Annotated in this window: 40 protein-coding genes (1 of these 40 running past the window's edge); 26 read left to right on the top strand and 14 right to left on the bottom strand. The window is 47.9% G+C overall.

The window, feature by feature from the left end; genetic code table 11:
• The 3 genes from rsd to aceE form a co-directional block, all read right to left on the bottom strand.
• Positions 1-179, bottom strand: the beginning of a protein-coding gene (gene rsd / locus QMA35_RS07035; RefSeq protein WP_281646435.1) for a sigma D regulator. It extends 301 nt beyond the left edge of the window; 179 of the gene's 480 nt are visible here — the first part of the coding sequence; the start codon lies at positions 177-179; its stop codon lies beyond the left edge, outside the window.
• 363 nt (positions 180-542) lie between these two features.
• Positions 543-2162, bottom strand: coding sequence for a dihydrolipoyllysine-residue acetyltransferase (aceF, locus tag QMA35_RS07030; RefSeq protein ID WP_281646432.1), 1620 nt, complete (start codon positions 2160-2162; stop codon positions 543-545).
• A 69-nt stretch (positions 2163-2231) separates the two neighbouring features.
• Positions 2232-4892: a pyruvate dehydrogenase (acetyl-transferring), homodimeric type gene (gene aceE, locus QMA35_RS07025; protein WP_281646431.1), complete on the bottom strand. Its 2661-nt coding sequence runs from the start codon at positions 4890-4892 to the stop codon at positions 2232-2234.
• Positions 4893-5181: 289 nt separating this feature from the next.
• On the opposite strand from aceE, the gene glnE reads away from it, so the two are divergent.
• The 9 genes from glnE to QMA35_RS06980 all read left to right on the top strand — a co-directional run bounded on the left by glnE (position 5182) and on the right by QMA35_RS06980 (position 17613).
• Positions 5182-8112, top strand: coding sequence for a bifunctional [glutamate--ammonia ligase]-adenylyl-L-tyrosine phosphorylase/[glutamate--ammonia-ligase] adenylyltransferase (gene glnE, locus QMA35_RS07020; protein WP_281646430.1), 2931 nt, complete (start codon positions 5182-5184; stop codon positions 8110-8112).
• A 264-nt stretch (positions 8113-8376) separates the two neighbouring features.
• Complete coding sequence (locus tag QMA35_RS07015; protein WP_281646429.1) at positions 8377-9303, top strand: branched-chain amino acid transaminase; 927 nt, start codon at positions 8377-8379, stop codon at positions 9301-9303.
• A gap of 285 nt (positions 9304-9588) precedes the next feature.
• On the top strand, positions 9589-10638 hold the full coding sequence (gene waaF, locus QMA35_RS07010; RefSeq protein WP_281646428.1) for a lipopolysaccharide heptosyltransferase II: 1050 nt from the start codon (positions 9589-9591) through the stop codon (positions 10636-10638).
• Positions 10635-11675 (top strand): lipopolysaccharide heptosyltransferase I, encoded by a 1041-nt coding sequence (waaC, locus tag QMA35_RS07005; protein WP_281646427.1) that lies wholly within the window; start codon positions 10635-10637, stop codon positions 11673-11675. Before waaF ends, waaC begins: the two co-directional genes overlap by 4 nt.
• Positions 11676-12818: a glycosyltransferase family 4 protein gene (locus QMA35_RS07000; protein ID WP_281646426.1), complete on the top strand. Its 1143-nt coding sequence runs from the start codon at positions 11676-11678 to the stop codon at positions 12816-12818.
• A gap of 2 nt (positions 12819-12820) precedes the next feature.
• Complete coding sequence (gene rfaP, locus QMA35_RS06995) at positions 12821-13636, top strand: lipopolysaccharide core heptose(I) kinase RfaP (protein ID WP_281646425.1); 816 nt, start codon at positions 12821-12823, stop codon at positions 13634-13636.
• On the top strand, positions 13633-14400 hold the full coding sequence (locus QMA35_RS06990; protein ID WP_281646424.1) for a lipopolysaccharide kinase InaA family protein: 768 nt from the start codon (positions 13633-13635) through the stop codon (positions 14398-14400). The genes rfaP and QMA35_RS06990 overlap by 4 nt, the downstream gene beginning before the upstream one ends.
• The gene (locus QMA35_RS06985; protein ID WP_281646423.1) at positions 14397-15857 is read left to right on the top strand and encodes a lipopolysaccharide kinase InaA family protein; all 1461 of its coding nucleotides are present in this window, start codon (positions 14397-14399) and stop codon (positions 15855-15857) included. The genes QMA35_RS06990 and QMA35_RS06985 overlap by 4 nt, the downstream gene beginning before the upstream one ends.
• Positions 15858-15870: 13 nt before the next feature.
• On the top strand, positions 15871-17613 hold the full coding sequence (locus tag QMA35_RS06980; RefSeq protein WP_281646422.1) for a carbamoyltransferase: 1743 nt from the start codon (positions 15871-15873) through the stop codon (positions 17611-17613).
• 76 nt (positions 17614-17689) lie between these two features.
• On the opposite strand, the gene argH is transcribed toward QMA35_RS06980, so the two are convergent.
• Positions 17690-19042 (bottom strand): argininosuccinate lyase, encoded by a 1353-nt coding sequence (gene argH, locus QMA35_RS06975; RefSeq protein WP_281646421.1) that lies wholly within the window; start codon positions 19040-19042, stop codon positions 17690-17692.
• Positions 19043-19174: 132 nt separating this feature from the next.
• Here argH and QMA35_RS06970 point away from each other — a divergent pair, with 132 nt between their 5' ends.
• Complete coding sequence (locus QMA35_RS06970) at positions 19175-20275, top strand: histidine kinase (protein WP_281646420.1); 1101 nt, start codon at positions 19175-19177, stop codon at positions 20273-20275.
• A 27-nt stretch (positions 20276-20302) separates the two neighbouring features.
• On the top strand, positions 20303-21064 hold the full coding sequence (locus QMA35_RS06965; protein WP_348650935.1) for a LytTR family DNA-binding domain-containing protein: 762 nt from the start codon (positions 20303-20305) through the stop codon (positions 21062-21064).
• Positions 21065-21136: 72 nt separating this feature from the next.
• Here QMA35_RS06965 and QMA35_RS06960 read toward each other — a convergent pair whose 3' ends face one another.
• The 3 genes from QMA35_RS06960 to QMA35_RS06950 form a co-directional block, all read right to left on the bottom strand.
• Positions 21137-22663 carry a SpoVR family protein gene (locus QMA35_RS06960; RefSeq protein WP_281646418.1) on the bottom strand — a complete coding sequence of 509 codons (1527 nt, stop codon included), beginning with the start codon at positions 22661-22663 and terminating at the stop codon, positions 21137-21139.
• Positions 22660-23946, bottom strand: coding sequence for a YeaH/YhbH family protein (locus tag QMA35_RS06955; RefSeq protein ID WP_281646417.1), 1287 nt, complete (start codon positions 23944-23946; stop codon positions 22660-22662). Before QMA35_RS06955 ends, QMA35_RS06960 begins: the two co-directional genes overlap by 4 nt.
• A gap of 91 nt (positions 23947-24037) precedes the next feature.
• Positions 24038-25960, bottom strand: coding sequence for a PrkA family serine protein kinase (locus tag QMA35_RS06950; protein ID WP_281646416.1), 1923 nt, complete (start codon positions 25958-25960; stop codon positions 24038-24040).
• Between the two features lie 448 nt (positions 25961-26408).
• Between QMA35_RS06950 and QMA35_RS06945 the strand changes: the two genes are divergently transcribed.
• From QMA35_RS06945 to QMA35_RS06880, 14 genes are all read left to right on the top strand, one after another.
• The gene (locus tag QMA35_RS06945; RefSeq protein ID WP_281646415.1) at positions 26409-27224 is read left to right on the top strand and encodes an HAD-IIB family hydrolase; all 816 of its coding nucleotides are present in this window, start codon (positions 26409-26411) and stop codon (positions 27222-27224) included.
• 194 nt (positions 27225-27418) lie between these two features.
• Positions 27419-28630 (top strand): glycosyl transferase, encoded by a 1212-nt coding sequence (locus tag QMA35_RS06940; RefSeq protein ID WP_281646414.1) that lies wholly within the window; start codon positions 27419-27421, stop codon positions 28628-28630.
• Positions 28631-28806: 176 nt separating this feature from the next.
• On the top strand, positions 28807-30099 hold the full coding sequence (locus QMA35_RS06935; RefSeq protein WP_281646413.1) for a hypothetical protein: 1293 nt from the start codon (positions 28807-28809) through the stop codon (positions 30097-30099).
• Between the two features lie 80 nt (positions 30100-30179).
• The gene (hemC, locus tag QMA35_RS06930; protein WP_281646412.1) at positions 30180-31166 is read left to right on the top strand and encodes a hydroxymethylbilane synthase; all 987 of its coding nucleotides are present in this window, start codon (positions 30180-30182) and stop codon (positions 31164-31166) included.
• Positions 31163-31894: a uroporphyrinogen-III synthase gene (locus QMA35_RS06925; protein ID WP_281646411.1), complete on the top strand. Its 732-nt coding sequence runs from the start codon at positions 31163-31165 to the stop codon at positions 31892-31894. Before hemC ends, QMA35_RS06925 begins: the two co-directional genes overlap by 4 nt.
• A 62-nt stretch (positions 31895-31956) precedes the next feature.
• Positions 31957-33168 (top strand): uroporphyrinogen-III C-methyltransferase, encoded by a 1212-nt coding sequence (locus QMA35_RS06920; protein WP_281646410.1) that lies wholly within the window; start codon positions 31957-31959, stop codon positions 33166-33168.
• Positions 33165-34385 (top strand): heme biosynthesis HemY N-terminal domain-containing protein, encoded by a 1221-nt coding sequence (locus QMA35_RS06915; RefSeq protein ID WP_281646409.1) that lies wholly within the window; start codon positions 33165-33167, stop codon positions 34383-34385. Before QMA35_RS06920 ends, QMA35_RS06915 begins: the two co-directional genes overlap by 4 nt.
• Entirely contained in the window at positions 34385-34765 is a 381-nt protein-coding gene (locus QMA35_RS06910) for a DUF423 domain-containing protein (protein WP_281646408.1), read from the top strand. The genes QMA35_RS06915 and QMA35_RS06910 overlap by 1 nt, the downstream gene beginning before the upstream one ends.
• Before the next feature lie 85 nt (positions 34766-34850).
• Complete coding sequence (trmB, locus tag QMA35_RS06905) at positions 34851-35573, top strand: tRNA (guanosine(46)-N7)-methyltransferase TrmB (protein ID WP_281646407.1); 723 nt, start codon at positions 34851-34853, stop codon at positions 35571-35573.
• A 105-nt stretch (positions 35574-35678) separates the two neighbouring features.
• Positions 35679-36911, top strand: a complete 1233-nt coding sequence (locus QMA35_RS06900; protein WP_281646406.1) for a DUF1329 domain-containing protein — start codon at positions 35679-35681, stop codon at positions 36909-36911.
• A gap of 299 nt (positions 36912-37210) precedes the next feature.
• Positions 37211-37774, top strand: a complete 564-nt coding sequence (locus QMA35_RS06895) for an adenylyltransferase/cytidyltransferase family protein (RefSeq protein ID WP_281646405.1) — start codon at positions 37211-37213, stop codon at positions 37772-37774.
• A complete protein-coding gene (locus QMA35_RS06890) occupies positions 37774-38391 on the top strand; it encodes an NUDIX domain-containing protein (protein WP_281646404.1) in 618 nt (205 codons plus the stop codon). The genes QMA35_RS06895 and QMA35_RS06890 overlap by 1 nt, the downstream gene beginning before the upstream one ends.
• Positions 38392-38405: 14 nt before the next feature.
• Positions 38406-38969, top strand: coding sequence for a hypothetical protein (locus QMA35_RS06885; protein ID WP_281646403.1), 564 nt, complete (start codon positions 38406-38408; stop codon positions 38967-38969).
• Positions 38970-39027: 58 nt separating this feature from the next.
• Entirely contained in the window at positions 39028-39372 is a 345-nt protein-coding gene (locus QMA35_RS06880) for a hypothetical protein (protein ID WP_281646402.1), read from the top strand.
• Here the strand turns inward: QMA35_RS06880 and QMA35_RS06875 are convergent.
• The 7 genes from QMA35_RS06875 to QMA35_RS06845 form a co-directional block, all read right to left on the bottom strand.
• Positions 39344-40714 (bottom strand): TolC family outer membrane protein, encoded by a 1371-nt coding sequence (locus tag QMA35_RS06875; protein ID WP_281646401.1) that lies wholly within the window; start codon positions 40712-40714, stop codon positions 39344-39346. The two genes, QMA35_RS06880 and QMA35_RS06875, sit on opposite strands and share 29 nt — an antisense overlap.
• A gap of 116 nt (positions 40715-40830) precedes the next feature.
• Entirely contained in the window at positions 40831-41439 is a 609-nt protein-coding gene (locus QMA35_RS06870; protein ID WP_281646400.1) for a peptide deformylase, read from the bottom strand.
• A 46-nt stretch (positions 41440-41485) separates the two neighbouring features.
• Complete coding sequence (locus tag QMA35_RS06865) at positions 41486-45880, bottom strand: VCBS domain-containing protein (RefSeq protein WP_281646399.1); 4395 nt, start codon at positions 45878-45880, stop codon at positions 41486-41488.
• 14 nt (positions 45881-45894) lie between these two features.
• Positions 45895-50175: a LamG-like jellyroll fold domain-containing protein gene (locus QMA35_RS06860; protein ID WP_281646398.1), complete on the bottom strand. Its 4281-nt coding sequence runs from the start codon at positions 50173-50175 to the stop codon at positions 45895-45897.
• Positions 50176-50185: 10 nt separating this feature from the next.
• The gene (locus QMA35_RS06855; protein WP_281646397.1) at positions 50186-53059 is read right to left on the bottom strand and encodes a type I secretion C-terminal target domain-containing protein; all 2874 of its coding nucleotides are present in this window, start codon (positions 53057-53059) and stop codon (positions 50186-50188) included.
• A gap of 176 nt (positions 53060-53235) precedes the next feature.
• On the bottom strand, positions 53236-54684 hold the full coding sequence (locus QMA35_RS06850; RefSeq protein ID WP_281646396.1) for an HlyD family type I secretion periplasmic adaptor subunit: 1449 nt from the start codon (positions 54682-54684) through the stop codon (positions 53236-53238).
• Positions 54684-56852, bottom strand: a complete 2169-nt coding sequence (locus QMA35_RS06845; RefSeq protein WP_281646395.1) for a type I secretion system permease/ATPase — start codon at positions 56850-56852, stop codon at positions 54684-54686. The genes QMA35_RS06850 and QMA35_RS06845 overlap by 1 nt, the downstream gene beginning before the upstream one ends.
• Positions 56853-57345: 493 nt before the next feature.
• Between QMA35_RS06845 and QMA35_RS06840 the strand changes: the two genes are divergently transcribed.
• Positions 57346-57671 (top strand): hypothetical protein (locus QMA35_RS06840; protein ID WP_281646394.1); only part of this gene is annotated, 326 nt, incomplete at its 3' end.

Below are 57671 nucleotides of genomic sequence, written 5' to 3'. Positions count from 1 at the left end.
ACAAGCAACTGGCAGAAGTTACGAAGCTTATCCTGTAGCGGACGTTCATCGGCACTACGCTTGACCCCAGTCATTGAGCAATACAAAACAATCATGTTCTGTCGCTCATTTAACCAGTTGTCAATAAGCTCGGAAACTCCCCCCCACCTTTCTTTGGCTGACTTACAACCCTCCAGCATCATCTTTCCCCTTTACTGTTAGCATCCAGATTTTTACAGCCAGATTAGGAAAGACCGATCGAAGATTTATTACTTTCGACCGGTTTTGCTCATCCTACGGCAGCCAATATGTAAACAGCAAGAGTTAATAAAGAAAAAACAACACTTCTTTAAAAAAAAATGATTGGCAATAGAAAATACGACTTATTGATAATAAATCGAGATAACAATCAAACAATTAATCAAAAATAGATATTTGATTATGTCAAAAAATAGTCTACCAATTCTTAAGGCGTACAAACAAAGCAACAAGTGACGTGTATTATTTATTAGATAATAAAATGAAGGGGGGCAACAATCCCCTTCATTAATTACAACGTTTATTTAGAGAAGAAGTTTTCTTATATCAGCCAGCAACGCAGAAACCAAAACTGCAAATTTTGCAGCTTCTGCTCCATTAATTGCTCGATGGTCGTAAGACAGAGACAAAGGAAGCATCAAGCGTGGAACAAATTCATTACCATTCCACACCGGTTTCATACTGGCTTTGGAAACACCCAGTATAGCGACCTCTGGAGAGTTGACGATAGGCGTAAAGGCCGTGCCACCGATAGAACCCAAGCTTGAGATGGTGAAGCAGCCACCTTTCATCTCATCAGGCTTTAGCTGCTTCTTACGAGCCTTATCAGCCATCTCCGCACACTCAACCGCCAGCTCCCACAAGCCTTTGTGATCTACATCTTTGATAACCGGAACCAGCAGGCCATCTGGAGTATCTACAGCAATACCGATATTCACATACTTCTTCAGAATGCGGCTCTTGCCGTCAGGAGACAGGGAAGCGCAGAACTGAGGCATCTCACGCATCGCATAAGCCGCAGCCTTCAACAAGAAGGGTAGAGGTGTGAGTTTGGTACCGCGTGCCTCGGCTACTTGCTTCTGAGCCTTGCGGAAAGCTTCCAGCTCGGTGATATCTGCATCATCATGCTGAGTAACGTGAGGAATATTCAACCAACTACGTTGGAAGTTCTTGGCAGCAACCTGGCGCAGGCGATTGATTGGCTCAATCTCAACTTCACCCCACTGACTGAAGTCCACTTCCGGCACTTCAGGAATACCAGACCCTCCAGCAGTTGTTTCAGCAACAGGAGGCTTGGCCAAACGCTCTTTCACAAACGCCTGTACATCTTCTTTGAGGATGCGGCTCTTAGGGCCAGTTCCTTTGACCAGAGACAGGTCCACGCCAAACTCACGAGCAATACGGCGTACCGCAGGCCCCGCATGAACCAGGCCAGGTAGTGCAGGCTTGATATCTTTTATATCTGCAACCTTAGTGGCATGGCCATTAGGGCTTACGGAGGCAGCAGGGATAGGAGTATCTTTCCTGGGTTCTTCAGCTTTAGATACCGGAGCGGCCGCAGCCGGCGCAGCACCTATCGCTTCCAGAGTGAGAACCAGGTCTCCCTGGCCAAGCTCATCACCCATATTCACGTGCAGGGCAGAGACTTTGCCCGCATGTGTCGCCGGGATCTCCATGGTAGCCTTATCGGATTCCAGCGTGACAAGTGCATCATCAACAGACACTTCATCGCCGACTGCCACAGAAATCTCAACCACTGGTGCCTTATCGCCACCAATGTCAGGAACAGTGATTTCTATTGTTTGTGCAGCAGCTGGAGCCGTTGCCGGTTCAGGTGCAACTACAGGATCTTCGATTACTGCTAGTACAGGCTCATCTACAGCCGGACTTGGCGCAGCTTCAACACCACCCTCCGTCGTGAGTTTTAGTACATCGTCACCCTCTTTCAGAGTGTCACCTACATTCACCAGAACCTCAATAACGGTTCCGGCTGCAGAGGCCGGGATTTCCATCGTTGCTTTGTCTGATTCCAGAGTAATAACTGTTTCTTCAGCATCAACGCTATCGCCTGTAGAGACATTAATCTCCACGACCTCAGCGCCATCTCCACCAATATCCGGAACTTTGATTAACTCTTCAGCCATTCTTCTAGCCTTCTGGTCTGACCGGACAGGCTGGCTGCCCGGTTTCAGAGGAATTTAGTGTCGCGTTTCTCAGCTATAGAGCGGAGAGGCTTTATCAGGATCAATGCCCAGCTTGTTGATAGCATCGGCCAGAACACCACGTTCCAGCACACCATCCTTAACCAGGCCATGCAGCGCCGCAAAGGCAACGTAGTTGCGATCCACTTCGAAGAACTCACGCAGGTTCTCGCGAGTATCCGAGCGACCGAATCCGTCAGTACCCAGCGTTACGAAAGTTGCAGGGACAAAGTCACGGATCTGATCGGCATACAGCTTCATGTAATCGGTAGCGACCACAACCGGCCCCTGATTACCTTCAAGCTGCTGCTCAACCCAGGACTTACGCTGCTCTTTCTCAGGGTTCAGCATATTCCAGCGACTGGCCTCCAGACCGTCACGACGCAGTTCATTGAAGCTGGTTGCACTCCAGACATCAGATTCCACACCAAACTGCTCACGCAGGATGTCAGAAGCAGCACGTACTTCTTCCAGTATGGTGCCACAACCCATCAGCTGCACACGTGGACCTTCTTTCTTCTCGCCTTCGGAGAAGCGGTATAGGCCTTTCAGGATACCTTCAGCTACGTCATCACCTTCTGGCATAGCAGGCTGAACGTAGTTTTCGTTCATAGTGGTGATGTAGTAGTAAACATTCTCCTGCTCGCCGTACATGCGACGCAGACCATCCTGAATAATCACTGCCAGTTCATAACCATAGGTCGGATCGTAGCTAATGCAGTTAGGCACGGTGCTAGCCAACAGATGGCTGTGACCATCCTGGTGCTGCAGGCCTTCACCGTTCAGGGTGGTTCGGCCAGAGGTTGCACCAATCATGAAGCCGCGGGCTTGAATATCACCTGCCGCCCAGGCCAGATCACCAGTACGCTGGAAGCCAAACATGGAGTAAAAGGCATAGAACGGAATCATCGGGATATTGTTGTTGCTGTAGGAGGTTGCCGCAGCAATCCAGGCAGCATGAGCACCCGCTTCGTTGATACCTTCTTCCAGAATCTGACCGGTTTCAGACTCTTTGTAGAACATCAGCTGATCAGAATCCTGAGGCTCATATTTCTGACCATGAGCAGAGTAAATGCCCAGCTGGCGGAACATGCCTTCCATACCAAAGGTACGGGCTTCGTCAGGAATAATCGGCACAATGTGCTTGCCAAGGGTCTTGTCTTTCACCAGCACACCCAGAACGCGATTAAACGCCATAGTGGTGGAGATTTCACGGCCGTTGCTGCCTTTCAGCACCGCGTCAAAGGCAGAGAGCTCAGGAATCGGCAGCTGTACATCGGTATTGCGGCGACGCTGAGGAATAAAACCACCCAGCTTTTCACGACGACGACGCATGTAAACCATCTCCGGGCTATCCGGATCAGGCTTAAAGTAAGGGATCTCTTCAATCTCATCGTCTTTGATAGGCAGATCAAAGCGATCGCGGAAGTTCTTCAGGTCTTCAACAGGCAGTTTCTTAACACTGTGGCTGACGTTAGCCGCCTCAGCAGTAGCACCCGTACCGTAACCTTTTACAGTCTTGGCCAGAATAACGGTTGGGGCGCCTTTGTGGTTCACTGCTGCATGGTAGGCTGCATAAACCTTGTAAGGATCGTGACCACCACGGTTCAGGCGCCAGATGTCCTCATCGGACATGTTTTCAACCATCTTCAGGGTTTCAGGATAACGCCCGAAGAAGTTCTCACGAGTCCAGGCACCGCCCTTGTTCTTGCAGTTCTGGTAATCACCATCAACCGCTTCATCCATCAGCTGCTGGAGGATGCCGTCTTTGTCCTGAGCGAACAGAGGATCCCAATGGCGACCCCAGGTCACTTTCAGTACGTTCCAACCGGCACCACGGAATACACCTTCCAGCTCCTGGATGATCTTGCCGTTACCACGAACCGGGCCGTCTAGCCGCTGCAGGTTGCAGTTCACCACGAATACCAGATTATCCAGATGTTCACGGCCAGCCAGAGAGATCGCACCAAGGGATTCCGGCTCATCCATCTCACCATCACCCAGGAAGGCCCACACCTTGCGGCCCTGTTCAGGCATCATCTTCCGATTAATCAGGTACTTCATAAAGTGAGCCTGATAGATCGCCTGCAATGGGCCAAGGCCCATGGATACGGTAGGGAACTGCCAGAAGTCAGGCATCAACCAAGGGTGTGGATAAGAAGAAAGGCCTTTGCCATCCACCTCAGAGCGGAAGCTATCCATTTGATCTTCATTGATCCGACCTTCCAGGAAAGCACGGGAGTAAATGCCCGGTGCTACGTGACCCTGATAGTAAACCAGGTCACCGTCGCGGTCGCTATCTGGACCGTGGAAGAAATAGTTGTAGCCAATGTCATACAGCGTGGCACTGGAGGCAAAAGATGAAATATGACCACCCAGATCACCACCACGCTTGCTGGCGCGCTGCACCATAGCAAGAGCGTTCCATCGAACTAAAGAACGAATGCGACGCTCCATAAACAGATCGCCCGGCATCCGCGCTTCTTTTGCGGAGGGAATCGTATTTCTGTAAGGAGTTGTTATGGCATATGGCAGCTGGGTGCCTTTGCGGCTGGCTCTACGGGCCAGACGGGTTAGCAGGTAATGAACCCGCTCTTCGCCTTCAGCCTCCAGTACGGCTTCCAGAGCGTCGAGCCATTCCTGAGTCTCAATCGGATCGGTATCGCGTTGCATATTGTGTCCCCGGTACTGAACGAAATCAGTATAGATAGAGGAAGTGTATGAAGGTGCCGAAGGGGTTCGTAATAACGATACAGACACCCACTCCATTATTTATGTAGTTTTACTACGCGAATAGCTAGTGGCGCAATACCAAACTCAACTATTTGTGTAGTTTTTCTACAAAATGAAACAATACATTAACAAACTCAAACAATTTCAATCCTTGCAAGATAAGTAAACAGCCTGCTGTGATTTCGGTAAACTGGCGATACAGCTGAAGTTCTGAGGGGATGAAGGAAAAATGACCACCGCCATACTGGATGACATTATCGAACAGCAGAATCAGCGCTGGCAGACTTTTTCAGAGCCCTTATTGAAGGAACAACTGTCCCACGTTTCCGAAGAGATCAAAACACAAATCATCAAATGCTGGATCGGCAGCGACTACTGCTGGGAAGTCTGCCGTACAACTCCTGAACTTTTACTAGACCTTCTGCAACAAGACCTGTTGCACCGAAGCCTGAGTCAGTCGGACATGGCAGATGAATTGTATGAGCAATTAAAGGATTGCGACTCAGAAGACACACTTATGAGTGTGCTACGTAAATTCAGAAAAAAACATCAGCTGCGAATCATCTTTCGAGACCTGAATCGCCTTGCCCTCATGACAGAAACAACAACCGACATTTCTGCTATGGCTGATGCCTGCATTGAGCTTTCCTGCGACTGGTTACACGACGACTGTTGCAAGCAGTTAGGTACTCCTATGGGAGCTGATGACGGTGAAGATGAACTCCACCCGCAACATATGACCATTCTCGGCATGGGAAAGCTTGGTGCCGGAGAACTTAACCTCTCGTCAGATATTGATCTTATCTTTTGTTACCCCTGTAAAGGTGAAACTCAGGGCACGGCAAGAACCATTACCAATCAGGAGTTTTTTACCCGTTTGGGGCAACGTCTTATTCGTGTGCTGGATACAAACAATGCGGACGGTTTTGTATTCCGCGTTGATATGCGACTGCGACCTTATGGCCAGAGTGGCGCATTAGCTCTCAGTTTTTCAGCTATGGAGCAGTATTACCAGGATCAGGGGCGAGACTGGGAACGTTACGCTTTGATCAAAGCCCGTTTTATTACCGGCGACCAAGAGGCCGGCACGCAACTTATGGATATGCTGCGCCCCTTTGTTTTTCGCCGCTACATTGATTTCAGCGCAATTACTGCACTGCGCGATATGAAACGCATGATTCGAAGGGAAGTCGCACGACGCAGTCTGCATAACAACATAAAGCTCGGTCACGGCGGTATTCGTGAAATCGAGTTTATCGTTCAGAGTTTCCAGCTCATACATGGCGGTCGTGATCGCAGCTTGCAGGCTCGTTCTCTGTTAACAGTTATAGATAGCCTTGAAAGTTCAGAATATCTGCCAAGTGAAGCCTGCAACGATCTTCGCGAAGCCAATGAATTTCTTCGCAATGTTGAGCATACCCTGCAGGCCTGGAAAGACAAACAGACCCAGACACTGCCCAAGAATTCTGAAGAACAATTCAGGCTGGCATGGATCATGGGCTTCTCAAGCTGGGAAACCTTTACGGAAAAGCTGGACTTTCACCGTGAGCGAGTTGCTACCCACTTTAGTGCCATCGTTGCAGAAAGCGAAGAGCAAGAACCTGTCAAAGACAGTTCAACATCAGACTGGGATGCTTTCTGGGATGGACAACTGGAAAAAGAAGAAGAAATTCTTGTTCTTAATAAAATGGGGTTTATCACCCCGGAAGAAATCCACCGACGCCTGGTAAACCTGCGGGACGGAAAAATACTTAAAACAGTACGCCGCCAGAGTGCTGAGCGTATTGCTCTGTTTATGCCTCGTTTACTTAACGCTGTTTTGCGAGAAGCAAATCCAGATCAAGCGTTACTTCGCGTACTGACCATTATTGAGGCGGTACTGCGCAGAACCGCCTATCTTGTTCTGCTAATGGAAAATCCCGGAGCTCTGAAACATTTAATTTCCCTTTGCTCTGCCAGTCCCTGGATAACTGAGCAGGTCGCCCGGCATCCGGCACTTCTTGATGAATTCCTGAATCTTGGCAACCTTTACGCCCCTCCCGATAAAGCCCAGCTTGAAGACGAACTTCGCCAGCAGTTAGCGCACATTCCTGAGGAGGATCTGGAAACCCAGATGGAATCCCTCCGTTACTTCCGTATGGCACATATGCTCAGAGTTGCTGCTGCTCAGGTTGCGGGAAAAATGCCCCTGATGAAAGAAAGTGACTACCTGACCTGGACGGCAGAGACTATTCTTTCTTCGGTTCAGGATATAGCCCGCAAGCAGTTAGTTTGTCGTCATGGAGAACCAGGTTACGATACAGATGAACAAGCACCCGGATTTTTGATTGTTGGTTACGGAAAGCTCGGTGGTATAGAGCTGGGGCCGGGGTCTGATCTTGATTTGGTATTTATCCACAACAGCGACTCTAACAAAGTCACAACTGGCGAACGTTCGCTGGATAACAGCATGTTCTTTGCCAGAATGGGACAGCGCATAGTTCACATGCTCTCCACCAGCACAATTTCCGGGCAGTTGTACGAAGTAGATATGCGTTTGCGGCCTTCCGGAAATTCCGGTTTGCTGGTTTCTGCGCTCAAGGCTTTTGAGAAATACCAGTACAAAGAAGCCTGGACCTGGGAACATCAGGCACTGGTTAGGGCACGGTGCATTGCTGGCGATGCGGTACTCGCAAAACAGTTTGAAGCTGTTCGGGCAGATATTTTGTCCCAAACCAGAGATATACCAAAGCTGAAGAAAGATGTTCGAGAGATGCGCCACAAGATGGCAAAGAACCTCGGAACAAAGTCAACGCAGGGGGGCGCACTCCCAACCAGCTGGACTGCAGACAGTGCATTCCATCTTAAGCACGACCACGGTGGTATTGTTGATATTGAGTTCATTGTGCAATATGCCGTACTGGCATGGTCACACGCTCACCATGCGTTGACTCGCTGGACAGATAACATTCGCATTCTGGAAGAACTTGAGCAGGCCGGGCTTATGCCATCTGAGAATGTCCAGCAGTTAAATCAGGCTTACCAGGCTTACCGTAAAACACTTCATCGCCATGCTCTGCAGAAAATGGGCAGCCAAGTGAGTGGTGATCAAATGCATCATCACAGAAAAGCCATTATTACCATATGGAATGAGCTTTTAGGGGACAACATAGTCTGTTAAGACAAGCCATTTTGTGGTGCAATAGACGCGCCATTCGGCCACAAACCGAGTGGCGCTGCCGGTTCACTTTCCTAAAAGGCAGTACCAGGCCTGTCCAACCCACGGCACAGGCAACCGGCAGATTATCTGCAGTTCTGTTACACCTGAAGCGGCTACGTCAGAACAGCTGTACAAAGACAATTAGAAAAACAACAAAGTCAGCGGGAAACCGTAAAAGACATTATCACAACAACGGCAAGCAAAAACGAACTGACAGGAGAATCTATGTCTTTCGCCGATCGAGATGGCGTTATCTGGTTTGATGGCGAACTGATACCCTGGCGTGAAGCCAAAACCCACGTTCTGACACATACGCTGCACTATGGGTTGGGTGTATTTGAAGGTGTGCGTGCTTACGAAACAGCAAAAGGTCCACAGATTTTCCGTCTCAAGGAACATACTGACCGCCTGTTTCGCAGTGCACATATCCTGGGAATGGATATGCCGTTTTCCAAGCAACAATTGTCTGATGCACAGAAAGCCGTCGTTCGGGAGAACAATCTTACTGAAGCCTATCTTCGCCCTATGTGCTTCTACGGTTCAGAAGGCATGGGACTGCGTGCAGACAACTTGAAAACACACTGCATTGTTGCTGCCTGGGAATGGCCATCATACATGAGCCCTGAAGCCAAAGAGCAGGGTATTAAAATCCGTACATCGTCTTACACCCGCCACCATGTGAACATCACCATGTGTAAGGCTAAGGCGAATGGCAATTACATGAATTCCATGCTGGCCCTAAGGGAAGCTCTGGACAGTGGTTGCGAAGAAGCCCTGCTGCTGGACAACGAAGGTTATGTAGCTGAAGGCAGTGGCGAGAATATTTTCATCCTCAAAGAAGATGGCATTCTTTACACACCTGAACTGACTTCCTGCCTGGAAGGTATTACCAGGGACACAATTATTCGCTTTGCTAATGAGCTGGGGCTGGAAGTCCGGGAAAAACGCATAACCCGCGATGAAGTTTATATCGCCGAAGAAGCGTTTTTCACAGGAACTGCAGCCGAAGTTTTGCCAATCAGTGAACACGACGGCAGAAAGATTGGTTCCGGCAAGCGTGGCCCTGTTACTGAGAAGTTACAATCCATGTACTTTGATCAGGTCACTGGTAAGCGCGAGCAATGGCCTGAATGGCTGTCTTCAGTACGTTGAGCCTTGAAACCTGTAGTTCAAACTAAGGGCTTTCATCAACCTGTTGCGGAAGATAACCAGTTCGGTTAACAAAACAGAGAGAAACTGTTTTAAAAAAGAGGCGTATAATTATCGCCTCTTTTTTTTATTCCCCTTACCAGGGGCTTGAGAGAAGCTTTAAAAGGATGAGCCGTGCACGGCGCTTGAGCGCCTGTGGCCGGAGCGTTGGTATAACGCAACTCTGGCGGGCGATAGCGTCTGCTGTTCCGCAATAAGACTAGCGGAAAGAAAAACTCAGGGAAAAATGTGAAGTATCTGATTATTGGTCCGTCCTGGGTTGGTGATATGGTCATGGCCCAGACCCTGTTCACCACCATAAAAAACCAGGATTCAGAAGCCATCATAGATGTGCTGGCCCCTGCCTGGAGCGCCCCTCTGCTGGAGCGTATGCCAGAGGTTCGGCGTGGCCTGGATATGCCTCTCGGACACGGAAAACTGGAAATTAATGTAAGAAAACAGCTGGGGAAATCCCTGATCAAAGAGAAATATGATCAGGCCATCGTTCTTCCTAACTCCCTGAAATCCGCACTGATTCCCTTTTTTGCCAAAATACCCAAGCGCACCGGCTGGCGTGGGGAGATGCGTTTTGGGTTGCTTAACGATATTCACAAGCTGGATAAAGAACGTTACCCGCTGATGATTGAGCGGTTTATCGCTCTGGCCTTTCCACCAGCCTCTCAACTGCCTGAACAATTACCCAGCCCTTCCCTGAAAGCTAATACAGAAAATCGTGATCAAGCTCGCCATCGCCTCAATCTGACCAACACTCAACCGGTTCTGGCTCTCTGCCCAGGTGCCGAGTTTGGCCTGGCTAAACGCTGGCCAGAACGCCATTATGCAGAAGTAGCAAAGCAGAAATTACTCGAAGGCTGGCAGGTATGGCTACTTGGCTCCGCCAAAGACAAACCCGGCAATGATGAAATTGTCTCTCAGCTTCCTGAACAGTGCAGATCTTCTGTTCATAACATTGCTGGTGAAACCAGTCTGGCAGAGGCCATAGACCTGCTTTCCTGTGCCGATGCCGTGGTCAGCAATGACTCTGGCCTTATGCATATTGCGGCGGCGCTTGGGAGAAACCTGGTTGTTGTTTACGGCTCAACATCCCCTGGTTTCACTCCACCTTTGAACAAGAATCACAGAATTCTTCGGTTGGGTTTGGATTGCAGCCCCTGCTTTAAACGTGAATGCCCTCTCGGTCATCTGGACTGCCTGAATAAACTTGAACCACAGCTTGCTCTCGATGCTCTAGCTGAACTCGCCGGAAAGGCAACACCATTACAGGAGAGCAGTGAATGAGAGTTCTGATCATCAAAACAAGCTCTCTTGGTGATGTGATTCATACCTTGCCGGCGATTACCGATGCCTGTGCTGCTATTCCCGGTATCCGGTTTGACTGGGTTGTAGAAGAAGGTTTTTCCGAAATTCCTTCATGGCATTCTGCTGTGGATAAAGTGATACCAATAGCCATTCGTCGCTGGCGCAAAAACATTTTCCAAACCTGGAAGAATGGTGAGTGGAAAAACTTCCGCGATCAGGTTAAGTCTCAAGAATACGATCTGGTAATCGATGCTCAAGGTCTGTTAAAAAGCGCGCTATTAACTCGTGGTTTAAAGGCTCCCATTTATGGTCTGGATAAAAACTCTGCCAGAGAACCTTTAGCAGCTCGCTTTTACACACATCCTCAAGCAGTTGCCAAAGGCCAGCATGCCGTTGAGCGCGTACGACAACTGTTTGCCATAGCACTTGGTTATGAACTTTCTGCCGGTAAAGGAAGCTTCCAGCTAAAGGCAGAGATGTTTGCAGATACTGGAAACTACCGCCCTGAAAGCCCTTATCTGGTGTTTGTCCATGGAACCACATGGGTAGATAAACACTGGCCGGATACCTACTGGTGCGAACTTGCCAAAACTGCCACAGAGAACGGTTATAACGTTTGCCTGCCCTGGGGTAGTGAACAGGAAAAAGAGAGAGCTGAACTTATTGCAAGAACCAGCGGCAAAGTTCACGTTCTTCCAAAGATGAGTCTGCGCAATGTTGCTTCCGTTATCGCTGGCGCGGAAAAAGTTGTAGCTGTTGATACTGGCCTTGGCCATCTTACTGCAGCTCTGGAAATTCCTGCGGTATCTCTTTACGGGCCAACAAGCCCGGTTCTTGTTGGGGCCTATGGCAAAGAACAGGTTCATCTCACTCTGAATGACTGCCCCGAAAATGAATCTTTAAATAATGTGGAACCGGCCATTTTCACGCCGATGACACCTGATATTGTCTGGCAGGCACTGGTAAAACAGTCTGCACCTGAAGACATAACACCACCACAGACAAGCAGTAACTGAATGAAGCTGGCATTTATTCTCTACAAATACTTCCCCTTTGGTGGGTTACAGCGAGACTTCCTGCGTATCGCCAAAGTCTGTCAGCAGTCTGGTCATGAGATCACTGTTTACACCATGAGCTGGGAAGGTGAGCGCCCAAACGGTTTTGAGATTCATACGCACCGCCCATTTTCTTTTACCGCCCAGACCCGTAACAACCGATTTCAGAGCTGGATAGAAAGTCAGCTTAGCGAAAAGCCTGCTGACGTTGTCGTAGGTTTTAACAAAATGCCGGGGCTGGATGTTTACTACGCCGCCGACACCTGCTTCGAACACAAGGCCACAACCCTGCGTAAAAGCTGGTACAAATATTCCAGCCGTTACAGGCACTTCTCTGCCAATGAGAGGGCTGTTTTCGGAGCCGAATCCAACACGGTATCGTTACTAATTTCCGCCAACGAAAAAGCCATTTTCCAGAAACATTACGGTACCCCGGATCATCGCCTGCACCTCTTACCCCCTGGAATATCAAGGGATCGTCAACGTCCAGAGAATGCTGATGCAATTCATGCAGAGTTCCGTAAAGAGTTCGGGATTACTGATGATGAGCATCTGGTTCTCATGGTTGGTTCTGGCTTCAAAACCAAAGGTGTCGATCGCTCTCTACTGGCAATCAAAGGTTTACCTGAAGATCTCCGCAATAACACTCGACTGTTTATTATTGGACAGGATGATCCCCGGCGGTTTAAAGCCCAAGCGAAAACCCTTGGCATCAGCAATCAGGTAACTTTCTTCCAGGGCAGAGATGATATTCCCCGTTTTCTGGTGGGTGCTGATTTACTGATTCACCCGGCGTACAACGAAAACACCGGAACTGTTCTGTTGGAAGCACTGGTGGCAGGTTTACCCGTACTTTGTACTGATATATGTGGTTATGCCCATTACATAACCGATGCCGATGCAGGTGATGTAGCTCCATCACCATTTAGTCAGAATGATCTGAATAGCAGGCTGGTTGCCATGCTGAGTTCTGACCAAAAGCAGGACTGGCAACAGAATGCTCTGTCCTTTGCTCAAACAGCTGACATTTACAGCCTTCCGGAACGCGCTGCTGAAATTATTGAAAGCACGGGTAACACACTGAAAAACAGGGAGCCACATTAAACGTGCTGTACCTTCGTGAGGATTTCCAGAAAGCCTGGAAGGATGTTGACCCGTTTGAAAAAGTCGAGCAGTTAGACGGAGAAATCTTCCGTCAGTTGGAGGCTCGTAAAACCCTGCGATTTGAACAGGATGACAAAAGCTTCTTTGTGAAAATACACAGAGGAGTAGGCTGGAAAGAAATTATTGAAAACTACATTCGTTTCCGCAAACCTGTCCTCGGGGCGGAAAACGAATATCTCGCCATCAAAAAACTGGAGTCCCTTGGTATTGATACCATGACAGCCGTCGCTTATGGCAAAAGGGGCTGCAACCCGGCAAAACAAAACTCCTTTATTGTGACTGAAGATCTGGTTAACACTATAAGTTTGGAAGACTTTTGTGCGGACTGGTTAAAACAGCCACCCGCATTCCGCTTAAAGAAGAAACTGATTGAGAAAGTAGCTGATGTTAGTCGCCTGCTTCATACAAATGGAGTGAATCACCGGGATTACTATATCTGCCACTTCCTGCTGGCTATTCCTGACGGGGTTGAAAATGTTGACCCTGATAACTTTACAGTTTCATTGATTGATCTGCACCGCTCACAGCTCAGGGAAGAAACACCAAGTCGCTGGATTCGTAAAGATATTGTCGGCATTTATCATTCGGCCCTGGACATTGGCCTGACCCGCCGAGACGTTTATCGCTTTATCCGGGTTTATACCGGGCTCCCTCTTCGGGAAGCTTTTAAGCAGTACTACTGGCTCTGGAAAGGGCTGGAAGATAAAGCTCAAAAGCTTTACGACCGAGCCCAGCGCAAGTGGGGAACTCCACAATGAGTCTCCTTAGCAAAACCCGCTGGACTGTTACGCCACAGTATCGAAACACTTCGGTTGGCAATGAATTCTCCTCTCTCGAGAAGGTTCTTTCGCTTCCCATTATTGGCAACCCTGTTACCAACGATTCAGAGAGCACTGTGTTCCGCCACACTGTGGATGGCGAAGTGTTCTACGTAAAGCGTTTCCATGCGACCAAAGGTCTACGCAGCTGGCTAGGAAAAAGTCGTTTGCGTGGAGAGTGGCACAACCTGAAATTGTTTGATCGGCTTGGCATTCCTGCAGCCAAGTTAGCAGCTTATGGAGAAGAGCGTTTTCTTACCCATGCCGGACGGGGTGCACTGATTACAGTTGCCTTACCGAATACCAAAGACCTTGGAACCATGGCCGGGATGAAAGACATCCAGCTTGAAGATCAGGTCTGGATGGATAAAGTCGTTGCCAAAGTTGCAGACTATGCCCGAAAACTTCATGCCTATAACTTTGCCCACAACGATTTCAAATGGCGTAATATTCTCGTAAACGACAATCTTGAAGACCCAGGCGTCTTTATGATCGACTGCCCAACCGGGCAACGCTGGTTTGGCCCTTTCCTGAAATATCGCATCATTAAAGACTTGGCCTGTCTCGACAAAGTCGGTAAATATCAACTTACCCGCACTCAGAGACTGCGCTTTTTCAAGCTCTATCGCCAAATCGACAGGTTAACAGCCAAAGATAAAAAGATGATTCGTCGTATTGTTGCTTTTTTTGAGGGGCGGGAATGACAGAAACCACAAATGCCCCGCTGCCAGCAATTACTGCAAACTCATTGCCTGCGCTGAAAGAAGCTCCTGAAACGCCTTTTCTTTTATCCACCTCCAGTGGGGAACTGACGTGTGAATCTGTTCTCCGCTTTTTGCCTGGAAAGCGTCTGGTTGTTAAAGCCGAGCTAAATGGAAGGAAAGTGGTCACAAAATGCTTTTATGGAGAAAAGGCTGAACGTGACCTCAAACGTGAGCTGGATGGCATTAACGGGTTTATAAACTCTGGAGTCAATACACCTGAACTTGTTGCGCACTGTTCAAATCCAGAACTCAGTATTGCTGCAACGGCATGCCTTGAACCCGTCGAGAGTTTTGAGCAGGTATGGCACAAAGAACTCTCTGACGAAGAGAGAAAACGATGGCTAACTGAAATTGCATGCATACTCGCATCTATGCACAAAGCAGGTGTATGTCAGCACGATATTCACTTGGACAACCTTCTCCTGCACAAAGACGAGCTTTTCCTGATAGATGGTGGAGGAGCAAGAGTTTCCAAGACTCTTCAACCTAAAGACGCTCTTGAAAATCTCGCTCTGTTTCAAGCCGTGCTTTACCCCAAATATGACAAGTTTATTCCTGATTTATGGAGCACCTATGATCAGAAAGTTCCCGTATTTACACAAAAATTTTCACTGAAAAACTTCTCTTTACTTGTTCAGCAAAAGCGAAAATGGCGGGAGCGGTTTGTACAAAAATCTTTGCGCAACTGTACACAGTTCAGAGTTTCCAAAAGCTGGCATGAGTTTCTTTCTGTAAACAAGAGTGAAGACTCACCAGAATTACAGGCTTTACTCGCTAATCCAGAGCCTTATATAGAAGCTGGGACAGTGCTCAAGCGAGGCAAAACCAACACTGTATCTATTGTGACGCTTGATAATGGCATTCAGGTTTTTGTTAAGCGCTATAAGAGCAAGAAAGGTTTTTTGCACAAATATCTACGCTGTCTGACAAGATCACGAGCTCGTATAAGTTGGTTGAATGGACATCTTCTGGACATGCTGGGCGTTAACACACCCACGCCGCTGGCTATGAAAGAAAACCGCTTTGGGCCAATTACCACCTGCAGCTATATTGTTACCCTATTTCAACCATCTCCACACCTTTTGGAATGGTTCATTCAAGAGACACTGCCGGAAAATTGTAAGGACGTCAGAGATGAAGTTGGCGATATGCTCGAAAGCCTGAAACGAGCACTGATTTTTCATGGAGACATGAAGGCAACAAATATTCTTTTGATTAATGGTAAACCGTCATTAATTGATTTGGATGCCATGAAGTCTTATAAAGACCCTAAAAAATTCCGTAAGGTTCATAAACAGGATGTAAAAAGATTTGCTCGCAACTGGGAAAACACACCTAAAGCTGCAGCACTCTTTGAATCTATAATTCGACGCTTATATAGCGATCTGGATACGTAATAAGGAATAATCAATGATCATACTTGGGTTGTCTGGGGCCATTGGTCACGACCCTTCAGCCGCTTTATACATAGACGGCAAACTCGTTGCAGCCGTTGAAGAAGAACGACTGATTCGAGACAAGCACGCAAAAGGCAAGATGCCTTTGGAAGCGACCAAGTTTGTACTGCAGCAGGCTGGAATAAAGCCATCTGATGTAGATATCGTTGCTGTCCCAATGGCACCTATCAGTCTTTCGACTGAAGCACGCTGGCACTACGCCAAGCGCTACTGGTACGCCCCAGATCGCGCCCTGGACGCCCTGTTTAACGGCAATCGCCGCTATCGCCGCTATGTTGGCAACATTCGCACTATGCTCGATAGTTTGGGCTTTGAATGGGGCAAGTTTGAGTTTGAACCCGTTGAACACCATCTGGCACACGCTTCCAGTACTTATCACTTGAGTGGTTTCAAAGAGAAAACCGCAATCATGGGCGTGGATGGCAAAGGTGAATACGCCACTACCTTCTTCGGTTACGGTGAAAACGGCAAGATCCACAAGATCAAGGAATTCTACGACCCAGACTCTCTGGGCGGCCTGTACGGCGCAATCACTGAATACCTCGGTTTCGATATGCTCGACGGTGAGTACAAGGTTATGGGCATGGCGCCTTACGGTGACCCTGACAAATACGACCTCAGTCGCCTGATCGACTTCAACGGTAAAGATTTCAAGATCAACACCAAGCTGGCCAACGTCATCGGCCTGCGACGTTACAAGGAAAACGGTAAAGGTTTCTACTTCACACCAGAACTGATCGAGTGGCTTGGTCCTCGTCGTAAGGGTGATGTCGCTGACGACCCTTACATCCATTACGCAGCCTCCATTCAAGCTCTGTATGAAAAAGTTGTTCTGGGTCTGATGGATTATTATCTCGGCGATATCATCAAGGAAACCGGCAAAATTGCCTTCTCCGGTGGTGGTGCCCTGAATGTTAAGCTGAACCAGAAGATCGTTGCCCGCCCGGAAGTGAAGGAGCTTTTTGTACAACCGGCCTCCGGTGACGCCGGTACTGCAATTGGTGCGGCTGCCTACGTGTCTACAGCCCGAGGAAAAGATGTCGAGAAGATGGAACATGTCTATCTCGGCCCCTCCTTTACCAACGAACAGGTGATTGAAGCCTGCGAAGCTCACGAGGACAAGCCTAAGTTCAAGCAGATCAGTGATGTTCCTCAGAACATTGCCAAAGTTCTGCACGAAGGGAATCCTGTTGCCTGGTTCCAGGGACGTATGGAGTTTGGTCCCCGCGCACTGGGTGGCCGCAGCATTGTTGGCTGTCCAAATCACCCTGGCATCGCCGACCGCATTAACGAACAGATCAAGTTTCGTGAACGCTGGCGCCCATTCTGCCCCAGCATGCTTGAGCGCACTGCTAAAGAGATGTTCAAGGTTGATCACCCCGCGCCATACATGACCTTCACCTTCGAGGTAAACGAAGAGTGGAAAACTCGTGTACCAGAGGTTGTTCACGAAGACGGCACTTCTCGCGCACAAGCACTGAAGCCCGGTATGAATGACCGTTACTACAATCTGATGGAAGAGATGGAAAAACTCACCGGCAATGGTGTGGTACTGAACACATCTCTAAACCGTCGTGGTGAACCGGTTGTCTGCACACCAACTGATGCACTGAATATGTTCTTTGGTTCTGACCTTCAATACCTGATTATGGAAGATATCCTGGTAGTGAAAGACGACTTCCCTGAATACGTGTAATACATATTAGAGATCATAAGTCACAAAAAAGCCCCGAAGTGTTATCACTTCAGGGCTTTTTATTTCTGTTTGCAGATCAAGCGTGTTCGCCAGTTCCGCCAATATGCCCACGGGCGGAAACACAACCTTCCAGAGAGAGTGCATCCTGCACACCGTCTTCAATAACTGCTGAGAACTGTTGCAGTTCATTCAGTGTCATTTCAGAAAGATCCTTCCCTTCATTTAAACCATAAGCCACAGCTTTACCCACAATCTCGTGAGCCTCCCGGAAAGGCACACCTTTTTTCACCAGGTAGTCGGCAAGATCAGTAGCTGTGGCGAAACCTTTCTTGGTAGCAGCTCGCATATTCTCAGGCTTGGACTTGATGTGGGGAATCATATCTGCAAAAGCACGCAAACAGTCTTTGACTGTATCCACGGCATCAAACAGTGGTTCTTTGTCTTCCTGATTGTCTTTGTTGTACGCCAGTGGCTGTCCTTTCATCAAAGTCAGCAAACTCATCAAATGGCCATTCACCCGACCTGTTTTTCCGCGCACTAATTCTGGAACATCAGGGTTCTTTTTCTGCGGCATAATTGAGGAGCCTGTACAGAAACGATCTGGCATTTCAATAAAATCAAATTGTTGGGATGTCCACAGCACCAGCTCTTCCGACATTCTTGAAAGATGGGTCAGGATCAAAGCACTGGCAGAGCAGAACTCAATAGCAAAATCCCGATCACTTACAGAATCGAGAGAGTTTGCTGTCGGCGCATCAAAGCCAAGCAGTTCAGCGGTATAGTTACGATCAATTGGGAAGGTGGTGCCTGCGAGCGCAGCAGATCCTAAAGGGCTCTGATTCATACGCTTACGGCAGTCCTGCATACGGCTGGAGTCTCTTACCAGCATTTCCCGCCAGGCTCTCAAATGATGACCAAAGGTTATTGGCTGCGCCACCTGCAGATGAGTAAAGCCAGGCATAATGGTCTGGTTTTCTTTATCTGCCAGTTCAGCCAAACCATTCTGCAAGCGGCCCAGTTCAACAAGAATGCTGTCTATCTCATCACGCAGCCACAGACGAATATCAGTAGCGACCTGATCATTTCTCGAGCGGCCTGTGTGCAATTTCTTACCGGCAATACCTATTTTCTCTGTCAGGCGAGCCTCGATATTCATATGAATATCTTCCAGGGCTACAGACCATTCAAACTCGCCCCGTTCAATCTCGCCTTCAATGTCAATTAGGCCATTAATAATACTTTCCAGTTCTTCTGCGGTAAGAATGTCCGCTTTATTCAACATACGGGCATGGGCTTTTGAACCCATAATATCGTGGTGATAAAGGCGCTTATCAAAATCAATAGAAGCAGTAAAGCGTGCAACGAATTCGTCAACAGGTTCACTGAACCGACCACCCCATTGCTGATTTGATTTTGCCTTATCGCTCATGACTTCATTGCCCTGTAGTTTGCGCTATTGAAATAATTATCGTGCCATTATACAGCCGCCAGCTTTCTTTCGCTTCCTGAATAGAGGTATAACAGAAGACAAATTCTAATAACCCATGAGAATCTCTTTTTCATGAGCTTGCCAGATAAGGACACCGATAACTTTTTCCTGCCAAACCTCTGCTCTCCACGTGCGGTGTTTCTGCTGGTTGTTATCGCAGAGCTTTTTGTATTGGTACTGGTTCTGGCCTGGACGGGCTCTGGCTCATTTGACTGGAATCGCCTATCGCTCACATCACTGTTTGTTCAGTGGATTGTTCTGGCATCTGCGGCCATTATTTGCGCTCTTAGCCCACTTCTTTACAAAGCCAATCCGGCAGTCATTACAATAGCCTGCTTAATGGTTTGCCTGACTATCACTTCAGCTTTCACATTGATTTCTATCTGGGTAATGGAGAATATTTCTCTTGCTCCACAACCTCTTGGTGTCCCCGTCAGTTTCTGGCAGGAACAAGGGGGGCAACTATTAAGAAACAATATTATTGCGTTAATTATTGGGACAATTGTGCTGCGTTACTTCTTTCTTCAAAAGGAAGTTCTGCGCCAGCAACAGGCTGAGCTGAATTCCCGCATCCAGTCTCTTCATTCTCGCATTCAGCCACATTTTTTGTTTAACAGCATGAATACAATTGCCAGCCTGATAGCAACGCGCCCTACCGTTGCTGAGCAGGTTGTTGAAGATTTAGCAGATTTGTTCCGAGCCAGCCTCGACAAGGCCACCATCATGAACTCTGTTATGGAGGAAGTGGTTTTGGCTGAACAATACCTCCATATCGAGTCATTACGCTTCGGTGACAGGCTTAGTATTCAATGGGATACTGATGTGTGCGATCAGGATATTTTAATCCCAAGGCTCTGCCTGCAACCCATATTAGAGAATGCTGTTTACCATGGCATTCAGCCCGATCCTCGAGGTGGTGAAGTTCACATCACCATCCGTATTGAGAAACAGATCATAACTTTAACCGTACACAATACACTTCCCGAATCAGCTATGGATAACTCTACGTCTGGCAATAAGATCGCCCTCAAAAACATCTCTGACAGGCTACAAGCACTCTACGGAGAGGAATCTGGTTTGCAAACAAGGGTCTTTCAAGGTGACAATCGGAACTGGTTTGAAACAAAACTCTACTGCCCAGTGAACAACAGCTCTACTGTACAAAAGAATTAACAGCAACATATGAGCACACACAACAATATGAAGGTGCTGATTTGTGATGATGAACCCCTCGCCCGTGAACGCATGCACGCCATGCTGGATCGGATAGAGGGTGTCACACCAATCGAAGAAGAGGCGGGAGATGGCAAACAAGCTCTTGAGCTTATCCACCAGTATTCACCTGATATCGTGCTTCTTGATATCAGAATGCCAGGGATGGACGGCCTCAACTGCGCTCAGCAAATTTCCACAATGGACACGCCACCATCGGTTATTTTCTGCACCGCCTACAATGACCATGCACTCGAAGCCTTTAAGGCACAAGCGGTGGACTACCTGCTCAAACCCGTTAGACAAACCCAGTTGGAAGATGCCCTTAATAGAGCGCAGCGCCTGACCCGATCTCAGTTATCTGCGCTCAGCGCAAAACAGAGTGAGGAGAGTGAAGAGCGTCCGTCAACTCAAGATTCCCATATTTCCGCACGAACACGTAAAGGTATTGAGCTGATTCCGATAAACGACATTTCTCTATTTCATGCCGATCATAAGTACGTCACTGTCCTTTACAGTAAGGGTGAAGTTCTCATCGATGAACCTCTCAAAAGTCTTCAGGATCGCCTAGGGGATAACTTTGTGCGCATTCACAGAAATGCACTTGTAGCCCATAACGCTATTGAAAGTTTTAATCGCAACGAACAAGGTTTTTACGAGCTCCAGATCAAGGGCAAGGAAAATCCAATGACGGTTAGCCGCCGCCATGTGTCGTCTGTTCGCAGATTGCTTCAGAACCTCAGTCGCTAGAAATCATCTTAAACCAGAGAACAAAAGGCCGGGCATAAAGCCCGGCAAACACAAGAGAGAAAATCACGACTGTTATGCAGCCTTGTTATCTCCACCCTTTGTGGGTGGTGGGTAGGTTGCGATGATGTTCTCACCATCAACCGATTCCAGTTTTACATCAAAACCCCAGAGATTCTGGATATGCCCCAGAATTTCACTCGTACTCGCATCATCCAGAGGGCAGCGGTTATGCCTGTAATGACGTAGGGTCATTGACCGGTCACCTTTGGTATCCACACTGTACACCTGTATGTTTGGCTCCAGATTGCCCAGGTTATACTGAGCAGCCAGATTCTGGCGAAGTTGTCGGAAGCCCTCATCATTGTGGATAGCCCCCACTTCCAGATAAGGGTTCTCTTCCTTGGTATTGATGGTGAAAAACCGCATATTCCGCATCACCTTGGGCGACAGGTATTGCAGAATGAAACTCTCATCCTTGAAGTTACGCATGGCGTAATCCAACACTTCCACCCAGTTCTCATTGCCAGCAAACTCAGGGAACCAGCGCTTGTCTTCATCAGTAGGATCAAGACAGATACGCTTAATATCCGTGAAGATATTAAAGCCCAGAGTATAAGGATTGATGCCACTGTAACGGGGATCATCAAACTCTGGCTGGAACACAACGTTGGTATGAGACTGCAGGAATTCCAGCATAGTGCCGTCGGTAATCTTGCCCCTCTCGTGCAGTTCATTCATCAGCGTGTAATGCCAGAAGGTTGCCCAGCCCTCGTTCATCACCTTGGTTTGCTTCTGCGGATAGAAATACTGAGCCATCTTCCGCACGATGCGGATTAGCTCACGCTGCCAAGTTTCCAGCAGAGGCGCATGCTTCTCGATAAAGTAGAGAATGTTCTCCTCGGGGTCTTTCGGAAAGCGCTCTTCTACTTTCTCTTCTTTGCGGAATTTCAGAGGAATTGTTGTCCATAAATCGTTCAGCGTACGTTGTATATACTCCTCACGGTCTTTCTGACGGTGCTTTTCCTCATCAGCTGAAAGCGGCACCGGACGTTTATACCGGTTCACACCCTGGCTTTGCAGCGCATGGGCGGCATCCAGCACTTCTTCTACCGCATCAATGCCGTACTTTTCTTCGCACTTGGAGATATAGTTTTTGGCAAACAGCAGGTAGTCGATAATGGAATCTGCATCTGTCCAGGCTTTGAACAGATAGTTTCCCTTGAAGAAAGAGTTATGACCATAACAGGCGTGAGCAATTACCAGCGTCTGCATAGTCATGGAATTCTCTTCCATCAGGTAAGAGATACAGGGGTTGGAGTTAATCACTATCTCGTAGGCCAGCCCCATCTGCCCACGCTGATAACTGTTCTGGTTGGACAGAAAATGTTTACCAAAAGTCCAGTGATTATACATCAGCGGCATGCCCACCGAAGCGTACGCATCCAGCATCTGCTCAGAACTGATCACCTCAATCTGGTTAGGGTAGGTATCCAGACCAAATTCTTCAGCAATCTTGGCAATTTCACTGTCGACGGTTTCCACCAGCTCGAAGCTCCACTCCGACCCGGTAAACAGGGGGGCACTTGATGACTCGGTCATACCGCTGCCTCCTTCTTCTCAAACAGTTCCCGGAATACTGGAAAGATATCTGCCGGACCTTTTATGTGGGCCATGGCAAAATATTCAGGGTGCTCTTTTTCCAGTTTTTTATACTCGTGCCAGAGGTTCTGGTGATGACGATCTGTAATCTCTACATAGGCGTAGTAAGACAGGAACGGCATCAGGTTTTCAGAAATAACCTTGGAACACTTGGGTGAATCCGCTTCCCAGTTGTCTCCATCCGAAGCTTGTGCAACGTAAATGTTGTACTCGTTTGGCTTGTAGCGTTCCTTGATAATTTCGTCGGTCAGCGTAAGCGCTGAAGACACCACCGTGCCACCGGTCTCCCGGGCGTAGAAGAAGTCGTGCTCATCACATTCTTTCGCTTCTGCATGGTGGCGAATGAATACGATTTCTACCTTCTTGTAATTCCTTTGCAGGAACATATACAGCAAGAAGAAGAAACGTTTGGCCATATCCTTTATGTCACGGGTCATGGAGCCGGACACATCCATTACACAAAACATCACCGCACTGCTGGATGGCAGCGGTACTTTAATCAAATTGTTGAATTTGAGATCGAAATCATCAATAAACGGCAGCCGTTTGATTTTCTCATTCAGCTCCTTGATACGAAGTTTGATCTCTTCCGCCCGTGAATGATCAGTATCATCGGGGCTTACTTCCATCTCACGTAACTCGCGTTTAAGCGCACGAATTTCCTTACGATCTTTCCCAGAAAGAGCAATACGCCTGGCATGGGCACCACGCAGTGAACGAATAACGTTCAGCCTGTCTGGCGCGCCAGCACTGGTGTAACCACCACGACGGAAAGCGAATTCATTGGATTCTTTCAGTTCTTTGCGCACCATATTTGGCAGCGCCAGATCATCAAATAAATATTCCAGAAATTCATCCCGGTTTATCTGGAAAACAAAGTCATCAACCCCTTCTCCACCGTCAGAGGCATCGCCGCTACCTGACCCAGAGCCTTTCCCCCCTCCTTTGGGCTTGGGGAACCGGTCTCCTGTCACAAACTCTTTGTTTCCCGGGTGAGTCTGATCTCGATCCCCACCTTCACCGTGATGAAAGAAAGGTTCAGAAAGACTTTTCCGAGAAATGGAGATTTCCTCACCGCTGTCAGTATCGGTGATACTCCTGTTGTTGACCGCGTCGTTCACAGCCTTGCGGATCTGCTGACGGTAGCGGCGCATAAAGCGCTCGCGATTCACCGTGCTTTTCCCTTTACTGTTACGACGGCGGTCTATGATTATGCTGCTCATAAACGCCTCCAGCTTTGTGCTCTGCTAGTTTTTCTAACAGCGGCAGAGCAGGTTGTAACCTGCTCTGCTGCGTTACACATCACTGTTACGCTTACTGTGACTTACGAACCCGGATATACCATTCGCACAACAATCGAACCTGCTTCTCGGTATAACCGTGCTTCATCATCCGCTCCACAAAGTCGTGGTGCTTCTTCTGCTCATCCTGGCTGGACTTGGTATTGAAGCTGATAACCGGCAGCAGATCTTCGGTGTTAGAGAACATTTTCTTCTCAATCACCGCCCGCATCTTCTCGTAGCTCAACCAGCTTGGGTTTCTACCCTCAAGGTTGGCTCGGGTACGCAGGACAAAGTTCACAACTTCGTTACGGAAATCTTTCGGATTAGCAATACCGGCAGGCTTCTCAATTTTCTCCAGCTCATCGTTCAGAGTGCTGCGGTCGAGAATGTGGCCAGTATCAGGATCGCGGAACTCCTGATCCTGAATCCAGAAGTCGGCATAGGTAATATACCGATCAAAGATGTTCTGGCCATACTCGGAGTAGGACTCCAGGTAAGCGGTCTGAATCTCTTTCCCCAGGAACTCCACGTATTTGGGTGCCAGATACTCTTTGATGTAACGCATGTAACGATCATGAGTATCCTGTGGGAACTGCTGTTGCTCGATTTCACGCTCCAGTACATACAACAGATGAACAGGGTTGGCCGCTACTTCCGATGGATCGAAGTTAAATACCTTAGACAAGGTTTTAAAGGCAAAACGGGTAGAGAGACCTTCCATACCTTCATCAACACCGGCTGCATCTTTGTATTCTTGCAAAGACTTGGCATGTGGATCGGTATCTTTCAGGTTCTCACCGTCGTATATCCGCATCTTGGAGTAAGAATTGGAGTTTTCTGGTTCTTTGATACGTGACAGAGTGGTGAACTGCGCCAGCATCTTCAGGGTATCTGGTGCGCAAGGCGCTTGCTTCAGAGAACTGTGCTCCAGCAGTTTCTCGTAAATATGAACTTCTTCACTGATTCGGGTGCAGTAAGGCACCTTCACAATGTTTACACGGTCGATAAAGGCTTCATTGGTCTTATTGTTACGGAATGTCTGCCACTCAGATTCATTGGAGTGGGCCAGCAACACACCTTCAAACGGAATCGCACCAAGGCCTTCAGTACTGTTGTAGTTACCTTCCTGAGTAGCTGTCAGTAACGGGTGTAATACCTTGACCGGGGCCTTGAACATTTCGACGAATTCCATGACGCCCTGATTGGCACGACACAAGGCTCCTGAGAAGCTGTAAGCGTCTGGATCGTCTTGAGAAAATTCTTCCAGCTGTCGGATATCGACCTTACCAACAAGACTTGAGATATCTTGGTTGTTTTCATCGCCCGGCTCCGTTTTGGCTACTGCAATCTGATTGAGAATGCTCGGATAGAGCTTTACAACGCGGAATTGAGAAATATCACCACCATACTCATGAAGCCGTTTCACGGCCCATGGTGACATGATATGCCGCAGGTATCTGCGCGGAATATTATATTCTTCATTGAGAATGACACCGTCTTCAGTGTCATCAAATAAGCCCAGTGGGGACTCAAATACGGGGGAACCTTTAATGGCATAAAAAGGGACTTGCTGGACAAGGGCTTTCAAGCGCTCCGCCAGAGAAGACTTACCCCCACCGACTGGGCCCAGAAGATACAAAATCTGCTTTTTCTCTTCCAAACCCTGAGATGCATGACGGAAATAGGAGACAATCTGTTCGATTGCTTCTTCCATGCCATAGAACTCATCAAAGGTTGGATAACGTTTGATAATTTTGTTGGAGAAGATACGACTCAGCCGCGGGTCTCTGGAAGTATCGACCATCTCAGGTTCACCAATTGCCATCAACATACGCTCAGCGGCGTTGGCATAGGCACCCGGATCTTCTTTACATAAATCCAGATACTCCTGCAGGCTCATTTCTTCCTGCTGCGTAGAGTCAAAACGGTTCTGATAATGCTGAAACAAGGACATACAACCACCCATCTATTGTCGTTTTCTTAAAGTAGACGGCTATCGAGAATACTTTCTAAGTACTTTACATAACTGTGAAGGTTTTCCCGATGTGTGTTCACTCTTGTGCCACCCAAGCGTGCTTTCTTATCTCCTTTTTCAACATGGCAAGACATATCTTTTTTTTCGCACCCATGATGCAAAGTAGGTAGGAACACCTACTAAACTACAAGCGATCCCTGCAAAGAAAAAGACTGTTTCGGTCAAGTATTTTATGTAATATTGGGTCTGTTATGTTTCTTCTCGTCCGAAGCAGGTCTACTGCAAAACAGGCCTTACAGTTACTTGCAGCAACCTATCAAACTTTTCTCTCTGAATTCCTCAGCTAAAATTCAGCCCTTGTTTTTCCTCTGAAAAAAACCGACGATCAGAAAGGTAGCCACACGATAAGCAGGTGATCAGAACAACAATGAACGACACTAAGCTGCTTGTTTTTACCGACCTTGATGGCACTCTGCTTGATCATGACAGCTACACCACAGCTCCTGCCGGTGAGGCTCTTGCGCTGCTGAAAGAGCATCGCATCCCCCTGATATTTAACACCAGTAAAACCAGAGCTGAAGCCGCTCATCTCAGAGAACAACTCGGCAACTCCGATCCTTTCGCTACAGAAAACGGCAGCTGTCTCTCTATTCCTGATCATTATTTTTCTGGGGTTGGCTCCAACGAAACATGCCACACCACAATATTTGGGAGTTTCTACTCTCAAGTCAGACAAGCTCTGTGCAATATTCGCTCGGAGTATGGGTTTGAATTCACTGGTTTTGGCGATATGACAGTCAACGAAGTTTCCGCCTGTACAGGCCTTGACCTGGAAGAATCCGAAAGAGCCAAAGAACGGGATTGTAGCGAACCACTCATCTGGAGCGACTCTGATGAAAATCTCGAACTGTTTCAGCGGCTGTTAACAGCTCGAAATTTACACCTCACTCAAGGGGGGCGATTTCATCACGTTTCCAGTAGTGGAGATAAAGGCCTTGCCGTGAAATGGCTGACCGACCACTTTCGGGGAGAATTTCCTGATACCCAGTTCATCACTATTGGGTTGGGAGATGGCGCGAATGACCTGCCAATGCTTGAAGCTGTTGATTATCCCGTTCTGATTAGCTCTGATCATGGCCACGCACCAAAATGTGGCCATATTAAAAATCTGAAAATAACTGATGCACCCGGACCGGTCGGCTGGAACATAGAAATAATCAAACTGATAAAAGCCTTTCTCTGAAACTGCCCTTCTTGAAGTCACTGGCCTGGCTTTTGCTTTATTCCCTTGTATAGAAATAGAAACAGCAACAGTCAGTGGCTTTTACAACTGACTTTAACAACTGACGTTAACAACTATGCTGTTCACGGTTTTATCATCTATGCGCTGAACACTAAACAGAACATCAGCCTGAGACCAACAATACGGGGCACACAATGGGCGACTTTTATCAGAACGGTGTTATCACCAACCTGCATAACCTGCGCACGCGAAGTCTTCAGGAACTGGAGCAGGACCTACTCACCTTTTCCCGCTTGCGCCCCATGTCTCTTGTACTCCCATCTCTTTACTCAGAGCTCCAGAGGCCAGCACTGGATAATATTATTACCGAGCTCTGCGAGGTTCCCTACCTGACCGAGATCGTTATTGGTTTGGACAGAGCTGATCAGGAGCAGTTTAACCACGCCAAGGAATTCTTTGGCCGATTGCCACAGAACCACCGCATTCTCTGGAATGATGGGCCAAACCTCAGAGAGCTGGACAAGCAGCTGCAGAAAGAAGGCCTTGCCCCTATGGAACCCGGCAAAGGCCGAAATGTATGGTACTGCTACGGTTATATTCTGGCTTCAGCTCGCGCCGAAGCTGTCGCACTGCACGACTGCGACATAGTGACTTATAACCGTGAGATGCTGGCTCGCTTGTTTTATCCGGTAGCCAACCCAGCATTTAATTACACCTTCTGCAAAGGCTATTACGCACGAGTAGCAGGCCAGAATATGAATGGTCGTGTGAGCCGGTTACTGGTGACACCATTACTGCGCTCACTGAAAACAATTTTCGGTCACCATGATTATTTGGAATATCTCGATAGCTTCCGTTATCCGCTGGCGGGAGAGTTTTCCATGCGTGCCCATGTGTTCAACGACATTCGCATCCCCAGCGACTGGGGGTTGGAGATTGGTGTGCTCACAGAAGTGATGCGCAACTACTCAACCCGCCGTCTCTGTCAGGTCGATATTGCCGATACTTACGATCACAAACATCAACCTCTTTCCAAGGAGGACCCGGCGGCTGGCTTGTCGAAAATGAGCAACGACATTATCAAGGCTATTTTCCGAAAGCTGGCGACAACAGGCGTGCAATTTAATCAGGAAACCTTCCGCACCATCAAGGCAACGTATTACCGGCAAGCTCTGGATTTCATCGAATCCTATTACAACGATGGGGTTATGAACGGTTTACGGGTAGATCGCCACAATGAAGAACAGGCCGTGGAACTGTTTGCCAAAAATATCATGGAAGCAGGCACGCAATTTCTTGAACGTCCAATGGAGAAGCCATTTATCCCCAGCTGGAACCGTGTCGTAGCAGCGATTCCTGACTTCCTTGAACGCTTATATGACGCGGTTGAGCTGGATAACAGCTGAAATCCACCCAAACGACAGCCATAAGCTATATATAGCAGACAGTTTCTGTTGAGTGATGGTTTATGGCTGTCGTATCTGTTTCGAGAAGGCACCCGCTTCTGACATGTTTTCTCGTTACCTTCACAATTTCACTCACTGCCCCGGCACATGCTACGAGGGTTCTTGTTCAGCGCTTTTTGATTACTACTCCAACAACCAGCACAGAAGTATTAGCCCTATCAAAAGAGTTATCAGAAAAGCTTGAAGCCACTGCAACACTCACAACTTCAATTACGGGTTCTTCAAGAGAAAAAAAAAGGAGCCGCACTCCAAAGCATTCTCTCAATCCTAGCTCCCCTCAAACCATAACCTCAGAGGAAGCGGAGAAAGTGCAAGAGCAAATAAAGGTTCAATTACAGGAGAAAACCGATACTGTAAATCTGACTTTTATGGGAGAAGTTTCCATAGACTCAGGCTTCTCCACGAGTGACACAGCTAAGCCTGATGAGGCGGTACTGTTATCTTTCACTCCACCCAGACAATCAGAAAGCGAAAAAACTGAAGATTTTCAAAGCAAACCTCTCAACATTCGAAAACTCACTCTGTTTGATAGAGATGAAGCCTCTAACAAATCAGGACTCCTTATTGAAACTTCACCTGTGACTCCTCCGTGGGACTTCCTTCAAAAAAGAAACTTTACGACTAAGGATTACACATTCTTTCTCTTTTGGGATGAAAAGTTACGCCCGCTGAGGAACAGAGGTCACGCATCATACAAAGGCTCCGGGGCATCAACTCTTAGTCAGCTCCAGCATGGGACAGCTAACGCAGACACGGAAGTCGATCCGGACAAGCTTGCGTTACAGGAACTACGCCTCAGTGAAATAGTTGAGATCATTACCAATGAAGCCGACCAGACTGCTAACAGCCTGACTTACCAAAAGCTTCAGAATTTAATTAAACCATTCAAAGAAAGGCTACACGCCGTAGCAATGATCAATGATATGGTTGGCGCCCGAATCAACAAGGTTAGCGTACTGCTACAAAGTGAAAGTCCGTTTTCTGCCAGATTCTTGGGGTTCGAGTATGTATGTATGCCTGAGGGAGCCTTTGCATCGAAAACTGTTTGGGATATCCCTGAAGGGCGAGAGGAACAACTCGTTCCTCCGGCAAATGCCGCCGCAACAAAAGTGAAGAGAACAGTCCACGAGATGGGGGGAGTCCCCGTGCTACCGTTCTATACTGTACAAAGAACAAATACAGACCTGTCACTCGTTACAACTACCGGCGCTTCATTCCAACCACCATACCCCTCATCTTCAGCAAAAAGGTTTACCAGCTATAATTCTTCTTCGCATACCAGCCTCACAACAGAGCCGATTCAAACTCTGCCTCCACACCAGGTGATACGTCATCGCAGGAACCCAAGTGTTAGTTTTTCAGGCGGCTTTCCACATCAACCAAACGAAAAAAAACCAGATACCAAGTAAAACTCTTATATAAGCCTCCAACTCTAAAAACAGGTATGATTGGGCGCTCGATAGAAACACTGATATGAGTGCCCAGAATAATGTCTGTACAGGCGCAAGCTGTAAAACCAGTACAAACCCTGAGAATCGCCACCCGGAAAAGTGCTCTGGCTCTCTGGCAGGCAGAGCATGTGAAAAGCCGTCTGGAAGCCCTGCATCCAGAATTGGCCGTTGAACTGGTTACCATGGTCAGTCGCGGCGATAAATTGCTTGATGCCCCATTAGCAAAGATTGGCGGAAAAGGTTTATTCGTAAAAGAGCTGGAACACGCCCTGCTCGAAGGTCGCGCTGATATTGCTGTTCACTCAATGAAAGATGTTCCTATGGCCTTTCCGGAAGGGCTGGGCCTTCCCGTAATTTGTGAGCGTGAAGACCCCCGGGATGCTTTCGTTTCCAACACTTACAAGTCGTTAGATGAACTCCCACAAGGAGCAATTGTTGGAACCTCCAGCTTGCGTCGCCAATGCCAGATTCTGGCCAAGCGCCCTGATCTGACCATTAATTTCCTGCGTGGCAATGTAAATACCCGCCTGGCCAAACTGGATGCTGGCGAGTACGACGCCATTATTCTTGCCGCCGCCGGCCTGATTCGCCTGGAGTTTGAAGACAGAATCACCCACTATCTGGAAACCGAGCTTTCCCTTCCTGCAGGTGGCCAGGGAGCTGTGGGCATTGAATGCCGTACAAACGATCAAGCCATTATTGATTTGATTAAGCCGCTCCATCACGAAAAAACAGCTAAATGTGTTCTGGCCGAAAGAGCGATGAACCGCACCCTTAACGGTGGCTGTCAGGTTCCAATAGCCAGTTTTGCTGAACTTCAAGGCGACAAGCTATTCCTGCGAGGCCTGGTTGGCCAGCCCGACGCCAGTGAAATTCTTCGAACTGAGATCACTGTTACAGCGGAAGATTACGAACAAGCTGGCACAAGTGCAGCCGAACATTTGCTGGAGCAGGGCGCTGGGGAGATTCTTGCGGCATTGCCTCACTCAACAGCCGCCAACGCCAGTACTCCAAAAGAATCATGAGCTTAGCTCTGGAAGGGTTGCGGGTACTGATTACCCGCCCCCAGCCTCAGGCTGGCAGGCTGGCAGCTTTTCTTCAAGCCAAAGGTGCGAGAACAACTGTTTTGCCCATGGTTGCCATCACCCCGCTTACACTTACCTCTCAGCCAGATAACCTGGCGCAGTTCAGTAAAATCATCGCCATTAGTGTTCCATCCGTAGACATTGCGCTGCGTACTCTGCCAGAATTCTCGCCTCAGACACAATGGGTTACCCCCGGTCTGGGAACCGCTCAAGCCTTGAAGTCCCACGGCATCCAACCACTGACTCCTCATTCAGAATTCACCAGTGAAGCCATGCTGGCACTGCCGGAGCTGAATCAGGTAACAGGCGAAAAAATTCTTCTGTTGAAAGGAGAAGGGGGCAGAGAGCTATTAAGAAACGAACTTTCACGCAGAGGAGCGGAGGTTGTTTCCTTAGATCTTTATCGCCGTCAATGCCCTGATTACCAGCAGGGTGAAATTGAAACGACAGTGGCAAGTGCAGACATAAATGCTATCGTCGCCACCAGCGGTCAAATTGTCAGCAATCTTCACACTTGCTGTCCGGACGACCTGAAAAACCTCCCTCTTATTATTCCTAGCCAGCGGGTTGCGGAAAAAGCAGAGGCATTAGGCTTTAAAAGGGTTGTTGTAAGTCAGGGAGCAGGCGATCAGGACATTGCCGAGGCTTTATTACAGCTCGTATATTGATACGATATTGCAGAAATGCACCACACGAACCGATAAGTGAGCAGGTCAGGGTGAACGACAATATGCCACAAGAGAAGACTCCAGCCCCAACGGATGCCAAGGCTGAGAAAACACCTAAAGCGGTGACCAGAAAGATCAAGCAGCAGAACGCTTATGTCAGCAAACTGGCCGTGTTCTCTACCTTTCTGTCTTTGGTTCTGATTGCCGTAATTGGTAGTGCAGGCTGGTACGGTTACAAAAACATCTGGCCACTGCTTTCCAATGACACGCTGGCAGGTCAGAACTGGGTTGATCAACAGCTCAGCCAGAATTCCCGCACTGTGCAGCAGGTGATGGATAAAACCCGTTCTGCTGTTCAGGAAGATGTGAAGAGTGTATCCGGCCAGTCTGATCGTCTTGTTGTACGCATAGACAATCTTGATCGTCGCTTCAATCGTCTGCAAGGAGCTGACCGCAGCGACTGGAAGCTGGCAGAAGCTGAATACCTGATGCGGCTTGCTAACCAGCGTCTGCTGACAATGCACGACATCAGGAGCGCCAAAACCCTGCTTAGCCAAGCCGATGAACTTTTGGTCGCCGTAGACGAATATGGTCTGTTTACTGTTCGTCAGGCTCTCGCTGAAGATTTAGCCGCTTTGCGCGCGACTCCCAATATTGATATCAGCGCCAGTTGGATGGAACTCAACGCTCTGGCAAACCGCATTGATGTTCTTCCTCTCGCTTCCGACATTCCAGTTATTGATACAGCTATAAATACGGAAAGTAGCACAGAGTCTCCAGCACAAACTCAGGAATCCCTTCCTGCTGATGCCACTTTGAAGCAGAAGATAACTTATACCCTGACCGGGTGGTTTGATACCGGATTTGCCGCTGCCAAAGATATTGGTGCGACCTTTGCGACCCAGTTCCGCCTGCGGGATAACAATCAGAAAGTTGCTCCACTGCTAGCACCAGAGCAGGAAGTTTATCTGCGCCAGAACCTTCGCCTGATGCTGGAACAGGCACAAGTTGCTTTGCTGCAGGGGCGTACAGTCGTGTATCAGGCCAGCCTGGCAAAAACAAAAAGCTGGCTGGATGAGTGGTTTCTTAATGAAAGTGTCGAGATGAAAGCACTTGATGAGGCTTTGACTCGCCTGGCCGGAACCCCCGTTGAACAACAAATTCCTGAAATCAGCCGCTCGCTGATTGCGCTGAAAACCTATATCGATGAGAAAGCTGATCAGCGCCTTCCAGTTGAATCGGTAAGCAAAGAAACTGCCGGGGACAGGTCATGAGAAAGATCATCCTGAAATCCCTGCTCCTCCTGCTTTTGATTGCAGGATGCTTTTTAACAGTTCGTTATTTCTTTTTAGACAATGGCTACGTTCTGGTTGCCTACAATGGCTACACGCTGGAAAGCAGCCTGTGGGCAACAATTCTGGCTTTGGCACTGATTCTGGTCGCAGTTAAGTTCACCGCATCTCTGGTAAAGGGAATCAGCAGCAGCGCCGGCGCAATTGTTCCCATGACAGCCAAAGCCCGTCGTCGTCGCTCTCAAAGGCTGTCTAATAAGGGGCTGATTGAATTTGCAAACGGTCATTGGAAAGCTGCTCAACGCCACCTTTCTCTGGCTGGCAAATCCGGTTCATTTCCCTTATTGAACTACTTGGTAGCTGCAAGAGCGGCCAGTGCCAATAATGATATGGAAGCCTGCAAAGAGTTTCTTCGCAAAGCGGATGAAGCAGCTCCTGCCGCTTATATGGCGATAGGGATTACTCAGGCAGAAGCCCAGATTTCTCAAAAACAGTATGAACAGGCATTGGCTACTCTGAAGTCTTTGCACAAGAAATCTCCCAAGCACCCCTATCTGCTGAAACTTCTTAAGCAGACCTATGTACACCTCGGAGACTGGCACGCTCTGGCGAAGCTTCTGCCAACGCTGCACAAGCACAAAGTCTTCAGCATTAAGGTTCTTGAAGAGCTGGAACAGAACATTTACCGGGAACTGTTTGATCAGGCGCGCAACAAAGGCCGCAACCTGCCGGAGAGCGAAAAAACAAAACCGGCTGATGAAGTCTGGCAATCCCTTACCAAAGCTCAGCGTCGCAACACAGATCTTGTTTACAGGTATGCACGGTGCCTGTTTCAGTTGAATGCTCAAGAACAGGCTGAAGCTTTTATTCGTCGGCAGTTACCCTCGCTTTACAGCACACTACTTATTCGCGTTTATGGCCGTATTGAGTGTACAGATTCCAGCCGCCAGCTTCTGGCTGCAGAAAAACTTCTGGCCGAGCGTCCTAATGATGCAGAGCTGTTACTCGCTCTGGGTCGAATCTGTGCCCGCAGGCAGTTATGGGGTAAAGCAAAGGAATATCTGGAAACCAGCCTGAAACTACATCACAGTGTGGAAACCTATAACGAACTGGGCATGTTACTCGCACAACTGGGAGAACATGAGCTCAGTTCCGGTTACTTCCAGCGCGGATTAGCAATGGCCGCTGAGAATATTTAATGCCACGTTTTTTTCTGATAGTAACCGCTTTGTCCGGATTTCTGGTTGTTGCACTGGGTGCCTTTGGTGCCCATGCACTGGGGGATATATTTTCTCCCTATCAGCAGAGTATCTGGAATAAAGCAGTGAACTATCAGATGTTTCACACTGCTGCTCTTGGCCTGGTGGCGGTACTGGCGCTTAACTCTCCAGATCGTAGCCTATTATTTGCCGGGCGCTTTTTCAGTATTGGGATCGTTCTTTTCTCTGGCAGCCTCTATATTCTGGCTCTTACCGGTATCCGAAAGCTTGGTATAGTTACACCTTTTGGTGGTGTCGCTTTCCTGCTGGGCTGGTTTGCACTCTTTTGCTATGGATTTAAAATCCATAGCAACGAGTAATAACCCAGGTATCTGGTACAGGCTGGCTATCTCCGTATAATGCGCGCCCCAGCAAGATACTTTTTAGCGACGACTTATCTCCCCCATGACTGAAACTAACATCTCTGCAAACGATCAGCAGAAGAGTGATACCCCTCACCAGCGCAAGATCAAAAGCTTTGTGCTCCGAGCTGGTCGGATGACAACAGGCCAGCAGAAAGGCTGGGATGTTATTTTCCCCAAGCAAGGGTTAAAGCTGGAAGACGGCCGTATTAACCTGGATGCTGTTTTCGGCCGCAAAGCTCCGCTGGTACTTGAGATTGGCTTTGGTATGGGGCTTTCTCTTGTAGATATGGCCCAGAATGAACAGGACAAGAACTTTATCGGCATTGAAGTTCACCGTCCTGGCGTTGGCAGCCTGATGAATGAAGCAGACAAAGCCGGTTTGAACAACCTGCGTGCTTACTGCGATGATGCAGTTGAAGTCCTTGCCAAGTGTATTCCAGATAACAGCGTCGACCGCCTGCAGGTTTACTTCCCGGACCCGTGGCATAAGAAGCGCCACAACAAGCGTCGCCTGATCCAGCCAGCATTTGTTGCTTCCCTGCTGCCCAAACTCAAAACCGGTGGTGTTCTGCATCTCGCGACAGACTGGGAGAACTACGCAGAACAAATGATGGAAGTCATGACCGCTTCTGAAGGCTGGAAGAACCAGGCTGGTGAGGAGAACTATTCTCCACGCCCGGATTACCGCCCGATCACCAAGTTTGAAAAACGAGGTGAACGACTTGGACATGGTGTTTGGGATCTGTTGTTTGAAAAGATCTGAGTTGCTGTCACTGTTCTTATATAAAAACGCTCGACGAAAGTCGGGCGTTTTTTGTTTTGTGGTCTAAAACTGTCTGCCAATAACAGCAATAAGCAAGGCAGACACGTGTTATTCACTCAATTATCAAAACGTTTATTCATAAGTTGCCTGCTCACAACATCCTGCCTGCTTCAAGCAAGTGAGAATGCTACACTCGGGTCTGCAGAATCAATTCCAGCTCAGGACGAGCAACCACTTTTCACAATTACAAAATCAAACCTGAGCGAATACAGCGCACTTCTTAGTGAAGGCGCAAAACATCTGCTCGACCATTCTTCTAACTATGAAATGGTTATATACCCCAGCCACCAAACGGCCGTTGTTCCTGAACATATTGCTGCCAATATGAGGCAGCAAAACTGCCAGTTGGAAAATAGCGGAAACAGTATCAGCCATTGTTTGCCGGGAAGTCCGTTTCGCTCACCAGCCACAGGGCTAGAAGCAATCTGGAACCATCTTCTGCGTTATAGGGGAGATGCCATTTCCGGGAAATCCCACCGCATTAATGTTTTCCCCAACGGTACTCACAGCACCTACACAACAGACTGGCAAACCCTTTATATCTACGGTCAACCTCAAGAAGACCATGAATCATTCAGCAATGTTCTGCTGATAAATCGCAGCAAAGTTATCGAACCGGTCAAAGATGCACAGACTCTTTACCTGACTAAAGAAACAATCAACCAAGATCAGAATAAACCTGCATTCTGGCAATACTTCCCCGGCCCTCGCAGCGTTAAACGTATGTCTGTTTTAGCCTATGACTTTGTTGTTGATCATTCCTATGGTCTGCTGACCCAAGACAGCCTGAATATGTTCAATGGTTCTCCTGAAAAGTACGACTGGGAACTCATTGGCAAACAAATCATGATTGTTCCCTACAACAACCAAAAACTGGCGACTTTAAAGGTTGATGAAAACCTTCTTCATACAGAAAGCCTGAACCCGGCAGCATTACGCTATGAGCAGCAAGGAGTTTGGATCGTGGAAGCCACGCTGAAAAAAAACATGAGTCACCTATATTCCAAACGACGTTTTTATCTGGATGAAGATAGCTGGCAAATTCTGATGGCAGACCTGTATGACAAAGAAAACAACTTGTTCCGGTATCAGGAAGCTTACACATTTACAGCAACGGATATTCCAGTTCTGGTTGCCCCAATACAGATTACTTATGACTTTACAGGGCAGGGCTACCTGATAGATGGCTTGAATACAGATGGAACGTATTGGAATTTCAAAGCACGGCTCAAACCAATGGATTTCACGCCTGCAGCTTTAAGAAGAAGTGGTCATTAAATCGGGGGATAAAAAAAGCCTGACACCTAAGCAGAGGGAGGAGATGGTGTCAGGCTCACTATTACAACCAAAGTCAGGGAGTAATGAAAAAGCATGACCATGATAACTTTTCATAAACATCATGAAATCCGTACATTCACGAAGCAGACTGTCACGATTACTTAAACACACTATCAACTATCAGGGGCATACATTATTAACCCGTAAAATCTCAGGTTCTGGCGACGTTTTGTACCACGTATTTCCCTAATCAGATAAACTAAAGCGTTCATCTGGATCACATAGTAATCAACTCTTTCATGCAACGTACTGGCGTCTTCGGCTCAGCTTTTAATCCGCCCACCAGAGGCCACCTGGATGTTCTCAGGCAGGCAGCGTCGGAGTTCGACACAATCCTTCTGGTTCCCAGTGCCGCCCATGCATTTAGCAAACAGTCACTGCCCATTGAGGCTCGGGAAGAATTACTTTCTGCGTTTTGTAAAGATATCAAGAGTATCTCCTGCGAAATTGAAATATCGCTCATTGAAAAGGATCTTTATAAACAGAACCCAGAACACCCTGTGTATACTTGGACTCTATTAAACAGTCTTAGCGAACAACACCCGGACACCCAATTCAGTTTTATTCGTGGGCCGGACAATGCCAGCCAGGAAATATGGGAACGTTTTTATCGCTATCAGGATATTGAGCAAAGGTGGCCTATCTTTACGGCTCAGGAAAATATCAAAGCTCGAAGCACTCTGGTACGGCAACTCATTGAAAACTCCCCAAGCAACATTTTTCCGGAGCAAGAACTCTCTTCACTGGTCACACCTTCGGTGCTATCACTGCTCAGAGAGAAAAAATCATACAGGACGCAATAATGAGTCGAGAAAACAGCTCTGATAAAAAACTCACTTTCCATATAGAGAAAACAGAACCTCTGTATAGCGGGTTCTTTCAGGCTGCTCGCTATTATTTTCGTCACACTCTGTTCCGTGGTGGAGAAACACCAACCGTGGCCAGAGAAGTATTTCTCAGAACACCCGCAGCAGCGGTTCTACTGTACGATGACAAACTCGATAATGTTGTTCTGATAGAGCAGTTCCGGGTTGGCCCTATGATCGAAGCTGGAGCGGATACTGAGTCTGCCTGGATGCTGGAGATCGTGGCCGGCATTGCGGAACCAGGGGAAAAACCAGAAGATGTTGTACTGCGGGAATCGGTTGAAGAGTCTGGCTGCACAATCACGGAACTGAAACCCATATTCCAGTATTATCCTTCACCCGGAGCCTGTAATGAGGTTATCCACCTATTCTGTGGCATAACAGACAGCTCCAAAGCAGGCGGCATACATGGACTGGATTCGGAAAATGAAGATATCCGCGTTCATGTCATCAGTGCGGTGGATGCTCTGGCCATGCTGGATGACGGAAACATAAATAACGCAACAACCATCATTGCCCTGCAATGGCTTCGCACGTATAGAAATCAGGGCTAATCAGGAAGCTGATCATGAATCCTCTGCGCAGTTGTCTGCTCGTTTTGACTCTGGTTGCTTTAGCCGGATGTAATACTTCGCCATACCGGAATGGTTACCCATCACAGGAAAGCTGGGCTGTTCTTCCTGTTCAATCTCTTCAATCTGAAGAAGCGGGCATTCAAATTGAAAGAATGCTGACAGTCCTGCTGGCCGCAAAGGGTGTAAAGCGAGTTGAACTCCCTCCGGAAACAGAAACTCAGGGAAATAATTCTCTTATTGAAAGCGCCCACCGTTTAAAAAACTCCATGCAATGGGCAAATCAACACGGTATCAAGCTGGGGATCACCGGCACATTGCATGAATATAAAAAGGTTGCTGACGGACGCTTTACAATGGATCTGTCCCTGAACCTTATTGATATCAAAACAGGTGAAATCATCTGGAGTATATCTGGCCGCGGAGAAGGTCGCCCGGAAGATGATCCTATATCTGTTGGCCGTAATTTGGTGAATGCGCTCCTATCTGGCCTTCCGCTAACGGAGAATATGGCTCCCAGTGGAACTGATTACTGGCTTGGCTGGGTACCGGGTCTATAAACCGCATAGCATCCGACTGCTAATCTGAAAGTAAGAATTCAGATTACGGTTGGACATTATGCTTTACGGACTCAGGGATGATGCCGGAACGCTTATAGCTTTAGGCGAGAAACAGGTTTCAGAACAATGGCAAAGGGTTGACGAAAATGCCGAGGATGTCCGCCAGTTCCTCCAACGGCAGAACCCCAATGGTGAAACTCAGGCTCTAGAAGATTCTGACAAGCAGTTTATTCGTGTTCTGGATGACTTGATTGAACTGATGATTGAAAAACAGCTGATCCAGTTTACCGAACTACCTCAACCTGCGCAGGATAAGCTCTTGAAAAGGCGTTGGTATCGTCAGCAGCTCAAAGGCGATGACGATACCACTCATCTTATTGATCCCCAGGAAGGGTTGCTCTGAAGTTCATTTCAGCCTGAAGCATCATTGGAAGATCTACATTCACGCTGTCCAGAAGCTGCCCTGTCCCCTGCAGCACGCGGTAACGGGAAAACAGCTCTTCATGAACGGCTTCAATGAACTCTCTCTGGGATTGAAACAGTTCATTTTCGGTGTCCAGCAAATCAAGGAGAGAGCGCTTCCCTAAGCGAAACTGCTGTTGATAAGCCTTGGCGACTTCACGGCTGGCAGTGATATGTTCTTTCAAATAAGTCACCTGCCCATCCATATAAACAAAAGCATCCCATGCCAGACGCAAATCCCTGGTGACATTCCGATAGCTTAATTCTCGGGATGCCCGCGCCTCTTCTACTTTCCAGGCCGCTTCTTTACGGCGAGCCTGATCTGCACCTCCGTTATAAATATTGTAAGAGAAGTTCAGCATGGCGCTGAGAGTATCTGTACGCCCATCTGCGGTGGGAATATCGGAACGAATATCGCTCCAGGTTTGGCCAACCTCCAAGTCCAGCTGAGGAAGGAAACTGCTCTTAGTGGCATTAGCCTGAGATTCATAGGTTTTGATATCAAAGCTGGCTGCCTGAATGGCCGGATTATTCTGCCCGGCCATAGCCATGGCCTCATCCAAAGTCACCGGAAGCATAGAAATATCCAGCTCAGGCATAACCAGTCCAGTAGGTTTACGGTTCACCACGCTGAAGTATTCACTGCGACCATTAGACAAGGTATTAATTGCGGTAACCAGATTGGCGCTAGCTCTGGCCCGGCGGCTGCGAATCTGCTCAAGATCAGAGCTACGGGAAAGGCCGCTATCTGTTCTGGCATGAATCTGGTCGTAAATCTCATCATGAACCGCAAGGTTCTCTCTAGCCAGCTCCACCAGTTGCTCTGAACGGATAACTTTGAGATAAACCTCCACCACGCTAAGAGCCACACTTTCAGCCCGGGCGTGCATCATTAATGAGCGGGACTGGGAGTCCATTCGGGCTCCCTCAAGGCGATTACTGGTTTGAAATCCATCAAACAGCATCTGCTGAATAGCGAAAGTGGCTTCGCCGATACGGTCTGTGGTTTTAGAATTTCCGCCAGAAATCTTGCTGTGTTTACGCTGCCAGCCGGTACGACCACTGACTCCAAGCTTTGGCAAATAACCAGCACGCTCAATAGCAATTAGTTCTTCAGACGCCCGGAAGCGATTCATGCTGATAAGCACTTCCGGATTGGTTTCGATGGTATACGAAATCGTTTCCTGAAGGGTATCAGCCCTGACATTCTGAAAAAGCGAGCTGAAGGCACAAAGTACCACGCCCCCAAACATACCTTTAGCAGCGGTAAAGCAGCGTCCCATCCCTGGACCCTCGTATTAAACTGCAGCGTGAAAAACCTGCCCCCAAAATCTTTAATTTGCGGACATAACATTCATAACGTTATCGACTGCTATTGGTACTCAGTTTAGAAGGGATATCAGCGATGGGGAGAAACTCCTCCAGGACGAGTCACATGAGCTCCCGGAGTAGGCCAGTCATCAGCCCAGTTTTTCTGTTGTTCAAAGCATGGGAAAGGAATCATTAGTTCTGGTGAACTGACCTGGGAAGGAAAAAGTATTCCATCCAAATGGTCTTGTTCATGTTGAACAACCCTGGCCATAAATCCATCAATCTCTTTTTCGATTGGCTCACCATGACGGTTCAAGCCTTTGAGGTGAATACTGGCAGGGCGTTCAATCCAACCTCTGGAGTCAGGCACAGACAAGCACCCTTCCCAAGTCCAAACAGTGTCTTCGCTGAACCAGGTTATCTCTGGGTTTATCCAGCATTCAATTGGATAAGCTGTCGCATCAGGGTAGCGGGTGTTTTGTTTATCAATACCAAAGGTCATGACTCGGGCTGACCAACCAACCTGGGGAGCGGCAATCCCAACACCATTGAATCGTCTTTGGCTGGCAATCAATACATCCAGATTATGTTGAAAATCGGGATGACTGATTTCATCGATTTCCACTTTTGGCTGTATTTCAAATAAGGAGGGAGCCCCGATCAATACAATTTCAGGTGCGTTAGACAGGTGTATCATCGTATACGTTCTTCATCCATTCTTTCAGCGAATTATAGGCTCAAAATCAGGACAAAAGATTACCGTTATCGGTTAATTGGTTGGTGAGCTGGGTTACATCTGTAGTTCCATAGGTTGAGGAAAGATCTACACCATCCAGCACAATATTCTGTACTACCGGGCCACCAGCGTTAGTACTGACTCCGATAGTTGTATCACCGCTTTCAAAACTGAAACTGAGAAATTCATCCAGATGCCCGGAAGCATTGTCTGGCAGAAGGTCTCTCAAATCCAGTACATCGCCAGCTACACCGGTGTGGAAATCGGTAATAGTGTCCACAGTTGGGCTATTCTCGGTTCCCTCATGGCCAGACTGCCAAACAAAGAAATCCTGACTATCACCACCGGTGAGCACATCACTCCCAGCTCCAGCAATGATTTCATCATTGTCTGCTGTGCCGTTAATAACATCTGTGCCAGATGTCCCGGTCTGGGTGTTATCAATACCCACAAGATTCAGGCTGATGGCTGAGGTAGAAGTCCAGTCGCTGGAAGCATTACCCCACACGTCATATTCCGTGACTGTTACCGAGATATTGATTCGCTGACCAGTCAGCGCTGAAATAGTTAACCCATCTGCCATAGCATCAATCTCTGTCAGCCCCGCTCTGATTCCTGGTGTTGTTGTCCATACCAGCTCCGGACTGCCTGCGGTGTTGCCTGTCACAGTGCCATTATCAGTCCACTCGGATGGAATATCGAAAGTCGTATCCGCTGGTTTTGCTATTCGTATTTCGGTAATACGGTCAGTGTCATTCTGGGTGGAAACAGCAAAATCAATAGGAATATTATTACTGGACGCATCAACACTATCGACAACTGTAAAATCGGTAAAAATAGCATTGTCGGCAATCTCAACTTCATTGGCTCCATTCACGTAAACCGTGAGAATGCTCTGGCTGGTATTACCGTCAGAATCTGTCGCTGTATAAACAAAGCGATCATTACCGGTCTCTCCTGCCGCGAGATTGTTTGTCGCATCCAGATTATTATTAATGTTGTAAATGTACCTTCCATCGCCCCTTATAGTGATCGTGCCGTATACGCCCTGAAGCGTAACCCCGGAACTGTCCACAGCCCGGGACGTCCCATCAGGAAGGGCAATGCTGTTAACTGAAGTTGCGCCCGTGTCATTGCTCAGCACATTACCTTCTACAAGCTGTTCCGCATTGGTTGCATTTTCAGGGTCATAGGTTCCTGTAGAAAGAACCCGTTCATCGATCAACCCTGTTTCAGTATCAATAGTAACCAACAGTGGTGACGTGGTGCTCCAGGTCACACCTGTCAGCTGACCATCAACGGATGTCAAAGCATGAAGGGAGCCTCCATCAAAAGCATTGGGCAAAGCTATGGTATTAGAACTGTTGCCATCGGGCTCAATTCGCACAAATGTGTATGCCTGAGGAGAGGAAACATACCCCTGTGTATAGAGAGCCCCATCGTGCCAGGTGATATCGCCAAATACATTTTCCTGCCCAGCATCAGATACATCACCAATATTTGTTCCTGCTCCTGAACTGGTATTCACCCGAAAAATTCCACCGTCATAACCGCTGGCATAGAGACTACCATCAGGGGCAAAGGTTAATCCGGTCACAGTTGAAATACTGTGCGCTCCAACAACAGTCGCAACCTGAGTGGCTGGGTCAATCGTGTACAGGTTGGCGCTGTCTGCGCCGTACAGTACTCCCGACGGAGACATAGCTATCGCGTACATATTGCTTGAGCCGGAGATAGCACCTAACTGGTGGGTTTCACCAGTATTAGCATTAACCACACTAAGAGAAACACCACTGCCGTTAACATCATCAAGCACATAAACAGAGCCTTCAGGTAAGGCTGACTCCGTGATTGTCACACTGTCTTCATTGGCAAAACTGTCTTCTATAACAGTCACTGTGAGATTGGCAGTCGATGTTGTTGTACCATCACTCACGGAGTAACTGAAAGTTTCAACCCCACCATTGATTGCGCTGTTAAATGGGGTGTAGGCATAGGTGCCATCAGAAGAAATAATCAGCGTGCCATAAGTACCGGATATATTGGTCGTTCCATAACGATCAACCGCCGTGTCATCAACCTGAGTTACTCTTAAAGTAGCGCCTTCCGGGTCTGCGTCGTTTGCAAGTAATCCAAGGCTTGAAACACTGTTAACGGACACCGACTGGTCTGACATCACAGATAAAGTGTCGTCTGCAGCTATGGGAGCAAGATTGAGCGACGAACTCAGATTAATCGCCAGACTTGAGGACGACGTTCCGCCATCAACATCCTCAATGGCATAGTCAAACGTTTCTACGGGTGAGTCTGTACCGCTAGTCAGCGTATTTATTTCAGCGTTATTCAATACACGATCATAAACCCGCACTTCATCAATCATGCCATCAAATGTGAAAGACCCTTCTTGCACGCCATCATGATATTTATTGACGGAGCCTGCAGATCCGATTCCAACACCACCGATCGCATCGTTCAGGCTTTGTGCACTATTCGATACACCGAAACTATCGCCATTTAAAAATGCTTCAAGAGTTCCAGCGCTGCCATCAAGTGTCAGGGCAACGTTATGCCATTGGCTGCTGTCCAAATTAGAAATATCTGTACTGAGATACTCACCGCTCCAGTTAGCGCCATCATGAGCACCTGCGTAGAGAGTGTTGTTCTGGATATAGATTATAAAACCACCGTCACCGCCGCCTTCTGTATAAAGAACCTGCCGATCACTCAGGCTGTTATCTTCACCAGGCTGGAATGAAAAGCTTATTGTTCTAGCCTCAACATCGCCTCCATTAGATTCAATGGGGTCAACATAGGTGTGGGCGACTTCAACAGAGTCGTTAAAGGGGGCATCTTCGGGGAGTACTTTTTTAATAACTACGTTATCGATACTGAAGGCGCGAATATCCTGTGAAAAACGCAGCTGTGTTGTTGGATCCCCTGAAGCCTGAAGAATGACTGTTTCCGTTGTTGTAACAACACCAGAGCCTGCTGGCTGCGAAAAGTGAGCGACATTTTCTCCATTCCATGACAACCATATGTTGGTTGTGCCGTGACTCTTGCTATGATAGAGAGTAAATGTTAGTTCATACTGCTCAATCGTATTATCACTGGTATCAACATCACGATATACTTGGGTTGACTGATAGTTTTTTAGTCTGCCTCCACCAGAAGGATCCAGGTGAGCATGGGCGCCACTGGCCTGCCATCCCTGATTGGTATAGTCATTAAAATCAGTATTGAGAACTTCTCCATTATCCACAGTGTAATTATAATCATCTCTCGTACTGTGAATATTTCCGACAGATACATGATCACCAATGCCATCCAGCCTGAGCGCACTTCCGGATAAGCCTCCAGAAACAATAGCTGCATTACCACGCAACTGACCATTATCAGAAACACTGTCCACACCAGATTGATCAAGCACAGCGGTTTCTGATGCTGGCTGATCAAAACTCCAGTGGGCAACCAAATCACTGTGTATATCAACCTCTTCAGCTGTATAGCTGTAAGAGCCATTATCCTGAATGGTCAGGGTTCCATAATCACCCTGTATTGTAGTGGAGCCGGAATCATTAATGGTTGCGCCATTCACAGTTCTGAGGGTAAGCCCTGTACCGGCATCGTTTAATAAAATGCCCGACTGTTGCACAAGAGATTCACCAAACAATATATTGGCTGTGTCCGATGCTGCCGCTGCTGCAATATTAGGAATAGGATCTGGGTCCGGAGTAGGTACAGGATCCGGCTCAGGAGTAGGTACAGGATCCGGCTCAGGAGTAGGTATAGGATCCGGCTCAGGAGATAGCGCCGTCGTAACCTGTGTACCACCAACTCTTACTAAAGGCTGTGGTGTAACTGGTGGAGTCACATCGATCGGGCTATTGGCAACAGGTTGAGCAATAGGAGGTGCTCCGGTTACCGACCCAAGTCCTTTGCCAGCATAGCCTTCTTCTGGAAGGTTGAAGCTTGAAAACAGAGGCTTGCCTTGCTCTGGCAGAACAGATGATGTAGATGTACCGTCCAGGGAGTTCAAAATATTATTTTGGAACGCCGGGGTTGTTCCAAAACTCTGAGTAAGCTCTGCCCCTCCTCCCCCCTCAGTCTCTGCCTCTTCACCAGCTGAAGGGTTTTGCTCTTCAGCTTTTATCACAGACTCAACAACCTTTTCTGGAATATTCTCAGCCTGTTGAGGAACAGCTAAAGAGCTATTGGCAGGCACATTGGTGACACTCCCATCAGGGTTCAACAATTCAACCGAACTGCCATTCGCTGTTTGCACAGTTTCTCCCGGTTGCAAAAGATTCCCTTTTGCCAAAACCCGAGTGGAACCGTCTGGGGTGACAGCTAAAACTATTCCTGTAATCTCCCCAACCTTTATCATGCCAGCTGCTCCTTCCATGTAACCTGCTGCCTTCAACTCATCAGGTTGCCGTCATTGGTCAGATTATTGATTAATGCTGTTGTGTCTGTTGTTCCGTAGTTCGCCGCAAGGTCGACATCCTGCAAAACTATATTCTGTACAACAGGGCCTCCTGCTGTTGTACTCACGCCAATCGTCGTTGAGCCATCTGTGGTTGTAAACGACAGATACTGATCAAGATTCCCCGATGCGCCATCCGGCAAAAGATCAGCGAGATCAAGAACATCACCCTGAGTACCTACCGCAAAGTCAGTTACGGTATCCACCGCTGGTGTTGAAGATGTTCCCTGATCTCCATCTTCCCAAACAAAGAAGTCGATGCCTCTGCCACCAGTTAAGGTGTCATCCCCACTACCACCGGTAATACTGTCGTTTTCAATAGTTCCAGTGAGAATATTGTTCTGACTGCTTCCTTCAATAGTGTTTTCAACAGTTACCAGTTCATCTGCACCGTTTATGTTCACTGTCAGCACAGCCTGAGCTGTCGCACTGCCACTTGTTGTTGTGTATACAAAGCGATCGTTGGCTGTTTCCCCTTGAGCCAGGTTATCAACCTGTTCAGCCTGGTTATTCAGGGTATAGGTGTAACTGCCGTTAGAGCGGATATTCAGCACACCATGGGCTGTCTCAACATCGACACCTCCCGAGGTGACCGTCACAGCATTGCCGTTTATATCCAGAATGGATGTCACTGACTGGGCACCGATATCGTTAGTCAGCACATTTCCTTCAAGTGTCGAGTGAGATAAATAGTCAGCTGTATCGTTTGGAAAACTCAGTTCAGACACATTACTTACGGAGGATACTGTCCCATTTGTTTTATCAATGGCTACCAGCTCATTAATGCCATTGAAACCATACAACTGTCCATCCTGCACAAGCAACGGGGAAGGATTGTCTGTCAGGGCTGTTTGCGTAAGTGGAACAATCGTTACGTTTCCGTCTCCATCGATATCAACACGGTGTACGAACCACTCATTGAATGTATAACCAACGGTGAAAAGAGATCCATCCAACTCTACGAGGTCATAGTAATAGCTTGGCCCGCTTCCAGGCGTGTTAGTCAATGCGGTTGTTGCGCCTGTCGTGGGATGTATAGAATGAATATTGCCATCAAAGCTGGTGGCATAAAGCATTCCATTTGGTCCGCCTCCAAATCCAGATGGGTCGAAAGGCAATGTATGGTCTGCTACATATGAGGTTTGTAGGCTCACAGGGTCAATCGTATAAAGCCCTGATGTTCCTATGCCGTAAAGGGTACCATCGAGCATCGCCACACCAATACCGCCACTTCCTCCCGTTATGCCTGTGACATTACCGAGAGGAACAACCTCCTGTGATACAGGATCAAACAGTGACAACTCCCCTGAGCTGCTTATCAAATAACTCACATCATCAGGAACAGCTTGCTCGGTAATAGATACAGAGTCATTTGAAGCAAAAGAGTCGGCCAAAACATTTACTGTCAATGTAGCCTGAGCCGTACTATTTCCATCAGAGATCGTATAGGAGAAAGTATCCACACCGCCACCCAAGGCAGAGTTCGATGGAACATAAGAGTAGGTGCCATCTGCAGCCACCAGCAGGGTTCCATATTGTCCAGCAATAGATGTTGCTCCGGATGACGCAACGTCTGTAGAGCCAACATGAGTGAGGGCTAATGAGTCACCTTCAGCATCGCTGTCATTCCCCAGCAAACCAGCAGATACGAGACTGTTTACTGATACCGCCTGCCCAGCGCCAACATTCAGCACATCATTGTTCGCATCAGGTGCTAGATTCTCCTGAGGGCGCTGTATATTGATATCAAGATCGGCTGTTGTTGTTGATTCGTAACTATCTGTGATCGTGTATGTGAAACTCTCGGTAAAGTCTCCAGTTTCATCAGTTAGAACCTGTACTTCCAGATTGGTGAGTGCGCGGTCATAAACACGCACATCGTCGATTAAACCAGAGTAAGTAAAACCTCCTGCATGACTGCCATCATGGAACATACTGGCAGAGTCTTCGCCACTGCTGGCACCGATTGAAACATCACCACTGTGCCCACTAACAGACTGTGCGTTGCTGACTTGACCAATCTGGGTACCATCCAGCCAGGCTGTCATTGACCCTGCCGAACTATCAAGAGATAACGTAACCCGATGAAATTCACTGGTATCCAGCGAAGAAATACTTGTGTTAAGAAATGCCCCAGACCAACCTGAGTCATTACTGTATGCACCGGCATACAAAGTATTGTTCTGGATATAAACAATAAACCCGCTTGTACCGTCACCTTCCTCATAAAGAATCTGGCGATTCACAAGGCTATTATCTGAATCTGGCTGGAAAGAAAGAGTTATGGTTCGAGCTTCAACAACACCATCATCGGGAACATTGATTTCTGATGATTCACCAACTTCAGCTCTGCCAGCTTCAACAGAACCTAGTCTGGCTGCTTCATAAAGTCGCGTTGCTTCTGTATTGCTGAGGGTTCCTTCAAAGACCTGGAGATCATCTACGCCACCACGAATATTATGCCAGCCATTGGTACCACCAAAATTAAGAGTCTGATGAATATCTGCATTTGAAGCGTGATAGCCATTTCCGGGAATATTGGTCAAACTCTGATCAATCCCATCAATCCTTAATGTAGATTGCGTTGGATTCCCATCATGAAACGTTGCCGTAACATAGTGCCACTCGTTAGCCAGGCCGGAAGATCCTGGTGCCAGTTCCAAGTCATCAAGACTTATACCGTGATTATCGTAAGCCCAGGTATTAAAGCCAATCGCCCCATCATTGATCCAGATATTGTACTGGCCAAAACTGGCGATCATGCGGTTTTCAGCTCCATCCCAGCGAAACCAGAAAGCAATAGTGACATCTGTTGCCTCAGCACTCAGCCCGGTATTGATATTGATTGTATTGGAGCCGTTTAACTCGATATGACTTGTACCCTGAGGTGAGGAACCAGTCACAACATTAAAAGAGCCGCCACTGGCTGAACCATTGTTATTCCCAACACTGTTCGCCACCTGGTTGGTGCCACTGTCGAGGCCATCCATTTCATAGCGACCAAGAAGGGCAGCATTACTGAATGAATCATTAATTCCGGCAAACGGATTATGAACATCACTGACATTCAATCTGAGAGCATTTCCAGTCACGCCACCGGAAACAATAGTTGCATCACCAGTTAAAGTACCGTTGTTTGCAATCTGGTCTGATGCTGCACTGTCAGAGAAAGCCCTTGAGCCCGTAGCCTCATTAAATTGCCATGAAGCAACCAGATCAGATGTGAGATCGAAATTATCGGTTATGTAGTTGTAAGTACCGTCAGCCTGAATTTCCAATGTTCCGTATTGCCCTAAAACAGTCGATGCTCCACTGGCTGAAATAACCGTACCGTTTACCTGTGTAACAGCAACATCGCTGCCAATATCATTCACCAAAACTCCCGTCTGTTGGTTCAGCCTGACGTGATAATTAACAGTCGCCGTATCATCTGATGCCGTCACATCGGGCAGCACTCCAAGAGCATAGGAAATAGGAGCTAAAGGGGTGGGTTCTGGCGCCTGAGGTTCTGGTGCCTGAGGTTCTGGCACCTGAGGTTCTGGCACCTGAGGTTCTGGCGCCTGAGGTTCTGGCGCCTGAGGTTCTGACACCTGAGGCTCAGGGGCAACGGCCGCTGCTGTCACCTCTGGAGAAAGAAGTGTCGGCTCAGGCTCTTCCTGAATGAACAACTGTGGAGCAGCTTCTTCCAAAAGAGGTGCGGGGCTTTGCTCATCTGATTGTTCAACACCAGCTGATGTTGCTCCTGAAAAGCCCCTAAAACTAAAGGGTTGAGGCTGTGAAGCCACAAATGACGAAGTGTCACTACCAACAGGACTGGATAGATAGTTGCCATCTAACCCGATATTATCTCCCCTGAAGGTTGGAGTGCCCAGACCAGTGTTGCTCTCCACTCCCGTTTGACCGCCAGCAACCTGCTCATTTGAAGATGCTTCCCCTTCACCAATAGCGGTTGCTCCAATTCCGGAGTGTTGCTGATCGGTATAGTCAGGTACAGCAAAACTCTGCCCTGCCAGTAGTGAGAATTCCTGACCATCAAGGGATAAAAAGCTGGCATTACCATTAGCCACAGACAAAACCTCACCGGGATAAATGGTGTCTCCGGCTTTCAAAATACGAACATTGCCTGCGGCATCTGTTGCCTTTAATATCCCTGTCACGTTCGAAACAACAATGGTCTGGTTTACTGAACCATTGCTGCTTACAGCATCATCCATGACTACTTCCTTAAATCATCAGATTTCCGTTGTCTGTCAGGTTATTTATCAATGCAGATGTATCAGTGGAGCCCACAGAAGCAGACAGATCGATATTCTCCAAAACGATTTGCTGTACAGCTTCACCGTTCGCGCTATCGCTCACGCTGATAGTGGTATTACCATCCTCAAAGTTGAAACTTAAATATTGATCGAGTTCATTCTGGGAAGCCGACTCTGGAATGAGATCAGTAATATTCAGCACATCCCCTTGCTGCCCTAAGGTGAAGTCAGTGATGGTATCCACTGAGGGAGTGATTGCAGTTCCGACATGCTCACTTTCCCATATGAAAACATCAGCACCGGCACCACCTGTCAGGGTGTCATTCCCTGAACCTCCAGTAATACCGTCATCGGTGCTTCCGCCAGTTAAAATATCGTTATTAACATCACCAATTAACTGCTGGTCGAGATGTATCAGCCTGGCATCAAGAGGAACGGTAGATGTCCAGCTGGAAGCAGCAGTGCCATCGTCGTTGTACTGGGTAACAGTCACTTCTACATGCAAGGTATCAGCGGCACTGTTGTTAATTCCCCCAAGAGTTAAACCAGCACTTGATGCATCGAGACTTTCCAAGCCTGCATTGTTTCCTGATGTTGCAGACCATGACCAACTATTGGAACCGGAAGTCACAGAACCGTTATCCGTCAGTTGCGAGGGAGAAGATAGCGTTCCATCACCATGGCCGCTGATCGTTAATCCAGTGATACGCTGATTAGTGCCGGCATCAACAACAAACGACAGAGGTTGAGCAGAAGAATCTCCAAAAGCATAAGCGCCTTGCGTCTCTGTAAATACAGGTGGGTTAGCAGTTGCGATATCAGTCGCGCCATTAATGAACAGTGTTAAAACACTTTGAGCAGTGTCGCCACCGGTGTTAGTGGCTGTATAAACAAACCGGTCGTTAGCGGTTTCACCTAAATCCAGATTCTCAAACTCTTCATTGGAGTTATCCAAATGGTAGGTATACGAGCCGTCAGCGCTGATATGAAGGTCACCAAAAGCGCCTTGAATAACCGTGATTCCGTCGCTGTTTATCTGAATATTCTGACCATTCTCTCCAGTAACCTGAGTAATGCTTATTGCGCCAATGTCGTTTGTAACAATGTTTCCTGAAGCTTGCCCGAAAGCAAACTGGCTGGCCCCAGAGACTGATTCTCCAATACTGGTCGCCAATTCTGTTGCAGCACCGGTATTTGGATCAACTTCAAATGTCTGGCCATCGGCATCAACACCAACCAATTCGCCATTCCTTGAAGCCAGCGCTGTGTAAGGAACATCCACTTGAGCGAGAGGTGTCACCATATTGCTGGTTAAATCGATCTTGGTAAGCCAGTCCTGACTTGGTCCAGACTGATGCAGAACGGTGTAAATCGCGCCATCATGCCAGGTAATACCGCCAACCGGTGTACCGCCGACACTGCCAATGGCCGTTGTTGTTCCGTCGGTAAGACTGACAGTGGAAATAACTCCAGCACTGTCCACCACATATACGGTTCCGTCTGGAGACATGGTCATGCCTTCTATCTGAGTAGAGACTCCATGATTCACCACACTGGAAGCCGTTCCACTGAAGATATCAATGGAGTAAATCTGGCCATCAGCAATGCCATACACATGGTTGTTGGAACCGACTGCAACATCATGAAAAACCGGGTTTCCAGAAAACAGTGTACGGCTGGCACCAGTTTCTGTATCCACAACCAAAAGACGACTACCTTCTGAGTCATAAACCAGAATACTGTCGTCCGGCCCTTCCGACTCATAAACAGTTGCAGTGTCTGATGAAGTGAAGCTGTCTTCCAGAACATTCACTGTTAACTCTGCCGTTGTGGTATTTGATCCATCACTCACAACATAGGTGAACGTTTCGGTTTCACCTTCTGTAGAGCTATTAAAAGGGGTGTAGCTGTAAGTACCATCAGCTGAAACCATCAGTGTTCCATAATCGCCGGCAATATTTGTTATACCTGTTGCGCCTACAGCTGCTCCGTTAATAGAAGTCACTATTACGTTATCACTGCCAGCGTTGGCTACATCACTGATCAGGCCGAGGGTTTCTGTAGAAACTGTTGCAGTGTTTTCATCCAGAGCAACATTCAAAGTCTGCCCTTCCACTGTAAACTCTGGTTCAGGAGGCAATGCGGAGTCTGGAGCCGTCTGCACAGGGGCTTCCGCTGGGACTTCCGTAGGGACTTCCGTAGGGACTTCCGCTAGATCTTCCGCAGGGACTTCCGCAGGGACTTCCGCTGGATCTTCCGCTGGAGCATCTGTTTGATTATCATTCTGCTGATCAACTGCCCTGCCACTAACACTCCGACTTGCACTTGCACTGAAATCTCCAGATAGAGGAGTGGATTTCATACCCTGAGGCTGGGCTGCAGTAGTTTCGTCAGGAAAGATTTCGACGGGGGTTAGAAAATTTACCGCCGGGCTAAGCATTGGCGTCGAGCCTGAGCCCTGCAATTCCAGCGTTCCACCTCCAGAGTTTACTTCTCCTGGGGGCTGTGGACTCGTCGAATGGCTCTCGCCATCACTATATTCATGGGGAACATCTTCAATCTCTGCTGGCTCTTCCGAGTTACCAGGAGCTATCTCATTCTCAGAGGATGGCTCATAAAAAGAATAGGGAGCCTGAAATGTAGAGTTACTGCCCACAGTTGTCAGTTCACCATTCGCCATACGAACCTGAATCTGACTGCCATCAACAGTTCTTACCGTTTCACCGGGAGCCAGAGTTGCACCAGGCTCAAGCGGTACAAGGTTTCCGTCAGCAGTCTCAATAAAGGCTGCACCTTCTAAGCTGACCACAACTGCAGCATCACTGGAAGATTGTTGAGACATTTCTTCCCACCCTCTGACATCGAGAAGACTCCCTGCTTAAGAGAACACTGTATTCTCTTAAGCAGAGCCTATTTTCAGCCTAGAAGGTGGAGATATATCTATTAGTAGTGAAATAAAATTAATAAGAGAAGGGATATATCTTCTGGTTATCAAAAACCTGAGCAGCCATGCTCAAGTCATCTCTCCGTCAGAGCGTTGTCACGGGCTTTTAGAATGGGTTTCAGCAGGTAAGAGAGTATGGTTTTCTTGCCTGTAACAATATCCACCTGAGCGTGCATGCCGGGGATAATTTCCAGAGGTTTTTCCTCTGTCCCAAGATGGTTGCTTTGGGTACGAATCAGAACCTGATAGAAGCTTTCACCTTCTTCGTCGGTAATCGTATCTGCGCTGATATGATCAACAACACCTTCCAGACCACCATAAATTGCGAAGTCGTAAGCTGTCAGCTTCACAATAGCTCTGTCACCAATCTGGATAAACGCAACATCCTTGGGATTGATTTTCGCCTCTACCAGCAGAGCTTCTTCCACAGGAACAATTTCGACCAAATCCATACCTGGTTGCACAACACCACCAACGGTAGTGACATAGATTTTCTTGACGATTCCCGTCAAAGGTGCGCGCACTTCGCGGCGAGCCACCTGATCCACCAGCGACTTTCTGGACTCGGTAAGCTGGGCTAGCTTCACTTCCTGATCACGCAGCTCCTCTTGTGCTTCTTCCTGGAATTTCAATTCAACTTCTCTTTCACGGCCTTTTTGTTCCTGCAATGTTGATTGCAGGCGGGGAAGGCTTAACTCAGCTTCGTTGAGTTCTGAAAGCAGATCATTCACTCGCTGTTCCAGCTGAATCATTTCAACTTCAGACACAACACCTTTTAAAGCCAACGGCTGTGTCATAGACAGCTCTTTCATGCCTAAATCATAACTTCTTTGAAGGTGATCCCGGCGGGTTTCCATAGCCCGCACTTCCTGCTCACTCTGCCGAATCTTTTCCTTAACAATAGCGACTTCCGCCTCCAGACCTGCACGACGACTGTTGTAAAGCTTCACCTCACGTCGTTGAACTCTAGGATATTCAGATATCTCACTGGGAAAAACCAGCTCTTTATCTTCTGCCAATGCCTTGAGGCGGGAGATGGAAGCCAGAACACTCAGATACTCAATCTCTGACTCCTGATAGGTGGAATTGAAGCTGGTGTCATCAAGCATCATCAGCACCTGGCCCTTTTCAACCCGCTGACCTTCACGCACCATGAGTTTTTCGAGTATCCCCCCTTCCAGGTTCTGAATAACCTGCAAACGGGAGGAGGGCACAATCTTGCCATCACCACGTGTAATCTCATCAATTTCCGCCCAGGCAGCCCAAGCAATTGCTATAGCCAGCGCAAGAAAACAAATAAAGATGAGTAGTCGCCCTCCTTTTGGGGATTTCAGCAGCATAGCGGCCGAGGCATCAGACATATATTCCAACTCAACTGCCGATGCCTTTCGGGGAGGGCGCCCCCCCCTTGGAAACTGGGTAACAGGAGCCTTTTGCCCCTTGGGAATAGGTGGGCGTTTTTTCTTACGCCCACGTTTCGGATCGAGCGGTACGGTTTTCTTATCAGAGTTCTTGTCCGCCATCAGGAAATCCTCAACTTGCCTTCACGCAGAGCAGCAAACACCTGATCTTTAGGACCATCGGCCACAACACGCCCCTGATCCATTACTATCAGTCGATCAACAAGCTCCAACATAGACGCTTTATGCGTTACCAACAGCAGCGTTTTGTATTCACAATACTTGCGCAAATTTTCCCGCAACCTTGTTTCTGTAGTGTTGTCCATCGAGCTACAGGGTTCATCGAGCACAATAATAGGCGCATCCATTAACATCGCCCGCGCCAGCGAAACACTCTGACGTTGCCCGCCAGACAAACTTGCCCCACGTTCCCCCACTTGCATATCAAGGCCATCGGGATGCCGGTTCGCAAATTCCTTTACTCCCGAAAGTTCAGCAGCCTGTAAAATAGCGCCGTCATCCATGTAGCTGACGCCAAGAGCAATATTTTCTTTCAGGGTTCCATACATCAAGGTCGAGTCTTGCAGAGCACAACCAATATTGTGACGAAGGTCAGAAGGGTTAATCTGGCGCAGATCCACTCCATCAACCCGAACTGCGCCATGTTCTGGCTGATACAGCCCAAGTAACATCTTCTCAACAGTGGTTTTTCCAGAACCTATGCGCCCGATAATCCCAACTTTTTCACCTGCCTTAATTCGCAGACTGACATTATTGAGAGCTTTAAATTCTTGTCCTGGATAGGAGAAATTCACCTGATCAAACTCAATATCACCCTTAAGAGTAGGGCGATGGGCAAATGCCTTACCTTCCGGGCGATCTGAAGGCATTTTCATAATGTCGTTCAGAGCATCCAGCGCAACCTTGCTCTGGTTATATCGCGTTGAAAGGCCGGCAACCTGCCCCATAGGAGCAAGAGCACGACCAGAGAGCATCACTGTAGCAATCAGTCCGCCCATACTGAGCTCACCAGCAGTAATCAGGTAAACCCCACCAACAACCATTGCTATGGTCACCAGTTGCTGAACAAAAGCAGCAATAGTTCCGGCAGATGATGAGAGCATCTTGCTCTTGATTCCCCATTTGGCGATATGGCCAACATTCTTTTCCCAGCGAGCCTGCATATCACTTTCCGCCCGCGCTACCTTCAGGCTTTCAATGTTAGTAAGTACTTCTATCAGGGTCGCATTCTTTTGCGCAGATGAGCGTACTGTTTTATCCACAGACCGCCTTAAAGGGCCTTGCAGAGAAAAACCATAAGCAGCAATCAGTAACGCTCCAATAGCAGGAACAATAGCAAGCGGCCCTCCAATGAAACCAATAACCAGCACAATCAACAGTGTGAATGGCAGGTCTACCAAGGCTGTAACGGTAGAAGATGTTATGAAATCCCTAATACTCTCGAATTCCTGAATGTTTCTTGAAAAGGAGCCCACAGACTTAGGGCGAGACGCCATGGACAACCCCATCACCTTTTCAAATATTCGAGAAGATAGAAGAATATCGGACTTTTTACCTGCAAGATCAATGAAATAACTGCGCATCAACTTCAACACAGTATCAAAGCTAAACAGGATCAGCGCCCCAAAAGCGAGCACCCACAGAGTTTCTATCGCATTGTTGGGAACAACACGGTCATAAACGTTCATAACAAATAATGGGCTGGCGACTGCGAATATATTGATAAGAAATGAAGCCAGCAAAACATCCCGGTAGATTCGCCAGGACTGGGTGATTGTCCCCCAGAACCAGTGTCTGGAGCGGACTTTTAATGTTTCCGGCGTTCTGTCGTCGTACTGGTACTTCTCTTTAATGAAAAATGTGTGGCCTGCATATTCCTTGGCCAACATATGTAGTGAAACTTCTCTGGTACCAGTTCCAGCCTCAGGCATGATGACTCTGGCCTGACCACTTTTCTTGTCCAGAGCAGTCATTACGCAGGCTTTACGCCCTTTAAGAAGCAAAACTGCAGGAAGTACCAAAGGTGAAATACGTTTCAGCGAGGTTTTTACCAGCCGAGCAGAAAAGCCTCCGCGGGAAGCTGCCCGAATAAACAGTTCGACCGTTAGCCGCCCATCCTTGAGGGGTAACCCATGCTTGAGGGCATCAGCACTGCTGGGGTGCCCATGTATACGGGTAACCGTGACCAAACTGTCAAGCAAAGGGTCAAGGTGGGTGGAACCATCCCTGGGAACAGACCAGTTGTTTTGAGCATCGGCTGAAGCAGACATAAGACCGATGGAACCTTTCCTGAGTACTCTAAAGGAAGACTAGGAGGATATGAGCAAGAGAGGGGAAGATGAGGGAAATCACGTCATAAAGCAGTCATCTACTTCTCCCTCATGATTGCGTCGGCTTTCAAAATGACCATTTCAGCTCTACTGTACTCCGATTTTCTGGCAGCGACTCCGGAACAATCACAGAACCTCTGCTTAGTTATCTGTACACCTTGTGTAAGTAAACTGAACAAGAGAAGAACCTGGTTCGACACAGATTGTCTATTGAGAACTTTATATAAAGTTCAAAAATACTATGAACCCTGTACCACCCTCTCAAGGATCCAGCTCCCCTTTACCAACACAACCGCGGCGTTCCAGCCGCAAAAGAACCAGTGGTAACGCTGAACGTCCGCCCTCTACGAAAAGAAAAAGTATAAAGCTACAACCCGCATTGGGCACCGTCTTCATCAGAGGCAGTGAGGTTTCAGGTACGGTATCAGCGGGCATGGGAGTATTCAGCAGAGCCAAAGAGCCGGGTGGAATTGCTTTTGTCAAAGGCGAAAAGGTTCTACCGATAGAAGGCTGTCTGGCTTTAAGGGTAAATCTGGACAATGATCGATATTTGGAATGGTTATACGATAACGGTCTTATACATGGATTAGAGGAAAGCCCTGATGTTATATGGTCTTCTGTTGGCTTATCCACCGATGTTAATGGAAAAATTCACCGTGTTGAAGTGGGCACACGCCCCGAGCAGGGCAATCTCATTTGGCCTGAAGCAATAAATCCATCGGTGCTTTCTGGCATTCTGAGCCCCCATGCTCAGGGTGC

Origin of the sequence: Parendozoicomonas sp. Alg238-R29 (assembly GCF_947331445.1) — a bacterium.
GTDB lineage: Bacteria > Pseudomonadota > Gammaproteobacteria > Pseudomonadales > Endozoicomonadaceae > Sansalvadorimonas.
Note: the sequence above shows the minus strand (reverse complement) of the source record. Positions and strands in the feature narration are given on the sequence as shown.

Coding starts and splice junctions, on each gene's coding strand:
- aceF (WP_281646432.1), bottom strand. CDS start 2,162: ATGGCTGAAGAGTTAATCAAAGTTCCGGATATTGGTGGAGATGGCGCT.
- aceE (WP_281646431.1), bottom strand. CDS start 4,892: ATGCAACGCGATACCGATCCGATTGAGACTCAGGAATGGCTCGACGCT.
- glnE (WP_281646430.1), top strand. CDS start 5,182: ATGACCACCGCCATACTGGATGACATTATCGAACAGCAGAATCAGCGC.
- QMA35_RS07015 (WP_281646429.1), top strand. CDS start 8,377: ATGTCTTTCGCCGATCGAGATGGCGTTATCTGGTTTGATGGCGAACTG.
- waaC (WP_281646427.1), top strand. CDS start 10,635: ATGAGAGTTCTGATCATCAAAACAAGCTCTCTTGGTGATGTGATTCAT.
- QMA35_RS07000 (WP_281646426.1), top strand. CDS start 11,676: ATGAAGCTGGCATTTATTCTCTACAAATACTTCCCCTTTGGTGGGTTA.
- QMA35_RS06990 (WP_281646424.1), top strand. CDS start 13,633: ATGAGTCTCCTTAGCAAAACCCGCTGGACTGTTACGCCACAGTATCGA.
- QMA35_RS06985 (WP_281646423.1), top strand. CDS start 14,397: ATGACAGAAACCACAAATGCCCCGCTGCCAGCAATTACTGCAAACTCA.
- QMA35_RS06980 (WP_281646422.1), top strand. CDS start 15,871: ATGATCATACTTGGGTTGTCTGGGGCCATTGGTCACGACCCTTCAGCC.
- argH (WP_281646421.1), bottom strand. CDS start 19,042: ATGAGCGATAAGGCAAAATCAAATCAGCAATGGGGTGGTCGGTTCAGT.
- QMA35_RS06970 (WP_281646420.1), top strand. CDS start 19,175: ATGAGCTTGCCAGATAAGGACACCGATAACTTTTTCCTGCCAAACCTC.
- QMA35_RS06965 (WP_348650935.1), top strand. CDS start 20,303: ATGAAGGTGCTGATTTGTGATGATGAACCCCTCGCCCGTGAACGCATG.
- QMA35_RS06960 (WP_281646418.1), bottom strand. CDS start 22,663: ATGACCGAGTCATCAAGTGCCCCCCTGTTTACCGGGTCGGAGTGGAGC.
- QMA35_RS06955 (WP_281646417.1), bottom strand. CDS start 23,946: ATGAGCAGCATAATCATAGACCGCCGTCGTAACAGTAAAGGGAAAAGC.
- QMA35_RS06950 (WP_281646416.1), bottom strand. CDS start 25,960: ATGTCCTTGTTTCAGCATTATCAGAACCGTTTTGACTCTACGCAGCAG.
- QMA35_RS06945 (WP_281646415.1), top strand. CDS start 26,409: ATGAACGACACTAAGCTGCTTGTTTTTACCGACCTTGATGGCACTCTG.
- QMA35_RS06940 (WP_281646414.1), top strand. CDS start 27,419: ATGGGCGACTTTTATCAGAACGGTGTTATCACCAACCTGCATAACCTG.
- hemC (WP_281646412.1), top strand. CDS start 30,180: ATGTCTGTACAGGCGCAAGCTGTAAAACCAGTACAAACCCTGAGAATC.
- QMA35_RS06925 (WP_281646411.1), top strand. CDS start 31,163: ATGAGCTTAGCTCTGGAAGGGTTGCGGGTACTGATTACCCGCCCCCAG.
- QMA35_RS06920 (WP_281646410.1), top strand. CDS start 31,957: ATGCCACAAGAGAAGACTCCAGCCCCAACGGATGCCAAGGCTGAGAAA.
- QMA35_RS06915 (WP_281646409.1), top strand. CDS start 33,165: ATGAGAAAGATCATCCTGAAATCCCTGCTCCTCCTGCTTTTGATTGCA.
- QMA35_RS06910 (WP_281646408.1), top strand. CDS start 34,385: ATGCCACGTTTTTTTCTGATAGTAACCGCTTTGTCCGGATTTCTGGTT.
- trmB (WP_281646407.1), top strand. CDS start 34,851: ATGACTGAAACTAACATCTCTGCAAACGATCAGCAGAAGAGTGATACC.
- QMA35_RS06895 (WP_281646405.1), top strand. CDS start 37,211: ATGCAACGTACTGGCGTCTTCGGCTCAGCTTTTAATCCGCCCACCAGA.
- QMA35_RS06890 (WP_281646404.1), top strand. CDS start 37,774: ATGAGTCGAGAAAACAGCTCTGATAAAAAACTCACTTTCCATATAGAG.
- QMA35_RS06885 (WP_281646403.1), top strand. CDS start 38,406: ATGAATCCTCTGCGCAGTTGTCTGCTCGTTTTGACTCTGGTTGCTTTA.
- QMA35_RS06880 (WP_281646402.1), top strand. CDS start 39,028: ATGCTTTACGGACTCAGGGATGATGCCGGAACGCTTATAGCTTTAGGC.
- QMA35_RS06875 (WP_281646401.1), bottom strand. CDS start 40,714: ATGGGACGCTGCTTTACCGCTGCTAAAGGTATGTTTGGGGGCGTGGTA.
- QMA35_RS06870 (WP_281646400.1), bottom strand. CDS start 41,439: ATGATACACCTGTCTAACGCACCTGAAATTGTATTGATCGGGGCTCCC.
- QMA35_RS06865 (WP_281646399.1), bottom strand. CDS start 45,880: ATGGAAGGAGCAGCTGGCATGATAAAGGTTGGGGAGATTACAGGAATA.
- QMA35_RS06860 (WP_281646398.1), bottom strand. CDS start 50,175: ATGGATGATGCTGTAAGCAGCAATGGTTCAGTAAACCAGACCATTGTT.
- QMA35_RS06855 (WP_281646397.1), bottom strand. CDS start 53,059: ATGTCTCAACAATCTTCCAGTGATGCTGCAGTTGTGGTCAGCTTAGAA.
- QMA35_RS06850 (WP_281646396.1), bottom strand. CDS start 54,684: ATGGCGGACAAGAACTCTGATAAGAAAACCGTACCGCTCGATCCGAAA.
- QMA35_RS06845 (WP_281646395.1), bottom strand. CDS start 56,852: ATGTCTGCTTCAGCCGATGCTCAAAACAACTGGTCTGTTCCCAGGGAT.